This is a genomic window from Frateuria sp. sgz306004 (genome assembly GCF_057750885.1).
Genome location: NZ_JBYLFE010000006.1, coordinates 114,242 through 169,327, shown reverse-complemented (window position 1 = coordinate 169,327; position 55,086 = coordinate 114,242). Strand labels below are relative to the sequence as shown.

Sequence of the window (55,086 nt, the reverse complement as noted above, 5' to 3'; positions counted from 1 at the left end):
CGCCGCCGCGACAGCGCCCCATGACGGCGCCGACGCTTCGAAGTCCGCAAACGATGATGCGCTGCGCGGCCAGGCACTTCTGGCGCGCGGCGAAGCCGTTGCCGCCATCGCCGCCCTGGACGAGGCGATCCGCAAGGCGCCGGAGCAGGCGGCGTACTACGTGGCGCGCGCAAGGGCACATGGCGCCGCTCAACAGTCCGACGCCGAACTCGTTGACTTGGACAAGGCGCTGAGTCTGGATCCGAAGAATGCGGATGCTTTGCTGTTGCGCGCCCAGCGCCGCCTTGTGCTCAAGGATCGCGCTGGCGCCGCCGCCGATGTGTCCGCTGCGCAGGCCGTCGCGCCTGCAGGTTCCTCTGGCGCGCGCTGGATCGCCTCGCTGTATCTCGCGCTCGACCAGCCCGCGGCGGCGCTACCTTTGCTCGACGATTGGATTCGTCTGCACGGCAACGACGCATTGCTTGGATCCGCGCTCAACGAGCGTTGCTGGGCGCGCAGCCTGAGCAATCAGATGCTCGATGAGGCGCTGAAGGATTGTCGCAAGGCCATCAAGCGCGATGGCGAGCATGCGGGCTACCTCGATAGCCTCGGTCTGGCGGAGTTTCGCCTTGCGCACTACCCCGAGTCGATCAAGGCGTACGAGCAGGCCTTGGCCAAGGACCCGAAACAAGCCTGGTCGCACTACGGCCTTGGCCTGGCGAAGATTCGCGCGGGGCAGGTGGAGGCGGGCAAAGCCGATCTGCTGGCGGCGCATGCGATCGACCCGACGATCGACGAGCGCGCGGCCAAGTATGGGCTGGTGGCAGGCGGACCGTAAGCCATCGCCATCGGGTCCGTCGTTCCCGTGGATGGCTGAAGCGCGCTGGTCGATATAACGGCAAGTCGGGACTTGAGGAAACTCTGTTGTTGATCGTCATCCCAGCGAACCCCAAAAAGGGGGCGAGAGCTGGAAGCGCCTTTCAACAGCCGAAGGGCTGGTCATCCAGTGCCTGTGAATCGCTGCATGTAAGGGCACTGGATGACCAGCCCTTCGGCTGTTAGAAAGCACCGCCTGCTCTCGCCCCCTTTTTGGGGTCCGCAGGAATGACGGACAAGAAGTCGATAAATCGGACCTTCCCTAAGGACAAAGGCGCGGGATGGACACGCGCACGCGCAGGCCCTGGCCGCGCGGCGCATCCAGCAGTTCGATGGATGCGCGGTGCAACCCGGCCGCGCGCGCCACGATGGACAGCCCAAGACCGTAACCCTCGCCTCGGCTGCCCGCCTCGCGGTGGAAGCGGGCGAACACGGCGTGGCGTCGCTCCTGTGGAATGCCCGGGCCGTTGTCGATGACATCCAGCGTCGCTTCCAGCGCGCTTTGTGCCATCGCGAGCTGGATGCTGCCGCCCTTGGGTACGTAGCGCAGCGAGTTCTCCAGCAGGTTGCGCAGCAGGGCGGCGAGCGCGGCTTCGTGGCCGCGCACGTGCAGCGGTGCGGGCGGCTGCACCACGTCCAGCGTCACGCCTCGGCCGTGAATCACCGGGGTAAGTTCATGCACCACCTGGTCGGCGAGCTGCGCCAGATCTACCGTGGCAGGCGGGCTGGAGGCGGCACCCGCTTCGATCTTGGCGAGCGAAAGCAACTGCTCGATGCGGCGCGACAGTTCGCCTACGCTGTGTTGCGCGCCGGCCAGGCTGTCCTGGATCTCATCGGGGTCGATGGTGGCCATCGCGCTCTCCAGGTTGAGCTGGATCGAAGCGAGCGGCGTGCGCAGTTCGTGCGCCACGTCGGCACTGAAGCGGCGCTCGCGCTCCAGCGCATCCTCTTGTCGTTCCAATTGCTCGTTGAGTGCGGCCAGCACAGGGCGCAGTTCCAGTGGCGCATCGGGCAGGCTGATCCGTTCGCGGCCACCGGGCTCGCGCGCCGAAAGCGCCGCGGTGAGCGTGGCCAGCGGGCGCAACCCGCGCCCCACCGCCCAGCCGACCAGCAAGGCGAGTACTGGCAAGCCGAACAGGAAGGGCAGGCCATGATCGAGCCACAGCGCATGCACGATTTCCTCGCGGCTGTCGTAGCGGTCCGCCACGCGAATCACATACTGACTCGCCGGGTCCACATAGTTGTACGTGCGCCACCAATGGCGCTGTTTCTTGAGGTCGTGGTAGGCGGAGCGATCGTCCGGCGTCGCCGGCAGGGTCATGAGATTGGCCGTGCCGAGCAGCAACTTGCCTTGGCGGTCGAACACCTGGAAGCCAACCACTGATTCATTGGTGGTGACATCGCCCGCTTCCTGTACTTCGATCTTCTTGCGTACCGGCACCAGGATGCCTTCGCGATTGGCGAAGGTTTCCAAGCCGGCCTGATGGATCAAGGTGGCGACGGTGTGCGCCGCTTCCGCCAGCCGCGCATCGGAAAGCTGGCTCATCTCGTCGCTGGTGCGGCGAAAGCTGAAGAACGCCAGCGGCAGGAGGAACAGCACCAGCATGGCGATGATCATCCAGCGCAAGCGTCCGCGCAGGCTGGTGGGCTTCATGGCGGATCGCGCGGAATCATGTAGCCGAACGCGCGCACGTTCTGGATGGTGTCGAAGCTGAGCTTGCGGCGCAGCGAATGCACCAGTACGTCCAGCGCGCCATCACCCACCACTTTTTCGGTGCCATACAGCGAGCTTTCCAGCGCATCGCGACGCACCAATCGTCCGGCGCGCTCCATCAGCGTTTGCAGCAGGGTGAACTCGCGGCGGGTCAGGTCCACTCGCTTGCCGCGAAAGGTCACTTCAAGCGTCGCCAAGTCCAGGCACAGTGCACCGGCTTCGATGCGGTTGCCGGCCAGGCCCTGCATGCGCCGGGTCAGCGAGCGGATGCGCGCGGCCAGTTCGTCGAGATGAAAGGGCTTGGTCATGTAGTCATCCGCGCCGGCGTCCAGACCATGCACGCGTGCTTGCACCGCGTCGCGCGCGGTGAGGATAAGCACTGGCGTGCGGATGTGGTTGCGGCGCGCCTCGCTCAATACATCCAGGCCGTCCTTGCCAGGCAGCCCCAGGTCCAGCAGGACCAGGTCGGCGTTGTGCTCCTGCATGGCGGTCACTGCGGAGGCACCGTCGGTGAGCCAGGTGACCGTGTACGAGAGCCGATCCAGCGCGCGCTGAATCGCCGCGCCAAGCTGCAGGTCGTCTTCCACCAGGATGATGTGCATCGGGCTCCCCTTAACGCGGGCGGCAGGCCACCTGGCCTGCCGCGTCGGGTCATGATTGTCTTGCGGTTTTGTTACGGTCCGGGGAAAGAGGTGCCCATCCCTGGGCGTAACCCATCCGTCAAGGGGCGAGGGGAGGGGCAGGCGTCAAGCCCGCGGCGCGCAGTTCCTCACGGGCCGCCGCCAAGTCGTGTTGAAAGCTGGGCGAGGCGAGCATGTCGGTGGCCAGCGCCTGACCAAACTCACGACCGGCGTAAATGTCCTGCAGGGTGTGCACGCCCTTCACCACGCGACGCCAGCCGATGTCGCGCGAGTGCTGCATGATGGCGTCGGCGTCCTGCGGGAAGAGCTGGGTAAGCAGGATCGCGTCCACCGTGGCGCGGCTGGAATGGCCGCTGGGGTAGCCAAAACTCTTCTTGGCGGCCTTTTCCGGGTTCATGGCGCAGTCCGATGCCGGCGGGCAGGGACGCAGGCGTTTCCAATGATTCTTGGATTGGTCCACGGCGTCCTTGGTTTCGCGCTCTGCCTCTTTGAACAGGGCCGCCACGTGCGGCAGCTTGTCGGCACGGAAGCCTTCGCCGATCACCGGGGCGAAAGCAAACACGTCGAACTTCTCCTCACGCTCGGCCTGCTGGAAATCAGCGGGTGAGCGCGCGGCGAAAGCACGGTCGGTGGCGGCGCGGTCGGCCTGATCTTCGGGGCTGCCCGGCACGCTGGGCGCAGGCAGGGCAGCCATGACCTGGTCGAGCTGCGTCTGGTTGAGGTAGGCGGAAGCGGCCTGGGCGGTGCCGGCACAGGCGCCGGCAGCGACGAACAGCAGGGCGGCAAGGGAGCGGTGATACGTCGACTTCATGCGCTTAGAACCCCAGCGACACAGAGGCGAACCAGCTGCGGCCCGGCAATACGTAGTACGAACCCACGTTGCTGCTCACCGAGTTGATCACCAAGTTGTGCGCGTCGAACAGGTTGTCTACCTGCAGGCGCACCTTGTAGCTCTTGATCACCGAGCCGGAGAGGTTCTGGCCGTAGCCCACGCTCATGGCTGCTTGCCAATAGCCACCGGTGCCGATGGTGGAGGTCACCGATGACGCCACGTCCGGGTTGAAGCTGGAGTTATAGGCCTTCTGGGCGCCGGAGAACTTGTCGTACAGCGAGGCGAAGAAGCCATCCTGCTCATACAGCACGCCGAACGCCGCGGTGCGATTGGGCACGTTCGGCAAGTCCAGGTTGGAGCCCTTGAAGTAGGCATCCTGCAGGGAGCCGTTGACGAACACGCTGGTGCCGCCGCCCACGTAGTAGGTCAGTTCGCCTTCGATGCCCTTGAGGTAGGCGCCCCGGGCCAGGTAGTACACCGGGTCGGTGGTGCCCGGCACGGTGGTGGAGAACTGGTAGTTCTTGAAGTTGATGAAGTACACGTCGGCGTCCGCATTGATGCGGTCGGTCTTGTAGACCGTGCCGAACTGGTAGGTCATGGTTTGCTCGGGGTGCGTGTTGTTCTCGCTGGGGTTGGGCACGTAGAACTGATTGAGATTGGGCGTGAGGAAGCCCTGCGCTGCGGTGGCGTAGACGCTCCAGTCCTCGCGCAGCAGGTAGTTGGCGGTGAGGTAGCCCAGCGTCTTATCCCAGCTCTGGCTGTAGTAGAGCGGGGTCTTGGTGCTCTGGTTGATCGGCGCTTCAATGTCGCGGCTGACGTTGAAGTACTTCACGCCTGGGGTGATGCTCAGGCCATCGGTGGCGTACCACTCGTACTCGGCATAGAGCTGGCCGGTGTGCAGCTGGTCCTTCATCGTGTACTTGTACGGGCCGCTGTACACGCCCTTGCTGTTGAAGCTGCCGAAGGTGGAAGCGCCCGGCTTCACGTCGATGGCGCCGCCGTTGCCGTAGTCGATCGCCACGCTGGAGCGGCTGTTGTTGGTGTACTCGTACCAACCACCGGTGCGGAACTGGCCGTAGTCATCCGCATGCACCAATTGCAGCACGTCGCCCCAGGCGCGGTAGTTGTTGATCTTGATGTAGCCGCCCATGTTGGTCTTGGACAGCTTGGTGCCCACGTACGGGCTTTCGTGGCTCGTATTGTCGTAGGCGTAGGTGTAGACCTTGTTGTCCACCGACCAGGTATCGGAGAGCTTGCTGTGCACACCCAGATATTCCAGGTCCGTCTGCTTCGTCTGGTAGTTGTAGCAGGCGCAGTTGGTGCTGGTGGGGTCCTGGTTCAGGCCGAAATTGCGGCCAAGCTGCGCAATCTGCTGCAGCGTGAGCGAGCTCAGGTTGGGATTGTTGAAGCGGATGTAGTTGTAGTTGCTGAGAAAGGTGATCTCGGTGTTGTCACCGATCGGCTGCACGTACTTGATGTAGCCGGTCTTGCGCGAGCTGTCGCCATCGGTCTTGGCGGTGTTGGTGTCGATGTATTGCGCGCTGGCGATGAACTTGCCGCCGCCGAGGTCATCGAGCTTGCCCGAGTTCACTTCCAGATGCGTGAGCGAGGTGTCGTAGCTGCCATAGCTGAAGGTCGGGATGAACGCAAAGTTGTCCAGCGGATCCTTCGAGCTCAGCGCCACGGTGCCGCCGAAGGTGGCCTGGCCGATGGTGCTGGCGCCGCCTGGGCCGCGATCCACCAACACCTGGCCGATCATCTTGGCTGGGAAATAGCTGCTGGTGTGGTGGCTGAAGTCATTGGTGTCGCCAAACGGGATGCCGTCGTAGGTGACGTTATAGGAGTTGTCGTTGAAACCACGCAGAGACATCTGCTTGGATTCGCCCAGGCCAGGGCCTGCCGGACTCACGTTGGTCACGCCCGGCGCGATGGCGGCAATGGTGGCGTAATCGGCCGTGGGCGATACGTGGTTGCTGATCCAGTCCAGGCCGATCACCGACTGCGGCTGGGTGATGGTGAGGTCCGCCTGGGTCGGCGCTTGGGTAATGGCCGAATTGGCCGCGGTGCCGCGCACTTCGACCTCTTCCAGTTGCTTGGGCGCCTTGGGTGCGTTGGGGTTGGCCTTGGCCGCCGCCGCATCGGCGCTGGTGGCCGCGGTGGCGTCGTTGTCGCCGGCGAACGCGGGCTGGCTCAGGCAGAGACCGGCCAGCATGGCCAGGGCAACCGCTTGGGAAATCGGGCGCAAAGAAGGCAACGGCGCGCCGATGCGCCGACTGGAGACGGTGGACATGAGGGGCCTGTGTCGTGGCTGGAATCAGCGCACTAGCCTGATTTTCGCGTTTGACAATTCTGTGTCAGGCCGGTGATGCGCACCGGCGGTTTACTTAGCGCTGTCTTAGAGAGGGTCTATCAAGGCCCCTCCGGGCCTATTTCACTGGCTCGGCCAGGGGCTTGCCCTTGTCGATGACCCAGGTGGACAGGGCCACGCCGCCGTCGGAACCCGATGCCGCCGCCAGGCTGTGCACCGCGCCACGCGGGTTGAAAAAGTGGTCACCGGCCTTGAGCACCTGGTCGGGCTTGCCGCGCGTCTTCAACACCAGGTTGCCTTTGAGCACGTAGCCGGACTCGTCGCCATCGTGCACATGCCAACCCACGGCAGTGCCGGCGGGGATCTCCGCCGTGCCCAGGACGATCTCCGTGCCAGGCACGCCGCTTTGTTCGTGTTGGTCCAGGATGGTGCGCTTGGGTTGCGCGGCGGGCGTGGCATCCTGCGCGAAGGCAGCGGCAGTCGTCAACGCAAATGTGGCGGCCAGCACGTGACGAAGAAGGCAGGGCATGACGCACTCTCCATGCATGGCAAGGCCGCCATCATCGGCGTTGTCGCGTTATTGCCGGGTGTAGGCGCGAGGGGATGGCTGCGATCGCGTACCATGCAGACCCCGCTGCTGGACGTCACACTCATGACAGACACCACGACCCCGCTGCGCACGGCGCTCATCGGCTATGGCTATGCCGGCAAGACGTTCCACGCACCGCTGATCCAGGCCGTACCCGGGATGGTGCTGGACGTCGTCGCGTCGCGCGATGGCGCCAAGGTGCATGCGGACGTGCCGCAGGCGCGCGTGATTGCCGACCCCTTGGCCGCCCTGGCCGATCCGCAGGTGGAGTTGGTGGTGATCGCCTCGCCCAACGATACGCATGCGCCGCTGGCGCACGCAGCCTTGGCGGCGGGCAAGCATGTGGTGGTGGACAAGCCGTTCGCGCTCGATCTGGCTCAGGCGCGCGAGTTGGCCGCGCAGGCGGCGCAGACGGGGCGCGTGCTTTCGGTATTTCAGAATCGCCGCTGGGACAGCGATTTCCTGGGCGTGCGCGAGGCCATTGCCCAAGATATGTTGGGCCACGTAGCGCATTTCGAATCGCACATCGACCGCTTTCGTCCGCAGGTGCGTGCGCGTTGGCGTGAGCAGCCGGGCGCCGGCAGTGGCTTGTGGTACGACCTGGGGCCGCACTTGGTGGATCAGGCGCTATGCCTGTTCGGCATGCCCGAGCGCGTGATGGCAAACCTGGCCACACTGCGTGACGGTGGCGAAGTGACCGACTGGGCGCACGTGCTGCTGGAGTACCCGGCGCGTCGCGTGGTGCTGCATGCGAGCATGCTGGTGGCCGGCGGAAGCCCCCGTTTCAGCGTGCACGGTTCGCGTGGCAGCTTGGTGAAAACGCGTGCCGATATGCAGGAGGCACAATTGCTGGCGGGCCTTCGCCCAGGCAACCCGGCGTGGGGTGAGGATCGCGACGCGCTGCTGTTCTACGACGCCGAAGGACAGGTACATGCGCGCCCTGCACCGCGAGGCGATCAGAGCCGCTACTACGCGGCGGTGCGCGACGCGGTGCGTGGAGTGGGAAGCAACCCGGTCACGCCGGCGCAGGCGATCGGCGTCATGGCGGTCATCGAGGCCGCGCTGGCTTCGGCAGAACGTGGCGAGGCCGTGGTGCCTGCGCTGTCCGCGCGGGAACAGGCTGCCTGGGACGTCGATCAGGTGGCGTGACGATGTGATGGTTTCGTGATCATGTGCGCCGTGGCGTTAGCTGCGCGCAAGCTACGTGGTTTTCGCGTAGATGATTCGATCTTTTGTATAGACGTCCATTTGACGTTTGCCATTTCTAGGAAATTTTGTAGCCGACGCCTACGTTGGCCCACATGGTTTTGTGATGCCTCTCACAACCCGGATTCTGCAATCTGCGATCTGATACGCAAACTTTGCTGAACGAATGCTCGTTGGAATTCGGGCCGGTGGCCCGTCGCGGATGGATTGTCCGCTGACGGGCACCGACTTCAGGAAGGGCATCAGGGGACACTCCATATGTCGATTCGTACGGTGGGCGGCCGCATCTGGCATGCGGCGGTAGGGTCCGTTCGTCTCTCGTTCGTGGACGTTGATCGGTCGCATGTCTTCAAGGGGCCTCAAGGCGGGGGCATGTCCGCCGCTGTCTCGTCGCGCCTATCGCTCGCGACGAGGTGAGCCCATGACCATCCGTATGAGGCGGTTGACCGCAGTCGGCTTGCCGGCGCGCGAGGAGTTACTCGTTCGCACCTTGCTCAAGGTGGTCAACACCAAGACCACCGAACCCTGGTCGTTCCACGACAGCCTGGAGGCCAACGTGGCCCTGTGCAATCCCGAGTCGGCACTCTCGATGATGGCCATCAAGCGGGCTAGCTCGCACGGCCTGGTTTGCGTATCGGTAGTGCACGAGGGCGAACGCTGTCTGCCCGAGACGCTCACCTTGCGTGCGCCGATCCGCAGCGGCGAGTTCATCGAGATGCTCAACGAGGCATCCGGGCGCTTGCAGCTTTCCGGGCGTGTGCGGCGCGCGACGCCGGCGGAAGCCATGCCGCGCGCTTCGCTCGCGATCGTGCTGAGAGACGAGGACGCGCAAAACAGCGCCGCGCACCTGCGTGTGGATGCGGACGGTCGCACATGGGTGGTTTCGCTGAGAACACGCCGCATCAGCGGCGCGGATGCGCTGGACGACGAAGGCTTATTGAAGCTTGGCCGGAGCACCTCGTTTCGCGTGGAGCGGCTGGATGACGCCACGGGCGATGCAGCGCTGGCAACGGCGAGTTGGGTGGGCGGGATCGAACGACTGTGGTGGCTGTACGGTCTGCATGCCGGCGTGGAAGCCATGCCCGGTGCTACGGACGATCGCAGCTACCTGTTGAAGCGTTGGCCAGATGCTGGGCGTCTGCATCTATTGCCGGCGCAGTTGCGCATGGCGGCGCTGCTGACGCGTCAGGCGATGACAGCCGACGAGCTGGCGACGATGGTGGAGCGTCCCATGGAAGAAGTACGAGCCTTCCTGAGCGGCTGCGCCATGTTGGGCTTGTTGACCGAGGAAGCTCTTGACACGCCGGTGCTTCCGCTGCCGCAGTCCTCCCCGCGTCCGTCGCGTTACGCGGAACTGTTTCATTCGTTGCGCGCCGTGTTCGGCATCCGGAGCTGATGCCGATGGGCGAACGCGAATACAAGCTGATTTTCACCGGCAGCATGGGTGCGGGCAAAACCACGGCTATCGCTGCGGTGAGTGACACGGCGCCTGTGCGTACGGACGTGCAGAACACCGATCTCGCCAGTCACGCCAAGGCCACCACCACCACGGGCCTGGACTATGGCGAAGTCACCCTGCCGGGCGGTCGGGTATTGCGTTTGTTCGGCACTCCCGGGCAGTCCCGCTTTCAGTTCATGTGGGACATCCTGGGCAAGGGGGCATTGGGTGTGGTGGTGCTGGTGGACAACAGTCGCCCCGATCCACTGGGCGATGCGCGCGACTACGTGCGTGCCTTCAGCGAGGTCATTGGCCAATCACGGGCCGTGGTGGGTGTGGGGCGCTGTGACACGCACCCCGAGCCCACGCTCGACGACTACGACGATGCGCTGCGCGATATCGGTGTGCGTGTGCCGGTGGTCTCAGCGGATGTACGCCAACGCGAGCAGGTGATCACCTTGCTCGACATTCTCTTCTACCAGATCGAAGCCGCCGGCGATGTCGCCGACGAGGCCCTGCAGGGAGTGCCAATGACATGAGTACGCCCGAGCGCAGTATCAGCCGAAGCGAGGAAGCCATTATCCAGCAGCACATGGAGGCGCTGATGACCCGCGAGCAGGAAATCAGCGGCGTGCTGGTTTCCACCGTCGACGGCTTTCGGGTGGCCGCACGCCTCACCGGCACGCTGTCGGCGGAGAAGCTGTCCGCCATGGCCAGTTCCCTGCTGGCCATCAACGAGGCGGTGTGCCGCGAGAGTTCGGTGGGCGAGTGCCGCGACCTGGTGATCGAGGCGTCGCAGGGGCGCATCCTGCTGATGGATATTCCGCACCCTGCCCAAAAACTCATCCTGACCGTGCTGTGTCGCGCCAAGGTGACCATGGGCCAGGCGCTGTGGGCTGCGCGCGGTTGCCGCGAGTCGCTGGGAAAGATGTTCGCAACGTCATGACTTTGCGGGAGCGGGTGCATCGACCCTCCCATACAACACCTCGATGCCTTTCATGAGGAGAGACGAACGTGGCTACGTTGAGCGAGTCGGTGAATGAATTGATGGGCTTTGACGGCGTGCTGGGCGCGGCCCTGGTGGACAGCAACAGCGGCATGACGCTGGCGCAGTCCGGCACGGTGTTCGATCTGGAAGTGGCGGCGGCTGGCAACACCGAGGTGGTGCGCTCGAAGATGAAGACCATGAAAGCACTGGGGCTCAAGGACGAGATCGAAGACATCCTCATCTCGCTGGGCAAGCAGTACCACATCATTCGGCCGGTCGCGAACAAGGCGGGGCTGTTCTTTTACGTGGTGCTGGATCGTGCGCGCTCGAACCTTGCGTTGGCTCGACGCAAGGTGCTGGACGTGGAATCGACCCTGAGCATGTAACCGAGGTGGTGTGCGCGGTGTTGCGCAGGGTGCTCAGCGCTTGTGAGCAAACACAAAAAAAGGCCCCCTTTCGGGGGCCTGCGGGCCGTGTCTAGGGGGTGACTAGGCCCTGGGGGCGTCGGCGGGTTCGTGGCGCCCGCCGACAGCACCTATGTTGCCGCGCAGAGCGATCTCGCTCTGTCAGGTAATACCTACGCACGAAGTAGGCCTAGGCATTTTCTTCTGACCTGCACGATCGGGCGTCATCGGTTCACCATCTGCATGCCCGCCTCGGTGTACCGCGTGCCCGCCACGGCCTCGGGCGGGAACACCGCGTCGATGGCCGCCAGTTCGGCGTCGTCGAGGGTAAGCTCCAGCGCACCCAGGTTTTCGTCAAGGCGATCGCGGCGTTTGGTGCCGGGAATGCCGATCACATCCTTGCCTTGTGCCAGTACCCAGGCCAGGGCGAGCTGCGCGGGCGTGCAGCCCTTGGCAGCGGCCAGGGCTTTCACCTTGTCCACCAGCGCAAGGTTGCGCGCGAAGTTGTCGCCCTGGAAGCGCGGACTCTGGCGGCGATAGTCGTCGGCTTCGAAATCGTCCGGGCTGCGCAGTGCGCCAGTAAGAAAGCCACGACCCAGCGGCGAGTAGGCCACCAGGCTGGTGCCCAGCGCGCGGCAGGCGTCGAGCATGCCGTTTTCCTGCGGATCGCGCGTCCACAACGAAAACTCTACCTGCAGGGCGGCGATGGGATGCACCTTTGCCGCACGCTGCAGTGTGTCGGCGGAGGCTTCGGAGAGGCCCAGGTAGCGCACCTTGCCGGCCTGCACCAGCTCGGCCATGGCGCCCACGGTCTCCTCGATCGGCACCTGCGGGTCCACGCGGTGCTGGTAGTACAGGTCGATGTGGTCCACACCCAAGCGCTTGAGGCTGGCGTCGCAAGCGGCGCGCACATAGTCCGGGTGGCCGTTCACGCCGCGACGGGTCGGGTCGTTGGGGTCGCGCATGATGCCGAACTTGGTGGAGAGGAACACCTGATCGCGTCGGCCGCGAATAGCCTGGCCCACCAGCACCTCGTTGGTGTGGGGGCCGTACATGTCGGCGGTGTCCAGCAGGTTGAGGCCACGCTCAAGGGCGTGGTGGATGGTGGCGATGGATTCGGCGTCGTCGCGATGACCGTAGAAGTCGCTCATGCCCATGCAGCCGAGGCCGAGGGCGGAAACGAGGGGGCCATTCTTGCCGAGCGTGCGCTGTTGCATGGGGAGTCCTTGGGTTGGGGTGACACGGGAGCGCATTGTTCGGCATACCGGCCTGGCGATAAATGCTCAATAATCGCCAAGTCTGTTGATGAAAAGGCCAACAATGGTATGGACCGTCTGCATGCCATGCGGGTATTCATCCGCATCGTCGAGCTGGGCAGCTTCACCCGCGCCGCCGATGACTTGAGTCTGCCGCGCGCCACGCTCACGCACACCATCAAGCGGCTGGAGGAGCGCCTGGGCGCGCAGTTGTTGCAGCGGACCACGCGCCGCGTGCGAGCCACCCGCGATGGCGAGGTGTACTACAACCATTGCGTGCGCCTGCTGGCCGACCTGGATGCGGTGGAGACGGATTTCCGCGAAGCGGCAGTGGTTCCGCGCGGGCGGTTGCGGGTGGATTTGGCATCCTCGCTGGCACGCAGTGTGCTGATTCCGGCGCTGCCGGATTTCTTCTCGCGCTATCCGCAGATCGAGCTGGACCTCGGCACCAGCGACCGCTTCATCGATCTGGTGCAGGAGGGTGTGGATTGCGTGCTGCGCACCGGCGAGTTGCAGGACTCCACCCTCGTTGCGCGACGCATCGCCACGTTGTCCCAGGTCACCGTGGCGAGCGCCGATTACGTGCGCCGGCACGGCCTGCCCCAGTCGCTGGCGGATTTGCAGCACGGGCACGTGGCGGTGAACTGGGCCTCGCCCACCACGCGACGCGTTTCACCGCTGGAGTTCATGGTGGGGCGCAAGCTGCGCGAGGTGCCGCTGCCGTCGTTCATTACGGTGAGCGGCACCGAGGCCTACCTCGCCAGTTGCGAGGCTGGCCTGGGCATTGCGCAGTTTCCGCGTTATCGCATGCGCGAGGCGTTGGCGCGCGGCGAGCTGGTGGAGCTGCTGCCGGCCATGCCGCCGCCATCGATGCCGGTGAGCGTGGTGTATGCCTCGCAGCGGCATTTGCCGATGCGCCTGCGGGTGTTCATCGAATGGGTGGCGGTGTTGCTGCACGACCTGCCCTGAGGCGGGTCGTGCAGCGCGACGATCAATCCACGAATGCCGGGCGACGGCTGATGCCGCCCTCGCTGCGCAGCGCGTTGGCATCCATCAGCTTGCCGCCCATCATCACCACGTCGGTGTGGCGCAGGTCGCCGATATTCTGCGCGGGGTTGCCTTCCACCAGCACCAGGTCGGCCACCTTGCCGGTCTGGATGCTGCCGGTGCGTTGGTCCACACCCACCAGGCGGGCCGGTGCGAGCGTGGCGCTTGCGAGTGCCTCGGCGGGTGTAAAGCCGGCTTGCACGTACAGTTCGAGTTCGCGCACCAGCTCCAGACCCGAGCCGTCGGTGCCGGCCACGATGGGCACGCCGGCCTTGTGCATGGCCGCCACCAACGCCTGCAGTTTGGCGAAGCTGGCGCGATAGTCGGCGCGGGTAAGGCCCTGTGGCACGGCGAAGCCGCCCTGGCGGAAGCCACGTTCCACCGCCGGCGGCAGGGTGCCGACAAACGGCGCATAGGCCGGCGACAGGTCGCCGTTCTCCGGTACATAGAGGCTCTCGGCCACCACCAGGGTGGGGTCGGAGGTGATCTTCTTGGCCGCCATGGTGGCGATCAGCGACTTCATCGGTTCTTGATCGAGGTTTATGTCTTTGGCGTAGCGGCCCGGACCCTCGAAGCGCGCCATGCCGTTGGATACCTTCACCACGGAGTCGGGCATGGCCTGCATCATCACGAAGTAGATGTGCGTGACCTCGTCGTAACCATCGGCGATGGCGTCTTCCGTGCGCATGCCGGCAGGCAGGTGGCCGTGCACGTGCAGACCCAGGCGATGGGCCTCGGCGGCGGTGGCCTTGAGCCAGGCAGGGTTGAAGGTGCCGTAGATCTTGATGGCGGTAAAGCCCTCGGCCTTGGCCTTGCGCACCAGGGCGACGGCCTCGTCCTGCGAGGTGGCGACGCTGGCGACCTGGGCGGTGTTGGGGCCCTTGCCGTCGATCAGCATCGACGGATACACGTTGGGCCCGAGCAGTTCGCCCTTGGCGCGGCGCTGCGCGCGAGCGAGGGTGAGGTCATTGACGTTGCCGGGGTCGCGCACCGAGGTGATGCCCAGCGACAGCAGCAGCGGACCGGCCGCATCGTCGGGCACGTGCTGGTGCGCATCCCACAGGCCGGGCACCAGCGTCTTGCCCTTGCCATCGATCTGCTGCGCGCCCTTGGGTACGGCGGTGCTGGCGGCCGGGCCGACCTGGGTGATCATGCCCTGGTCCACCACCACGGTCTGGTCGTCGGCGAAGCGGTTGCCATCCACAAAGGCGCGCACATGGGTAAAGGCCACCGGGCCGGCCGGCGTCTTCAGCAGCTTGGGTACCAGCGTCTTGGAATGCACGGCGAGCGCGTCGTTCTGAGCCTTCTCCAGCATCGGCTGCGCGCTTTCGTAACCCACCGGCAACCAGGAGAGCCCGCCGATGAAGGCGAAGAAGGTGTCGTGCTCATCGGCCCAGATGGGGATGGGCGTGTTGGCGATGCCGGTAATGGCGTATGCCACCACCTTTTTCTGCGAGGCGCCGCTGCCCACCGTGGCGGTGGTCAGCGCTTCGGCCTTGGCATAGCCGCCAGGCAGGAGTTGGATGGATTTGCCCGGCGTGGCGAGCAGCTTTTCAAGGAAATCGGCATTGAGATCCATCGGCCCGCCGAAGGCGGTGTACTCGGCGGCCGCCGTGTATGGCGCGGAGCCCGCATCCACAGGGCTCTTCCAACTGGCCGTGCCGTTCTTTACCTCGAAGCTTTCCGCCGCATCGCCTTGAGGCGTACGGCCGCGCACCACCAGTCGATCCACCATGCCATCCGGGCCGAGGTGGGCGGTGCTGTCCAACTCGAACACCTGGCCGCGCAACAGCAGGCTCTCGCGGCCCATGCGCGTACCGTCGGCTGTGGTCCAGCGTGCCGAGGTGCCGTGCTTGCCGGCGGTGGAGAGGATGGTGAACTGCTGCGCGTTGGCCGGTGGCTTGGCCAACTGTTCGGTGGGAGTGGGAGCGGGTGTGTCGGCGAGACAGGGCAAGGCCAGACACAAAGCGAACACGACGAGCGGGGCACGCATGGGAAAGCCTCCGTGGGGTTCAGCGCGGAGTATGGCCGCTCACCCGCGGCGGCAACAGTGAGCGGCAGGGGTGTCTGATGGCCTACTTGGAGCCCGGCCGTTCACGGCATCTTTCTTTGCTGCGCGGGACACTCGGACACAAGGGCGAGGGACGCTCTCTAAAGTCCGTGCATTGTCTGCCGATAGCGGGAGACAGCACGCACTCCGTTTCGGGCAAGCGCGTGCCGGTTCGGTCTGCGTGTTGGCGGCTGCTATCGCGAACGTCGCCGGCCATTCCTATTCCATGGAAGTGCATGCATGAGCGGCCACAAATCTCATCACAAGGGCAACAACGTGGACTGGAGCGATCCCCGCCTGCAGGCGTTGCTGCGCAAGTCCGAGAGTTGGAGCCTCGATAATCGCGGCACCTACACGCCGAAAGAGGTCGAAGTGCACCTTGGCTGGGGCGCATCCACCGGACGGCCAGCCAAGCTGGTGTGGGAGCGCGATCAAGTGATGATGCTGGAGACCCGCTTCGCCATCCCCGTGGGTGAACAGGTGCGTGTGGACGAGCCGCAGGGAACCGGCATTCGTAGTGTCTGGGGCATCGTGGCCGAAGGTCGCGAAGGCTTTCGCGCGGAAGACCGCGCCAACGGCATCCATCTGCACTGGCTGCATCTGCGCTGATCCGCACCGGCTAGGTGCCTATCTGAAGAACGAGGCGCGGGGCTTGGGCCGCCGCGCCTTTTCGTAGGTGATGCCTACTCGAAGCGCGACACGCCTTTGCGCGGGGCATGCGTGCCTACCGTGCTGGCGGTGAGCGGTGCGCCAGCGGCGGTAAGCGCCGCGCGTTGCTCGGGCAACGGTTGGCGCAGCATGGCATCTTCAAGACGGGCCAGTTTCTGGAACGGCTCCAGCGCTTGCACGCGTGCGACGAGCGCGGCCAGACGCGGCCAGCGTTCGGCATCGATGGCGAAACGCACGAACGACGCCGTGCGGAAATAGCACGCCAGGCTGATGTCGGCGATGGATAGCGCGCCGAAGATGAACCCTTCCGCCGGCATCTGCGGCTCCAGGTAATCCAGCGCTTGCGGAATCTCCACCGTCAGCGCCTTTTCCACCACGGCCTCGTCGGTGGTTTCGCCGAAGATGTGGCGGCGAATCGCCTTTTGATAGAACAGCTTCCAGATCAGCAGGCTGGCCAGGTGCGTATCGCAGTATTCCTCCAGCCAGCGCGCCTTGGCGCGGTCGACGAGGTTGGACGGATACAACGCAGGCGTGGGGAAGCGGTCTTCCAGGTACTGGCAGATCACCGACGAGTCGTTGAGCACCAGGTCGCCTTCGATCAGCACCGGAATGCGCCGCAACGGGCTCAGCGCGGTGAACTGCTCGTTACCCACGAACGGCGCAATAGGATCGATATCGTACGGTTGGCCCTTGATATCCAGGCAAACCAGCACCTTACGCACATAAGGCGAAACGTAATTGCCGATGATGGTGAACCGAGACGACATAGGGTGACTCCGGCACGTGGGGAAGGAAGCAACCCGCAAAGCGTGGCCGTCGCGCTGGCTGGGCGTCAAGCGGTGGGCAGTGGGGGCACGGTGGCCGGCGTGCCATTGGAATCGAGCGCCACCATCACGAAGCGTCCGGTGGTGCACACGCGGCGATCGCCAGTGAGCGGGTCTTCGGCGGTGAGTTCCACCTCCACCGTCATCGAGCTATGACCCACGTGGACTATGCGCGCCACCAGTTCGGCGAGCTGGCCCTTGCGCACCGGCACGCGAAAGTTCACCTCTTCCGAACGCGCCGTGACCACGGTGCGCCGGGCGTGGCGCGAGGCCACGATAAAGGCCGCCTTGTCCATCCACGCAAGTGCTTGTCCGCCGAACAAGGTACCCAGGTGATTGGTGTGATCGGGAAACACCATTTCCAGCATGCGGGCTTCGGGCAGGGACAGGGCGGCGGATTCGGTCTGGGTCATGGTCGGCTAACGGCAGGGAACGGTAGGATGGGGGCGCAATGCGCGACGCAAGGAGGTTCGCATGCGCTATTGGCTCTTTATGGCAGCGGCTATTGTCACCGAAGTCATCGGTACATTGGCGATGAAATATGGCTCGCACCACGCCGCGCACAGCATGGGCTTGGCAGTGATGTACGTAATGCTGGTGCTGTCCTATACCAGCCTGGCGCTGGCGGTGAAGCGCATTCCGCTGGCGGTGGCCTACGGCGCCTGGGAAAGCCTGGGGCTGGTGCTGATCACGCTGTGCAGCGCCTGGCTGTTTGGCGAAACGCTCAACGTTGCCAAGCTCGCGGCGATCGCGCTGATCATTGCCGGCATCCTGCTGCTGGAGCGCGGCACCGACGAGGCGCCGGCCGCCACGGGAGACGACCGTGCTGCCTGATTTCGCGCCCATCCACCTGCTCTACCTGGCCATTGCGATCGTGCTGGAGATCGCCGCCAACGTACTCATGAAGCGCTCCCATGGCTTCACCTACAAGCGCCCGGCGGTCGCGGCCATTGCCTGCGCCCTGGCCGCGTTCACCGCGCTCAGCTATGCCATCGAGGGCATCCAGCTTTCGGTGGCATATGGCGTGTGGGGCGGCGTGGGCCTGATCGCCACCACCGTGCTCGGCATCACCCTGTTCGGCGAGCGCCTGCGCCGCTCGGGCTGGCTGGGCCTGGTGTTGATCACGCTGGGCGTATGCCTGTTGAAGTTCGCCTGAGATGGGGCCAACGCCCGGGACCAATGGCAGGGGTGCCTTCCGGCAGGCGACAGTAGGATGCAAGGTTGATTAGGCGCCACCGCGCGCCGCTCGTGGTTCCGTTGACTGGGGAGAACACATGGTTTCGACAACACACGCAACGCGCCTCGTGGGCGCGCTGGTGCTGGGCGCGCTCGCGACGAGTGCCGCCGCGCAGAGCCGCACGCTGAGCGCGGACGACTACGCCAAGGCCGAACGCTTCGTGGGCTACAACACCACGCCGCTGGTGGATCACGCGGTGGCCAGCGTGGGTTGGCTGGACAACGACCACTTCTGGTACCGCGACCACGATGCCAGCGGCGACCACTACCTGCGCTATGACGCCAGCACCGGCAAAAGCGCGCCCATGTTCGATCACGCGCGCCTCGCCAAGGCGCTCTCCAGTGCGCTGGGCAAGCCGGTGGCCGCCAACAAGCTCGGGCTCACGGCCATCGCCACGCTGGCGGATGGTCGCCTGGACCTGAGCGTGCGCGGTAAGCACTACCTGTGCGATGCCTCGGGCGACAAGTGCAGCGTGGGCAAGGACGACAACGCCGAAGGCGTGGGCCACGAACCGGGCGTGCTGTCGCCGGACAAGCGCAGCGAAGCCTTCGTGCGCAACTGGAACCTGTGGGTACGCGATGTCGCCACCGGCCAGGAAACCCAGCTCACCATCGATGGCGTGGAGAACTTCGGCTATGCCACCGACAACGCCGGCTGGAAGCACTCCAACAAGGCCATCCTGGTGTGGTCGCCCGACTCCAAGCACATCGCCACCTTCCAGCAGGATGAGCGCAAGACCGGTGACATGGTGATCGTGGGCACCAACGTCGGCCATCCCAAGGTGGAAAAGTGGAAGTACCCGCTGGCCGGCGACAAGGACGTGACGATGATCGAACGCGTCATCGTCGACGTGGACAGCCGCCATGTGCTGCGCTTGAAGATGGACCCCGACCAACATCGCTCCACGCTGTGCGATGACATCAGCTGCGGTCGTGACGGCGGCTGGGACGATGTGCAGTGGGCGCCGGACGCCAGTTCGCTGGCCTTCGTCTCTTCCTCGCGCGACCACAAGCAGGCTTGGTTACGCGTCGCCAACGTGCAGACCGGCGAGGTGCGCACCGTGTTCGACGAAAAGGTGCCCACCTACTACGAGAGCGGCAACGGCAAGGTCAACTGGCAGTACCTGCCCGAAACCCATGAAGTCGTGTGGTTCAGCGAGCGCAACAACTGGGGCAACCTGTACCTCTACGACCTGGACAGCGGCAAGCTCAAGCACGCCATCACCAGCGGCGAAGGCAACGTCACCGAAGTGCTCAAGCTCGACGCCAAGACGCGCACGCTGTGGTTCCGCGGCGTGGGTCGCGAGAAGGGCGTGGACCCGTACTACCAGCAGTTCTACAAGGTGAGCCTGGACGGCGGCGCGCCGACCTTGCTGGCGCCCGAGGCGGCCGATCACACCATCACGCTCTCGCCGGATGGCCGCCTGTTCGCCGATGCGTACTCCACGCCCACCACGCCCTCGATCACGGTGCTGCGCAGCGCGGACGACGGCCACGTGCTCTCCACCATCGCCAAGGCCGACATCTCGCGCCTGGTCGCCAGTGGCTGGAAGGCGCCCGAGCCGTTCACCGTCAAGGCACGCGACGGCAAGACCGATTTGTACGGCCTGATGTTCAAGCCCACGCATTTCGATCCGTCCAGGAAGTACCCGATCATCGACTACATCTACCCCGGCCCGCAGACCGGTTCGGTGGGCTCTCGCAGCTTCAGCGCCGCGCGTGGCGATCACCAGGCGCTGGCCGAGCTGGGTTTTATCGTGGTGGCCATCGATGGCATGGGCACGCCGTGGCGCTCCAAGGCCTTCCACGATGCCTACTTCGGCAACATCGGCGACAACACCTTGCCCGACCAGGTCGCAGGCTTGAAGGAGCTGGGCAAGCGCTACGCGTGGATCGACATGGATCGCGTGGGCATCTGGGGCCACTCCGGCGGCGGCAACGCCACGGCCACGGCGATGTTCCGCTACGCCGACCTGTTCAAGGTAGGCATTGCCGAAAGCGGCAACCATGACAACCGCAACTACGAGGACGACTGGGCCGAGAAGTGGCAGGGCCTGCTGGTGACCGACAAGGACGGCAAGAGTAACTACGACGACCAGGCCAACCAGAACCACGCAGCCAACCTCAAGGGCCACCTGCTGCTGGCGCATGGCACCATGGACGACAACGTCCCGCCGTACGAAACCCTGCTGGTGGTGGATGCGCTGATCAAGGCCAACAAGGATTTCGACCTGTTGCTGATTCCCAATGCGCGCCACGGCTACGGTTCGGCCAGCAACTACATGATGCGCAAGCGCTGGGATTACTTCGTGCGCAACCTCGCCGGCGATACGCCGCCGAAGGAGTACACGATGAAGCCGCCGAAGGATTGATGGCGATTCGATAAGAAAAAGGCCGGCGATATCGCCGGCCTTTTTCATGGCGGTGGTACCAGGGTTTGCTGCGTCAGGTCGAGCTCAGTGGCTGCGCGGTGCCCTTGGCGATGGCCTCCTGCAACAGTCGCTTCATTTCATCTTGCGCCTTGGCCGATGCCTGCTCCTGCTGCTTGCCGAGCACGGCCTGTTGCTTGCCCAGGGCTTCCTGCTGCTTGGCCAGTTGCTCCTGCTGGCGCGCCAGCTCATCGCGTTCACGCTGGATCTCCGCACGTTCGGCGGCGATGCCTGCGCGCTCGCCAGCCGCTTCGCCTTCGCCGCCGCCGGTTGCAGCGCGCGCTTCGATGCGCGCCTCGCGAGTGGCGAGGGAAGCTTCGCGCATGCCGAGCGCACCTTCGCGCGCACCGATGCCGCCCTGCTCACCGCCCAGACGACCTTGCTCGCCACCGAGACGGCCTTGCTGGGTCGCCAGCGCGGTCACCGGCGCATAGGCGGTGCGGGCACGCGCTACCAGGGCAGTGTCGTGGATCACATAGGACTGGCCCGCGTGGCGGAAGATCACCAGCGGTTCGCCGGGCTTGTGCAGGCGCTCTGCGTTTTGCAGATCCACGTCGGCGCCGTTTACCGTCACCGAGTCGCCATCCAGCAACACGAAACCGTAGTCAGTGTTGTTGGTCACATCCACATGCACGTGGTGGGCGTTGGAGAAGCTGCCGGCCTCGGGCGAGCGCGGCGGCGGAGGCGGCGGAGGCGCGGCCGGTGCGACGGGCGCCATGGGCGCGGGCGGTGCCGGTGGCACGGGCGGTACTGGCGGCGTGCTCGACGTGCGCGTCGTCGTCACGGTGCGGGTCACCGTGGCGGCTTGGTCGGCACGAGCGGCCGGCACGGCGGCCGGTGCGGCGGCGGGCGAAACCGCTGGCGAGGGCGAAACGGCCGGCGCGGCAGTGCTGGCGGCATTCGCCGGAGCCGCGTTGGTCGGGTCGGGGCGTGCTTCGGTCACGCGGTAGGGCAGCACGCCGATGGCGGCGAGCAGGGCTACCAGCAGCCAGCTACGGCCGCGCGACGTGGAATCCTGGGCGCTGTGTTGCAGCATGGTCAGTCGCCTCTTCAAATTGAGGAAGGTGGGGGATGCGCCGGCCAGGCCGGCGTGGAGCGGATGGGCGACGCCAAGGCGCAGCAACAGGCGACCGTAGAGTTGTGGTGCGGCCCCGTGCTGCTGCATCACCTGCGCGTCGCAGGCGGCTTCGCGGTGCAGGGCGTACTCGCGCATCGCCCAGTTCACCAGCGGGTGGAAAAAAAACAGGCGTTGCGCCACAGCGGGCACCCAACCCATCCACAGGTCGCCACGACGCAGGTGCACCAGTTCGTGCGCCAGCGCCAAGGCGGTTTCTTCAGTGGACAACGCCTGCTCGGCCGGCAGCAGCACCACCGGTCGCCACAGGCCGCTGACCTGCGGCGAGCGGATCGCCGCGCACACGCGCAGCTCCGGGCAGCGGCGCAGGCCCAGTGCCTTGGCCTGCTCGGCACAAGCGGCCAGCAGGTAGGGATCGTGCAGTGCCTGCGATGCTCGCAGCACCGCGCGGGCCTGGCGCCACTGGCGAACCGCGAACGCCGCCTGCAGAAGCACGCCAGACAGCCACAGCGCCAGCAGCATGTTTTGCCACGGCCAATGCGATGACACCGGCGTATCGCCCGATGCGCGATGAATCACCGCCGGGGCGGCCAGTGCATCGGTGGAGGCGCTGGTGCCCGACGCGTTGAAACCGGCGATGCGATGTTCGCTGGGCGCGGCGTACGCCACTTCCACGGGCGCCGGTGCGGCGGCGGCCGGCGCCGCCGAAGGCGTCAGCAGGGGCAGTGCTACCGGCGTGGGCAGCGTCATGCCGAGCAGCAGCTGCACACCGAGCAACCACCACAGCAGCGAGCGGGTGGCGGCCGACAGGCGCGGCAGCGCGCGGCCGAGCGCCCAGATGGCGCCCACCAGCAATGCGGCCTGCAGCGAGGTCCAGGCCAGTCGCACCAGCCAATCCTGGGCAAAGGTGTGAAGGGTGCTCATCTCAGCTCTCCTTACGGCGAGATTGCAGTTGCGACACCAGCGCTTCGAGTTCGGCCAGCTCGCTTTCGCTGACCTCGGCGCGTTCGGACATCCAGGCCACGAACGGCGACACCGAACCCTTCAGGGTGTTCTGCACGAACTGCCCCACCGCGCTGCGCATCACTTCGCCCGGGCCGGTGGCCGGGCTGTAGCGGTACACGCCATCCACCTGCTTGCGGCGCAGAAAGGTCTTGCCGCGCAGGCGTTCCATCATGGTCAGCACGGTGGAGCGGGCCAGCCCGCGCGGTTCGCCGAACCCCGCGGCGACTTCGCCGACGGAGGCGGGTTGGTGTTCGGCCAGGTACTGCAGGAGCGCCAGCTCCTGGTCCCCGATGGAGGGCTTGCTCATGATCACGATCCAGGTGACTACACGTGTAGTCAACCTACTCGCTGACTACACGTGTAGTCAATAGGCCGCTCGGCATGCCTGAGGGCGCAGCGGCGGCGGCCGCCACTGCGGCTTAGTGTCGCGAAACCCGATGCGGCCGGGCCGGCTTGATGTAGCGCAAGCTCATCGCCGCCGCTTTGTCCGCCAATACATGCACGCAAGCACAGGGGAGAGTGCGACGGTGTCGTACATGGTTTGGCAAGACGACCTGAACACCGGCATCAAGGTGATCGACAACCAGCATCGGCGCATCGTGGAGATGATCAACCATCTGCACGAGGCGATGGACCGCGGCCATCGCCAGGAGATCGGTGACATCCTCGACGAGTTGGTCGACTACACGCTGTCGCACTTCACCTTCGAGGAATCCTTGATGGAGGACGCCGGCTACGAATTCTGCCGTGCGCACAAGCGCGTGCATGAGGTGTTCGTCAAGCGCGTCTCCGAGTACCGCCTGCGTTTCCATGCGGAGGAGGACATCGCCCACGAGTTGCTGCATACGCTCTCGCACTGGTTGTTCAACCATATCCGTAATGACGACAAGGCCATCGTGGATTCGGTGCGTCGACACCTGCATGAAAACGACGACGGCGATCACGAGCAAGGCTGGCTGGCGCGCTCGCTGCGCCGCTTCTTCGGCGGCCGTCGCTGACGCCGCCAAGATCGGCAGCGGCCGGCGCTGCATGGTGCCGGCCACGCGCTCACACGCAGGGGGACAGGCATGGGGCATCTGCTCTGGCACGACGATTTGAACACCGGCATCGATGTGATCGACCAGCAGCACCGGCGCATCGTGGACATCATCAACGCGCTGCAGGACGCGCAGGAGCAGCGCGACCGCCAGGCCATGGCGGCGGCGATGGATGAGCTGATCGATTACACCTACTCGCACTTCACCTTCGAGGAGGCCTTGATGGAGGACGCCGGCTACGCCCTCGATCGGCCGCACAAGCGCACGCATGAGGCGTTCGTGGGGCGCGTGCGCCAGTACCGTGCGAGGCACCGGGCGGGAGAGGACGTGTCCGAGCCCATGCGCGCGATGTTGTCACGTTGGTTGTTCCAGCATATCCGCACGGACGACAAGGCCTATGTGGAGGCGGTGCGACGCAACATGCTCAAGCTCACTGGCGATACCGCCGAGGGCGGCTGGCTACCGACGGCACTGCGGCGATTCTTTGGCCGCAAGGGGCCGTGAAACGGCGCCGCGCGTTGCGCGCGGCGCCCGGTGGCATCAGAACGCCATGTCGAAGGCGACTTCGCCCTGCACGCCCACTTGGTAGGCGGACACGCGACGCTCGAAGAAGTTGGTCACTTCCTGCACGTCCTGCAGGTCCATGAAGTCGAACGGATTACGCACGCCGTACTTCTTGGGCAGATCCAGCTGAGCCAGGCGCTGGTCGGCGCAGTATTCCAGGTACTGGCGCATGTCCTTCACCGACAGGCCGGCGACGCCGCCGGAAAGCACGTCTTCGGCAAACTGCGTTTCGCAGGCGATGGCCTCTTCCAGCATCTGCTCGATCTGTGCGCGCATCTCTTCGTCGAACAGTTCGGGCTCTTCCGCACGCACGGTGCGCACCACGTCGAAGGCGAAGGCCATGTGGCAGCTCTCGTCGCGGAACACCCAGTTGGTGCCCGACGCCAGGCCATGTAACAGGCCGCGCGAACGCAGAAAGTACACGTACGCAAAGGCCGCGAAGAAGAACAGGCCCTCAATGCAGGCGGCGAAGCAGATCAGGTTGAGTAGGAACTGGCGGCGCTGCTCGCGCGTTTCCAGCTTCTGCAGGTTCTGCACGGAGTCGATCCACTTGAAGCAGAACTCGCCCTTCTGGCGAATCGAGGGAATGCTCTCGATGGCCGCGAACGCCTTGTTGCGCTCGGTCGGGTCGGGAATATAGGTATCCAGCAGGGTGAGGTAGAACTGCACGTGCAGCGCTTCCTCGAACAGCTGGCGCGAGAGGTACATGCGCGCTTCGGGCGCGTTGATGTGCTGGTACAGGTTCAGCACCAGGTTGTTCGCCACGATGGTGTCACCGGTGGCGAAGAACGCCACCAGGCGATGGATCAGGTGACAATCGGCCTCGGACATCTTGGAGCGCAGGTCGGTGACGTCCAGCGAGAAATCCACCTCGTCCACGGTCCAGGTGTTCTTGATGGCATTGCGATACATCTCGTAGAACTCGGGGTAGCGCATCGGGCGCAGGGTGAGTTCGAAGCCGGGGTCGAGAATGTGCTGGGTGGACATGAGATTCCTTCAGTGTGAGCAGCCTATGTCGGCGCTGTGAGTCTTTGCCCGTCATTCCCGCGAAAGCGGGAATCCAGTGCCTTCCGTCAATCCACTGAAACGTGTCGGAGAAGGGCGCTGGATCCCAGCATTCGCTGGGATGACGGTCGTGTTGAGTGCGTGGAGGAGGCAAGCTCAAGTTAGGTTCAAACCGAGATTCTCCATGGGCGTCCGCCAACCGTGCGTCTACATCCTCGCCAGCACTCGCAACGGCACCTTGTACACGGGTGTCACCTCCAACTTGCCGGCACGCATCTGGCAGCATCGCAACGACGCCGTCGAAGGGTTCACCCGCCAGTATCAGGTTCATACGTTGGTCTGGTACAACTGCACGAAACCATGGAGTCGGCCATCCGGCGAGAGAAGGCAATCAAGGCGTGGATGCGGGTCTGGAAGATCGACATCATCGAGAAAACCAACTCTTACTGGCGTGACCTCTACGACGACATCTGCATTTGACCGTCGTCCCAGCGAACGCTGGGACCCAGTGCCTTTCCAGCGCCGAGCAAAGGGCACGGGGTTCCAGCCTCCACTGAAACGACGGCCGATGCTTACTGGCAAGCCTCGCAATACTCCGGGTTCTCCAGCGAGCAGAACACGGCAGCATTCGCCTGCTCCTGATCCACGACCGGCGCGGCGGGCTTGGCGGCAGGCGCCGCCGACACCGTGGTCTTGGCGATCTTGGTCGCCGGGCGCGAGCGCAGGTAGTAGGTGGTCTTGATGCCGGACTTCCATGCGTACATGTACATGGAGCTGAGCTGGCCGATGTTCGGGTTTTCCATGAACAGGTTCAGCGACTGGCTCTGGTCGATGTACGCGCCGCGTGCCGCGCCCAGGTCGATCAACGCCTTCTGCGGCAGCTCCCACACGGTGCGATAGATCGTGCGCAGGCGCTCGGGAATGGCGGCAATGCCCTGGATGGAGCCTTCGGCCAGCTTGATGGCGTCGCGGATTTCCGTGGTCCACAGGCCCAGCGTCTTCAGCTCTTCCACCAGGTAGCGGTTCACCACCAGGAAGTCGCCCGACAGCGTTTCGCGCTTGAACAGGTTGCTCACCTGCGGCTCGATGCACTCGTAGCAGCCGGCGATCGAGGCGATGGTGGCGGTGGGCGCAATGGCGATCAGCAGCGAGTTGCGCAGGCCCTTGGCCTTGATCGACTCGCGCAGCGCGTCCCAGCGTGCCTGGTCGTGCGGCGTGGCGCTGGGCCAGTAGTCGAACTGCAGCTCACCGTTGGCCGCGCGGCTTTCATCGAAGCCCGGGTGCGCGCCTTGCTCCATGGCCAGCTCGTTGGACTGCGACAACGCGTTGAAGTAGATCTCCTCGGCGATGCGCGTGGACAGCGCCAGTGCCTCGGCCGAATCGAACGGCAGGCGCAGCTTGAAGAACACGTCCTGCAGGCCCATCACGCCCAGGCCCACCGGACGCCACTTGCTGTTAGCGACCTTGGCGGTGTCGATGGGGTAGAAGTTCAGGTCGATCACGCGATCGAGCTGGCGCACCGCAGTACGCACGGTGGCGGCGAGCTTGTCGAAATCGAACTGGCCATCCACCACGTGGCGCGACAGGTTGACCGAGCCCAGGTTGCACACCGCCGTTTCCTCGGCATTGGTGACTTCCAGGATCTCGGTGCACAGGTTGGACAGGTGAATGACGTTCTGCGGCTTGGCCGTCTGGTTGCTGGTCGCGTTGCTGCGATCCTTGAAGGTCATCCAGCCGTTGCCGGTCTGGGCCAGCGTGCGCAGCATGCGGGCGTAGAGCTCGCGCGCCTTCACCTTCTTCACGGCCAGGCCATTGGCTTCCGCCTCACGGTAGGCGCGCTCGAAGGTCTCGCCCCAGCTGTCGACGAAGTGCGGCACGACCTTGGGATCGAACAGCGACCAGTCGCCGTCGCTTTCCACACGACGCATGAACTCGTCGGGGATCCAGTTGGCGAGGTTGAGGTTGTGCGTGCGGCGTGCGTCGTCACCGGTGTTGTCGCGCAGTTCGAGGAATTCCTCGATATCCGCGTGCCACGGTTCCAGGTACACGCAGGCGGCGCCCTTGCGCTTGCCGCCCTGGTTCACGGCGGCCACCGAGGCGTCCAGCGTCTTCAGCCACGGCACCAGGCCGTTGGAATGGCCGTTGGTGCCCTTGATCAGCGAGCCGCGCGAACGCACGCGCGAATAGGCCAGGCCAATGCCGCCGGCGAACTTGCTGAGCTTGGCGACATCGCCGTACTTTTCGTAGATCGACTCCAGCGAGTCGGCTGGCGAATCGAGCAGGAAGCAGGAGCTGAGCTGCTCGTGCGCGGTGCCCGAGTTGAACAGGGTCGGCGAGCTGGCGATGTATTCCAGCGAGGAGAGCAGGCGATACAGTTCCAGCGTTTCGCCGATCTCGCCGCCGCCCAGGGCGCAGGCGATGCGCATGAAGAAATGCTGCGGGGTTTCCACCACCTTGCGCAGCTGCGGATGGCGCAGCAGGTAGCGGTCATACACGGTGCGCAGGCCGAAGTACTCGAAGCGGCGCGTGGCGAGCGGATCAATGGCGTCGTTGAGCTTGCGCGAATTGGTGGCCACGAAGTCGCGCAGGCGATCGTTGACGATGCCCAGCTCCGCGCCGCGCGCGATGGATTGCGAGAAGCTCTGGATTTCCTGGCCGCTCACTTCCTTGTCGATAAAGGCGCTGAGCAGGCGCGCGGCGAGCTGGCCGTACTCGGGCTCCTCCGCGGTGAGGGCGGCGGCGGTGCGGATGGACAGCTCGTCCAGTTCCTGCGTGGTGGCGCCGTCGTACAGGCCGCCAATGGTCTTGAGCGCCACGCGCAGCGGGTCCACCCCGTGCAGGCCTTCGCTGCTGCGGGTGACGGCGCGCACGATCTTGTTCACGTCCACCACTTCCTGGCGGCCGCTGCGCTTGGTCACGCGCATCTGCCCGGGGTTGTGCGGCGGGGTCAGCGCGAAGGGTGCGTCGGCGCGCGGCGTGTCGGCCACGGCGCTGGCGGCGGAGAAAGCGGTATCTTCCACGCGATCGTCGTGGCGTTCGCGCGAGGTGGTATCGATAGGTTGCATGGCGACTTCGCTCCAAGCGTGGTCATCAACCACCTGCTCCCGCGCGCAGGGCTGAAGGCTGGGCTTTCGCGGACGGTCGAGCGGCGGGGCTCAACCCCGCGCTTCGACGCGCCTCCCCGCGGAAGCCGTCACCCAGTCACTGGCGCGCTTCGGCGCCAGCGTGTCGGCAGGTCTTCGGACTTGCGGACGTGGGTCTTGCGACCCGCCTACTCGCTCCCGCTTCCCAGCCGCTGAGGGCCAGTGCGTTGTTGGCTTTCGTTTCCGCTTACCGCTGCGGGGCAGCTCCGGATTCGCACCGGATTCCCTTTTAAGCCAGTCCGACGTGACGTCTGAGAGTGGCACCGACGGGGCACAACATATCGGGCGGATCAGGGTGGGTCAACCCAACAGATTGTGGATGGCGCGTGGATAAGCCGGAAAATGCCAGCCGTGGAACGGGCTTAGCCTGCTGCAGAAAATTTTCTGGCCCGGTCGGCCCGGGAGGAGGTCCGCGGCGGTGCCGTAATGACCGGCCCGGGGCGGCCGGTCTCGGTCGAGAGGAGCCTGTCGGAGGGTGCTTACTTGCCGTGGACGAAACCCGCGATGGCGGCCACGAGTCCCTCGGCCAGGGGCAGGCTGGGGTCGCCGTAGCTCGCCAGATTGGCCGCGTCCCCCGCGGCGGGGGTCTTGAGCACGTGATTCATGCCGTCGATCACCTTCAGCTGCACGCCCGGCCGCGCGGCAGCGAGGCGCCGTGCGTCGTCGGTGGTGACCTGCAGGTCGTCGCTGCCCTGGATCACCAGCGCCGGGCCGTGGGTCTTGCCCAGCGCCTGTACGGGATCCTGGGCGAACCAGCTGATCAGGAAGCCCTGCACGCTGGGCCGGAACAGGCGTTGCAGGGGCGCCGGATCGCTGGCGACATCCACGTGCTGGCCATGGCGCAGCGCCTCGACGATGCTCCTGGCACGCGGCAGCAGTGGCGCGTTGGCGGGATAGCGTTCGAGTTGCCCCAGCAGCACATCGGCGGAGGATCGCCCCGCGCCGTCGAGCAGGATCAGACCGCACACGCCTTGCGTGCGCTGCGCGGCCAGGGTGGCCACCAGTGCGCCTTCGCTGTGGCCCAGCAGCCAGACACAGGAGGCGCCACGTGTCTGGCGCAGCTGCCGCACCCAGGCGTCCACGTCGGCGGCGTAGTCGTCCATCGTCACCTGGTTGGCGTCCAGGCCTTCATGGGCGCTGCCGAACATCCCGCGCTTGTCGATGCGCACACTCGCCACACCCTGCCTGGCCAGATCCTCGGCGAGCAGGCGATAAGACGCGGCATGCAGCCCTGTCGGGCTATTGCCATCGCGATCGGTCGGCCCCGAGCCGGGGATGATCAGCACCAGTGGCGCATGCGCCGGCGCGGTGTCCGGCGTTTCCAGCGTACCGGCCAGGCTACCGGCCGGGCCGGTGGCGGTTACCGGCGATGACGATGCCATGGCCGACACGCAGGCCAGGCTCAGGGTGAGGCTTGCACACCAGCAACGAAGGCGACGCATGGCAATCCTGGGCCAGGGCATGGGCGCGTACGTATATCGCATGTCCGCGCCGGATGCGCCTGCCATGACGCATGGCGGGTGCTCATTGGCGAGAGCAATTGCCCTCGTCGGCGATGCCGGCGAAGCGCTGCTGTGTCCAGGTCAGCAGGTCTGCCGTCAATGGCGAGTCGGCAGCCACCAGCGAAAGGTGGTCGCGCCCTGCATAGCGGCGATAGCGCAATGGTTGGCCGGCGGCACAGCGACCGTGCACGAAGGCGTCCTGTAGATCGGGCCAGACCAGCGTGTCGGTCAGGCCCTGGGCAATCAGCAAGGGCGCCTCGATGTGCGCGCCCGGCACGTTCTGCGCGAGGCGCGCGCCGAGCGGACCGCTGGCGGGGTCTTCACGAAACAGGCTGCGCCGTAGCAGCGCCGCTTCACCGGCGGCGACGACTCCACCGGCGCCGGCCAGGCAGCGACGCGCCATGTCGCGCGTCAGCGAGGCCGTCCAGGGGCGCACGAGTTCCTCCATGCGCAACTCGGGATACTGCCTGACGTAGGCGCTGGTGATGTAGGCGGATAACAGGCGACCGATCAGGCTGTCCTGGTCGCGATGCAGCAGTGCCGGCAAATCACTGGCGGGCGCCAGCGCCGCGACGCCCATCACTCGCACTTCGGGCGCGTAGGCGGGGGCCACGATGCCGGTCCACAGCGCGGCGTGCCCGCCTTGGGAGTGTCCCCACACCACCGTATCGTTCGCCAGCGCCAGGCCACCCATGCGATGCGCCGCCCGCACCGCATCCAGCGCGGCGCGCGCCTCGTCCTCGCCGATCAGGTAGCGGTGCGCGTCAGGCGTGCCCAGGCCGGTGTAGTCGGTAGCCACGACGGCCCAGCCTTGCGCCAGCGCCTGCGGCAGCGCCGGCACGTTGGCAAACGGGTGGGCCAACAGTGACGGTGCGCAACCACTGGCCACGCCCGTGGTGCCGTGGGTCCAGGCAATCACCGGCAGAGCGTGGTCGCCACGTTGCGCAGGTGCCAGCACGATGGCGCTGGCCAGCGCCGGCGTGCCATCGCCGTGGGTGCTCGTGTAGAGGATGCGCCAGCCGTGCACACCCGCCGGCACGTCACGATCAAAGGCCTCCACGCGCAGCAGCACGCCGGGCTGTGTGGGCAGGTGGCGCGGCGGCGCATAGAACGCATCCGGCTGTGTGGGCAGGGTAAGCCAGCCGGTGAGCGCACCGGCCGTCAGCAGTGCCAGCAGCGCCCCGCCCAGCCAGCGACTCCAGTGAGATCGTCGCGTTGCATTCGGTGCCATGGCGTGCTCCCGTGCTGTGCGCGCCATGGTAAGCGGCGACAGTATCACCAAGAGTGTACGCCTTCACTGACGCGACGGCCGCGCGTCAGTGAAGGCTAGCCGGGTGCTCTAGGTAAGCGACCTGCGGGCTGAGGAGGTCAACCCAGTTCGGGCTACCAGATCCGCACACGCTCCATCGGATCGAGGTAGAGCTGCTCGCCCGGTTGCACGTTAAAGGCCCGATACCACGCATCGATATTGCGCACCGGGCCGTTGACGCGGAATGCGCGCGGCGAGTGCGGGTCGCTGGTGACCTGGCGGCGGATGGCGTCGTCGGTGAGCTTGCCGCGCCAGGCTTGTGCCCAGCCGAGGAACACGCGCTGGTCACCGCTGAGCCCATCGATCACCGGCGCGGGCTTGCCATGCAGCGAGGCGTGGTAGGCATCCAGGGCCAGCGTGAGGCCGCCCAGGTCGGCGATGTTTTCGCCCATGGTGAGGTCGCCGTTGATGTGCACCCCGGGTAGGGGCTGGAAAGCGTCGTACTGCGCACCCAGTTTCTTGGCACGCTCGTCGAAGGCCTTGGCGTCGGCACCGGTCCACCAGTCGCGCAGCTTGCCGTCGGCGTCGATCTTGCGGCCTTCGTCGTCGAAGCCGTGGGTGAGTTCATGGCCGATCACGCCGCCGATGGCGCCGTAGTTGATGGCGGGGTCGGCGCTGGGGTCGAAGATGGGCGGCTGCAGGATCGCGGCGGGGAACACGATGTCACGCAACGAGCCGTTGTAGGCATCGTTGGTCTGCGGCGTCATCGACCAGTCGCTGCGATCCACCGGGCCGTCGAGGCGATTCACGTAGAACGACCAATCCGCCTGCGCCGCCTGCAGCACGTTGCCGACCAGGTCGTCGCTGCGCAGCGTGACCTTGCTGTAGTCGCGCGGATGGTCGGGGTAACCCACCTTGATTACATAAGTGTCGAGCTTGCGCAGCGCCTCTTGCCTGGTCTGCGGCCCCATCCAGTCCAGCTGCTGGATGCGCACGCGATAGGCGGCCTTGAGGTTGGCAACCAATTCCTCGATCTTGGCCTTGGACGCGGCGGGGAAATATTGGGCGGTGTACAGCTCACCCACGCCCCAGCCCAGATTGCCGAAGCAGGCGAGGCGATCGCCAACGCCGCAATCACCACCCGACACCGCGGCGACGGCGCGCTTCCAGCGAGCGCTCTGCGCTTGCTGCCCGGTCAGCGTCTTGGCGTGCATGTCGAAGTACGCGTCCTGGAATGGCTTGGACAAGTAGTACGCGGCGTTGTCGGCGATGCGCGTGGCCTGCCAGGCCTGGATCGTGCTCACCGGCGTCTTGGCATACAGCGCGGCCAGTGACGGGAACGCGCCCTTCTCGGCAACGACCACTCGCTGGAGTCCACCCAGTTGCGCCTGCTGGAGAAAGTCGCGCCATGCGAAGCCGGGCGCGAACTTCTGCAGTTCTTCCACGCTCATGGGGTTGTACGTGGCCACCGGGTCGCGCTGTTGCACCTTGCTCCAGCTGGCCTGGGCGATGGCGGTTTCGAACGCCACCACGTCCTTGGCGGCCGCCGCGGCATTCGGCCAGCCGGCCAACGTGAGCAACTGCGTCACATAAGCCAGGTAAGCGGCCTTCTGCTTGGCGAACTCGGGCTTGAGGTAGTAGTCGCGATCGGGCAGGCCAAGGCCGGCCTGGGTCAGGTACACCGCGTAGCGCGTGTTGTCCTTGAGGTCCACGTCGAGCACGAAACTGAAGAGCGCGCCTTCGAAGTCCACATTGGTGCGTCCCATCAGGCCGGCCTGCGCATCGCGCGTAGTGGCGTGGCGCACGGAATCCAGTTGCGACGCGATGGGCTTGGCGTCCAGCGCATCGATGCGCGCTTCATCCATGTAGGACTGGTAGAACGCGCCCACCTTGCCTTCCAGCGTGTCGGCCGCGGCGTGGTTCTGCGCCGCCGCTTCCATTAACCCGTGCAGACGTTGCTCGGTGAGGTCGGTCATGGCTAGGCGCAGGCTTACGGCGGGCTTGTCGGCGGGAATCGGCGTCTGTGCCAGCCAGCGACCGTTGGCGTAGCGGAAGAAATCGTCGCCCGGCTTGATGCTCGGGTCGGCGCCTGCGCCGTCGTAACCCCAGCTTCCGTATTGGGGCTTGCCGGACGACGGCTCGGCAGCGTGGGCCGCGCTTACCAACAACGCACTCGCACAAGCCACCGCAAGCATCTTGCTGACCATGGGGTACTCCGCCTAGGTTGGGGTGGGCGGATACTCGCACGTCAGCGCGTGAGGGCCAGTGCAACAAGTTGGCTGGCGACGCGAAAGCCGCGCGGCGGTGCGAAAGAAAACGGCCCGGCGAAGGCCGGGCCGTAAGGTATGCGCTGATCTTGATCGTCATCCCCGCAAGAGCGGGGATCCAGCGCCTATCCATCGTTGAACATGCCGGCACGGGATGCCTGCTGTTGCCCTCTTTTGGGGGTTCGCCGTAACGACGAGCAAAACGTCGTTCATTCAGGGCTTTCGTTGGGGCGACGCGGGTTGGGCGATCAGCCGCCGGTGCGCTGCTTGTGGATGCGCTTGCTGTCGTGATTGAGCGACTTGTTGAGGTTCTTCTGTTCCTGCTTGGTCAGGTGACCGCCATGCTCGGCTTCGTCGCGGCTCTCGCGGGCGGCGATGTTGGAGTCCTGCTTCTCGTCGCGGGCGGCCTGCTTGGCATTGATCTGGCCATCGGCCACACCGTTCTGGATGCGGTTCTGCTGGTTCTGCAGGCGCTGGTTCACTTCCGACACGCGCGGGTGGCCGGGAACGTTGTCCGGCGAGGTGGACTGGGCCATGGCGCCGGCGCTCACGAGCGCGGCGGCCAGGGTGAAACCGATCAGGCTGAAACGCGACGTCATCTTGCTGTTCATGGCGTGGAATCCTCGGGTATGTGTGGTCAATGACAGGGGAGACGCGCCCTTGGAGTCGTTACTCCATGCCGTGAGCTGGTGTCCCCTGAGCCATCCCAAGATGGGCGGGCTTGTGGCGGAAAACGGGGCGCATCCGCCGCGGTTGACCGTTGCGTCGATGCTTGCCGGTTTCGTTCAGCGGGCAGTGGGAAAGCCTTGTCGATCAAGGCTTTCCGTGAAAGTTTCACGTCAGTCACGCCACCGGAATTTTTAACGCGACCGCCACACTCAGGCCATCGCCGGTTCGCGCGGCACCATGTGCAGGTAGGGTTCGGCCTCGGTAAGCACGCGCGCGTAAGAGGGGCGTTCCATCATGCGCAGCAGGTAGGCCGCGATGTACGGATACGTGTCCTCCAAAGGGCTGAGCAGGTTGCTAAAGAACAGCGGCGGCGCAGCCGCACAATCGGCCATGCTGAAGGTGTCACCCGCAGCCCACTGCTGGTTGGCCATATCGCTTTCGAACAGATCCAACGCGCGACGCAGACGCTCCCAGGCCTGCGCGACGCCGTAATGATCGCGCTGGTCGGCAGGGCGCAATCGGTCGGTGACGATCTTTTGCACCGGTTCGTGCACGTACAGATCAATGAAGCGATCACGCTGACGTACGTGGAGCGCGGCCGCAGCATCGCCGGGAATCAGCGGCACGGCGCCAGGGTAATGCTGCTGCAGGTATTCGACGATGATGCTCGATTCCGGCACCATCGCCTGTCGCGTGCCGTCGTGCAACGCGGGAAAGCGCCCGAGGGGCCACAATCGGTAAAAGGCCTCGCGTGCGTCGGTATTGCCGAGATCGACCTTATGCGGATGGAACGGCGTGCCGTTCTCGTAGAGGGCGATCAGCACCTTGTGGCAGAACGAGGACAGCGGATGCATGTAGAGCGTGAGTGACATGTCGTGGTCCTGAGCGGTGGTGTGTCGGGAAAAGTGCGGGCGCACTCAACCATGCGACGAAGCAACCATGGCGAAATCGACACGCCCGCTTGCGGTACCCTTGGGGCCCTCACCGCCAGTTCCGGAGGCCCGCCGATGCGAGCGCCAGCAGGTTCCGTGGTTGGGTTGTGTTCTGCGTCGGCCACCTTGTGCGCCATGGGCATGGCGTTTCTGGGCTATTGGGGCGTACATGAGCCCACGCCGTGGCGGGCGGTGGATGTGGCGGTGATCGTGTTGGCTTTCATCGGCTTCGCGTGCCTTGCCGCCGTGCCGTGGATCGTCACTACGCCAGTACCCGAGGAGAGCGCCGAGCGCATCCGGCCCGCACGACGTGTCTTTGCCTTGGGCGTGGCGGCCATCTGGATCGCGGCGATGCTCGCCATCGTCGGCTAACGGTCATACCTCCGCCTTGAACGTGCGACCCAGCGGCACACCAGCGCCTACGTAGTGGCGGAACAGGTAGAACAGTGGTCGGTAGCGCTGCGGGTGCACGTGGTCGGTGCCGGCGACGGTCACATCCTCATGCGCATGCACGTGCAGCACCTCCAACTCGACGATCGCGTAACCACCGGCGCCATCGCGCCAGGCATCGAGTGGGCGTTCCACGTGCAGTCTCATACGTGCCTCCAACTGCAAGGGGCACTCGGCAATGCGTGGTGGCCCCACCGTCTGCGAAGGCAGCGCATGCCAGCCGCCCAGCGCGAACTTGTCGGCTGCATGGCGGTAACCACCGGCCCGCTTCCAGGCCGGCACGGGCGCCGCGCCGGTGGTGGGCGCGATGCGTTCCACCGCCGCCTGCATGCATTCGCTGGCGAGATTGAGCACGCACTCGCCTTCGCGCCGCAGGTTCGCCAGCCCCTGGCCGCCGCCGGCAAGGCCGATCACCACGCGGTTGGCCAAAGCCCAGGCCGAGGACATCGGCGTGATGTTGGTGGAGCCATCCTCGTTGCGCGTGGTGATGAGCACCACGGGCGTGCCGAAATAGAGAATGGAAGGGTAAATGATGCGGCTGTCGGGTGCGTGATACATGTCCATGCCGCTAGTGTGGCGAGGGCCATGCCGCGCATGTTTCGTCGCCGGGCGAAGTATCGACTGCGGCGGCAGGGTTAGACTGCACGCATGAACGATGCCGTCGCCCCAAGTCGCTACCAGCTCGCCGAGATCGGCGCCTTGCTGGCCGAGCCGGCACGTGCCGCGATGTTGCTTGCCTTGATCGATGGCACGGCGCGACCGGCGGGTGAGTTGGCGCGTGCCGCCGGCGTGGGGGCCGCCACCGGCAGCGCGCATCTCAAGCGTCTGCTCGAAGGCGGATTACTCGCTGTGCATGAGCAGGGGCGGCATCGGTATTTCCGGCTGGCCAACGACGACGTTGCCGCGCTGCTGGAAGCCTTGGCCCTGCCACGCACGCGGGTAGCCTTGCCCGCGCCCAGCGGCAGCGATCGCTCGTTACGCCTGGCGCGTACCTGCTATCGCCACCTGGCCGGTCGCCTTGGCGTGGGCCTGTGCGATGCCTTGCTGGCGCGCGGTTACCTGCATACCGCCAGCGAGGGTATGCGCCTGCATGCGGCGGGCGCGCAGGCCTTGATGGGGGCGGGCCTCGACGGCGCGCGGGTGGAAGCACTGCTGGCGCTGGCTGGTCGCGGTTGCCTGGATTGGACAGAACGCCGCTTGCACCTTGGCGGGCCGCTGGGCGTTTCCCTCACCGATACCTTGCTTGCCGCCGGCTGGTTGCGTCGTCGCGCGGACAGTCGCGCCCTGCAACCCAGCGAGGACGGCCTGCGGCGGCTGCAGGCCCTGGGCGTGCGCTGGGAGGGGCCCGCCTGAGCCAAACGCATCGCGCCACCTTGCGATGGCGCGATGCAGGCGAAGACTCAGGCGTTCTTGCGCTTGAACCACTTGGCCAGGGCGCCACCCACGGCGGCCAGCGCTACGACGATCACCTTCTTGAATGCCAGCAAGAGCGCGGCGAGCTTGGCGAACAGGCCGGCCTTGGCGGCGATGCCGCCGGCCACCAAGGCGGCAATGCCATAGGCCGCCGCCTTGTCGGTGCTGGCGTTGTAATCCTCGTATCGCTCGCCGGCATTGAACTCGGCCATCTGCACCACGGCTGGCATGTCCGCGCGCACCTGCGCCAGTTCGCCAATCGGCGCCACGGCATTGAGCGAAAGGTAGCCGCGTCGGCCCAGCACGCGAATGGCGTAGTTGAGCGTGTGGGCATCTTTGCCGTCGTCACCGTGCTTGAACTTGAGGTCGCGCGCCCAGTAGAGCTTGTGCGCGTTGGCGTCGTAGCTGGGCGGTTCGGCCCAGCCGACCAGCTCCACCGCGGGATAGCCCTCTTTAATGCGCTCGGGGTTCTCCTCCGAGGTGGCCTTCTGCAGGTCCTTGAGCATCGTGGTGTAGTCGATGCCGGCGGCGTCCTTGTCCGATACGTAGCCCTCGTCGACAAAGGTGACCACTACGGCCCAGGCCTTGTCGTCGAACACCGTCTGCATATCGGTGCTGGGCAGGATCATGCCTAGCACGTCGTCGTCGGGCGGGTTGCCCCACGCCTCGGTGAGCACGCGCTTGGCGTCCTGGGCTGAGAGAAAGCTGTAGCCATCGCCCAGTTTCAACGTGGCCTGCGCTTCGGGAATGGATACCGAGCCGGTGCGCGGGTGCAGCGTGGCGAGGAAATGGTCGGCGGTTTCGTTGGGTTCGTCGCTGTCGGTCGGTCGCGCCGTCGATGGCGCGATCAAAGCCAATCCAGCCAGCAGGCCCAAGGCCGCCAGGAGCTTTTTGCGTGTCATGTTGTCTCCCCTTAGAGCACTTACGCGAAGCGCTCGAAGCTATCGTCCATGGATAACGCACCCCCTCCGATGCGGCCGCGCCAGCACTGCCGGCGCGGCGGGACGATACTAACGCCTTCGCGAGGCTTACGGGGATTTGGGTGCAGGCGTACGCTCGAAACTGCCAGCGTCACCGGGGAACACCACGGGGCTCTCGTAGCCATCGGCCGATACGGCCGATACGCCAAAGAACCAGTCGTCGATCACCACATCCTTGATCACCGCCTGGTCCACGTTGCCCACGGCACGCTGATACTGCCACTGCGGCGCGGTAGTGTCGCGCCAGTGCACCACATAGCCCGCCGCGCCGGGCACCTTTTTCCAGTGCACGGTGGTGTCGGTGGCAAGAGCACCCTCGATGCTCACGCCGGTGGGCGGCGCGGGGGCTCGGCTGAGCGCGGCCATGGTCACAGTGTTCAGCGCGGTGACGCGGGCGAGGTAGCGGAAGTCCACGCCTTCGATGGTGTCGCCGTAGACGATGCCGTTCTCGGTGCGCAGGTCCTGGTGCTGGTGCGTGTAATCTTCGTGACCCTCGCTCACGCGCACGGCCGGGTAGCCTGCTTCGAGGAAGGGCACCTGGTCGCCGCCGCGACTGTAGCGATCAGTGCGATAGACCATGCGCACCTGCAGGTCGGGCAGGTAGTCGTGGGCGACGCGCTCCATGTAACGCGCGATGTTGCGCGAAGGCGAATCCACCTCTCCGCCGTGATACGCGCGGTACTTGCCTTGCTCAGGTGTCTCGTTGGTCTTGGTGCCCTCGGAGAAGATGCGCACGGTGGTGTTGTCGCGCACGCCATTCTGGCCACGGCTGTTGCCCACGATGTCGTTGTTGAGGTCGGCCTGCACCTGCCAGCCTTGCGCCGTGGCGTAATCGGCCAGCACCTTGCCGCCATACAGGCCTTGTTCCTCGCCGGAGAGTGCGGCGAACACCAGGGTGGCCTCGTTGTCCTGCTTGGAGAGAATGCGCGCCGCTTCCATCAGCGCCGCCACGCCGGAGGCATCGTCGTTGGCGCCGGGTGCGTCGCTGGTGGCGTTCATCACGTCAGTGACGCGCGAATCCAGGTGGCCGGTCATCACGATCACCCGCTTGGGGTCGCTCTTGCCGCGCTTGATCGCCACCACGTCCATCACTTCGGTGGGTTGGGGAATGCGTTTGCCCGTAAAGGTCTGCGATGGCGTCACCACTTCGATGCAGCCGCCACATTGCTTGGCGATGGCTTCAAAGCGTGACTTCACCCAGCGCCGCGCCGCGCCGATGCCGCGTGTGTCCGACTTCGTATCGGAAAGCGTGTGGCGAGTGCCAAAGCCCACCAGCTTCTCGATGGTGGCGTGCAGCTCCGCTTCGCTAGGGGCCGTGGATAAGGCCAATAGCGATGATTGCGGTATCGGCTGTACGGGCGGCTGATCGGCATGAGCCGCCGTGGATACGGCTGCACAAAAGGCGAGCGGAAGCAGCAGGGGTAGGGGGCGCATCGTCATCTCCAGGTAAGCACGCACTGTAGCGCTGCCGCGCTGCATCAAACGAGTCCCTCCCGTTGCCGGCATCAATGCGCGGGCGGCACCAGCTTGATCTCGAACAGCTTGGGCCAGCGCTTGCCGGTGACGAACAGGCGATCGTGCTCGGCGTCGTAGGCGATGCCATTGAGTACGTCGTTGGAGGGGTCGGGCAGCTTGCTGATGTCGAGCAGGCCGGCCAGGTCGATCCAGCCGGTGACGTGACCGGTGGCCGGGTCGATGCGGGCGATGCGGTCGGTCATCCACACATTGGCGTAGATTTCGCCCTTCACCCATTCCAGCTCGTTGAGGTTCGCCACCGGTTCGCCGTCATCCGTGACCATAATGCTGCCAACCGCGGCGAGCGTATCCGGGTCCAGCACGCGCAGCACCGGCGAGCCGTCGCTCATGTACAGGTGCTTGTCGTTGCGCGTCAGTGCCCAGCCCTCGCCCGGATACTGAAAATTGCGCTGCGTCTTGAAGCTCGCCAGGTCATAGACGAAGCCCAGCTGATCCTTCCAGGTGAGCTGGATGATGTGCTGTCCCCAGTCGACAATGCCCTCGCCGAAGTACTGGGCGGGCAGGTCGTGTCGTTGCACCACCTTGCCGCTGGCCAGCTCCACCTTGCGTACGGTGGATTCGCCGGCTTCGCCGGTGCTCTCGTAGAGATAGCCGTCCTTGTAGAACAGGCCCTCGGTGTAGGCCGACGTGTCATGCGGATAGACATGCAGCACGCGGTAGCCATACACCGGCGTGGCTGCCTGGGCGGGCGTGATAACGGCGAGTGCGCCCAGAACGGTCGCGCAGGTGAGCCAGCGGATCATGCAGCGTTTCCTTGAGGTGTGCAGCGTGGTCAGGCGTTAGGGGTGCTCTGATTTTGCTCGTCATCCCAGCGAACCCCAAAGAGGGGGCAAGAGCTGGAAGCGCCTTTCAACAGCCGAAGGGCTGGTCATCCATAGCCTGACAATGCTTGAAGGCAGAGGCACTGGATGACCAGCCCTTCGGCTGTTAAAAGGCACCTCCTGCGTTCGCAGGAATGACGAGCAAAATGTCGTTTAATCAGACCTTCCTTAGTGCAGCGCGCGCACGCGGAAGTTCTTGCCCTTGATACGCCCCGCACGCAGGCGCTCCAGCGCCTTGCCGGCCAGATCGCGTCGGATCGCCACGTAAGCGCGCGTGGCGAACACGTCGATCTTGCCGATATCACGGGCGTCCAGGCCGGCATCGCCGGTCAGCGCGCCCAGGATGTCGCCAGGGCGCAGCTTGTCCTGCCGCCCTGCATCGATCACCAGCGTTTTCATCGGCGCTAGGTTGAGCTGCTTGCCGCGCGGCGGCGACAACCGGAACGGATGCCATGGCAAGGGCTGGCCAAGCTGGTCTTCGATATTGAGCGCCTTGGGGCGCTCGCGCGGCGTCACCAGGGTAATGGCCAGGCCGTCTTCGCCGGCGCGGCCGGTGCGGCCCACGCGATGAGTGTGCGTGTCTGGATCGTGGGCAATGTCGTAGCTCACCACCAGCGGCAACGCTGCGATGTCCAGGCCGCGCGCCGCCACGTCGGTGGCCACCAGAATGGCGCAGCTGCGGTTGGCGAATTGCACGAGCACTTCATCGCGGTCGCGCTGCTCCATGTCGCCATGCAGGGCCAGTGCGGAGAAGCCGCGCTTGTCCAGCTCCTCGGCGACAGCATCCACGTCCTTGCGCATATTGCAGAACACCAGCGCGTGCTGGGCGCGCTCGGCGGACAGGTGATCCTTGCCCAGCAGCTGCGCCAGGGTGTCTAGCTTGTGCGCCGGCTCCACTTCCAGGAAGCGCTGCTCGATGGTGCTTTCGTGGTGCGGCGCCTCCACCGTCACTTCCACCGGGTCACGCTGCAGGCGCTTGCTCACCTGGCGGATTTCCTCGGCATAGGTGGCCGAGAACAACAGCGTCTGGTGATGCTTGGCGATGCGCCCCACGATGTCGTCGATGGCTTCGCTGAAGCCCATGTCGAGCATGCGGTCGGCCTCGTCCAGCACCAGCACCTTGATGCCGCCACCGTGCAGGCTGCCGCGCTTCAAGTGCTCCTGCACGCGCCCGGGCGTGCCCACCACGATATGCGGATCGTGCGTGAGCGAAGCCAGCTGCGGCCCCAGCGGCATGCCGCCGCACAAGGTAAGCAGCTTCACGTTGGGGATATTGGCCGCCAGCTTGCGGATGGCCTTGCTCACCTGATCGGCCAGCTCGCGCGTGGGGCAGAGCACCAGCGCCTGCAGGCGAACCGTATCCACATCCAGGCTCTGCAGCAGACTCAGGCCAAAGGCGGCGGTTTTGCCGCTACCGGTACGGGCCTGGGCTATCACGTCCCGCCCTTCGAGCATCGGCGGCAGGCTCTGCGCCTGCACGGGCGTCATCTCGGTATAGCCAAGGACTTCCACGCTGGCGAGCAGCGCGGGCTTCAGGGGGAGCGATTGAAAGGCAGTCATGCGTCATTGTCGCATGTCGCCGTGAGGTCGACGCCAAGGACTCAAACGACAAGGGCGTCGGTGTGCGGCACCGACGCCCTTGAGGGACTTGCTGACGTGCCGGAATCAGCCCTGCATGTCTTCCAGCTCCATGCCCTTGGTTTCGCGCACGGACTTGAGCACGAACACCAGCGACACCAGCGCAAACAGCGCATACAGGCCATAGGCGAAGGGCAGGCCTGCTTCCGCCAGCGCCGGGAAGCTGCTGGTGATCACGAAGTTGGCTAGCCATTGCGCGGCGGCGGCGACTGCCAGGGCGATCGCGCGGATGCGGTTGGGGAACATTTCGCCCAGCAGCACCCACACCATCGGCCCCCAGCTGAGGCCGAAGAACACCACGTACGCGTTGGCCGAAACCAGCGCCACCATGTTCCAGGGCGTCGGCAGGCTGAGGTTGGCGCCGCTGCCTGTGGCCTGGGAGAAGCACCAGGCCATCAGACCCAGCGTGACGGTCATGCCGGCCGAGCCGATCACCAGCAGCGGCTTGCGGCCGATGCGGTCCACCAGGGCGATGGCCACCAGGGTCACCAGCACGTTCACCACCGAGGTGGCCACGGTGATCGAGAACGAATCGGCCTCGCTGAAGCCCACCGAGTGCCACAGCGTGGAGGAGTAATAGAAGATGACGTTGATGCCCACGAACTGCTGGAACACCGACAACAGAATGCCGATCCACACCACCGGCAGCAGGCCCAGGCGGGGGCCGCGCAGATCCTTGAGGGTGGGGCGGTATTCGGAGTGCAGGCTGTCCTGGATGTCCTTTACCTTGGCATCGAGGGCGGCTTCGTTGTGCATGTCCAGCACCCGGCGCAGCACATCGCGTGCCTCGGCGGTGCGGCCCTTGGCCACCAGGTGGCGCGGCGATTCGGGCACGCCCAGCACCAGCGAGCCGTAGATCAGCGCCGGCACCACGGCCACCAGGAACATCCAGCGCCAGGCGGCCAGGCCCAGCCACAGCGTCTGCGCAGCGCCACCGGCGGTGCCGGCCAGCCACGCATCGCTGAGCAGCGCGGCGAAGATGCCCAACACAATGGCCAGTTGTTGCAGCGAGCCCAGTCGGCCGCGCACCGCAGCAGGTGAAACTTCTGCAATATAGGTGGGCGCGATCACCGACGCCATGCCCACGCCGATGCCACCGACGAGGCGCCAGAAGATAAGACTGCCCACGCCGGAGACCAGGCCCGAGCCCAGCGCGCTGAGCGCCAGGAACAGCGCCGCCACCTGCATGCTGCGCACGCGGCCGAAGCGGTCGGCCAATGGACCTGCGTACCACGCGCCCACAGCCGAGCCGAGCAACGCACACGACACGGCAAAGCCGGTCTGTCCGGCGCCCAGCCCAAAGTTGCCGCGCACCGCATCCACCGCACCGTTGATCACGGCGGTGTCGAAACCAAACAGAAAACCACCGAGCGCAGCGGCTGCTGCAATCAGCACCACGCGCGCCGTGGCGCGCTGGCCCAGGTCATCGACGGCATTGCTCGCCGCCGGTGTGGAATTGAGATTCATCGCCTCTCCCCATTGCTTAGTCCGGCGATTCTGCGCTGGCAGTGCCGGTCGTTCGAAGTGAATACGTATGCACTAGCAGCGCGAGGATGTCGAGGTTTTTGCTTTGGGGAGGCGATTGGTGCGGATGCGCAAACCCATCGGCCGGGTGCGCCCATTGATCACAGGGAGATTCGCTTACGGGTAACGAGTGAAATTGATGCAATGCATCACGAAAGCCTCCGCCGTACAGGCGGAGGTCGAAGAGGCATAGAGCGACACCTTCTGTGCTTTAAGTCCTCAGCGCCTCGACGCGTTGCGATGTAGCCGCACCCTCTGAGGTAGCACGTCACCGATCCGGCTGGCGCCGGTCCGCAGTCTTGTATCCATCGCCGTGCTGCCAGCTCTAGAGGCCATTTTCTTTGGGTTACTTTTCTTTTGGGCCAGCAAAAGAAAAGTGACTCGAGCGTCCCAGGGGGACTAGCTTCGCGTCGTTGGCAGACGATCGAAACGCCCGCCGCGCAGGCGGCAAGCTGGCAGACGCGCCCATCCAAAGCGGTTATCACGGCCCGAGATGACCAATCTCAAGCCATCACGCAAAGGGCGCTCAGTGAGAGGGCGCTTGCAGAGGCGCCGCCGTCACCACTGCGTGCGCTGCGGCAGCAACCCCTTCAACTCCGCATCCGTCAGATTGCGCCACTGCCCCGGCTTCAAATGGCCGAGCTTCACATTGACGATGCGTACGCGTCGCAGCTGCGTCACGCGATAGCCGAAAGCGGCGGCCATCAGGCGGATCTGACGATTCAGGCCCTGCGTAAGGATGATGGCGAAGCCGAACTTGGCGATCTTGCGCACCTTGCACGGCTTGGTCATCTGGCCGTGGATGCGCACGCCACGCGCCATGCCTGCGAGGAATTCGTCGGTGACGGGCTTGTTCACGCCAACCAGGTATTCCTTCTCGTGGTTGTTTTCCGAGCGAAGGATCTCGTTGACGATGTCGCCGTTGCTGGTGAGCAGGATCAGGCCTTCCGAATCCTTGTCCAGGCGGCCGATCGGAAAGATGCGCTCCCGGTGGTCGACGAAGTCGACGATGTTGTCCTTCACCGTGGCGTCGGTGGTGCAGGTGATGCCCACCGGCTTGTTGAGCGCGATGTAGACCGCTCGCTTGGCGGTGGGCGAGGCAGCCAGGATGCGCGCCTTGACGACTTCGCCATCCACGCGCACTTCGTCGCCTTCCAGTGCCTTGGCGCCGGTGGTGACCACTTCACCGTTGATGGTGACGCGACCGGCCAGCAGCAGCTCGTCCGCCTCGCGGCGGGAGCAGATGCCCGCTTCGCTGATGTATTTGTTGACGCGCATAGTTGAAAGCAGACCTTTCTACAGCGCCATTCCCACGAATCCCACCGAGGTGGCAAGGGCAGGAACCGAGTGCCTTTCACTGGCGAAAGGCACCGGATCCCCGCTTTCGCAGGGATGACGACCAAACATTTAAGAGCGCAGGCCGACGCCGCGCTTGAGCAGGTGCAGCGCCACGGCGGACAGGCCCACCACGAATGCCAGCATCACCGCGATGGCTACGCCCACGTTCACGTCGCTCACGCCCAGCACGCCGAAGCGGAAGGCATTGACCATGTAGAGGATGGGGTTGACCAGCGAGATGCTGCGCCACGGTTCGCTCAACAAGTCCACCGAGTAGAACACGCCGCCGAGGTAGGTGAGCGGGGTGAGTACGAAGGTGGGCACCAGGGCGATGTCGTCGAACTTCTTGGCGAATACCGCGTTGACGAAGCCGGCCAGGGAAAACACCGTGGCACCAAGCAGCACCGAGAGGAAGGTGATGAACGGGTGCGCCACGTGCAGGTCGGTGAAGAACAGCGCGATCAGCAGCACCAGGGCGCCGACGATCAGGCCGCGCATCACCGCGCCCACCACGTAGCCCAGCAGCATCACCCAGCTGGGCATGGGCGACACCAGCATTTCCTCCACCGCGCGGCTGAACTTGGCGCCGAAGAACGAGCTGGAGATGTTGCCGTAGCTGTTGGTGATGATGCTCATCATCACCAGGCCGGGCACGATGTACTGCATGTAGGTAAAGCCATGCATGGTGCCGATGCGGCTGCCGACCAGCTTGCCGAAGATCACGAAATACAGCGTCATCGTGATGGCAGGCGGAATCAGCGTCTGCGTCCAGATGCGCATGATGCGCACGATTTCGCGCCGGACGATGGTGTTGAGGGCGACCAGGTTGGCGGCGCTATTCATGCGATTTTCTCCACGTCGGCCTTGGTGGTGCGGCCGTTTTCGACCAGGCGCACGAACAGCTCCTCCAGTCGGTTGCTCTTGTTGCGCATCGAGGTGACCGTCATGCCGCGTTCGCTCAGTGCGGCGAACAGCGAGTTGAGGTCATGCGAGCGGGACATTTCCGCCTCCAGCGTGTGCTCGTCGAGGCGGCGCAGCGTGATACCGGGAATGGCCGGCAGGTCGATGGGCACCTGCTTGATGTCCAGTACGAAGGTTTCCACGTCCAGCGTCGCCAGCAGGCTCTTCATCGAGGTGTTCTCCACGATGGTGCCGTGGTCGATGATGGCGATGTTGCGGCACAGCTGCTCGGCTTCCTCCAGATAATGCGTCGTGAGGATCACCGTGGTGCCGGCGGCGTTGATGCCGCTGACGAACTGCCACATGGAGCGGCGGATCTCGATATCCACGCCCGCGGTGGGCTCGTCCAGAATCAGCAGCTTGGGCTCGTTCATCATGGCGCGCGCGATCATCAGGCGGCGCTTCATGCCGCCGGAGAGCATGCGCGCTTGATGGTGGGCCTTGTCCCACAGGCGCAGCTCCTTGAGGTACTTCTCGGCGCGCTCGATCGCCAGCTTGCGCGGGATGCCGTAGAAGCCGGCCTCATTCACGCAAATGTCGAAGGGCTTCTCGAACTGGTTGAAGTTGATCTCCTGCGGCACCAGGCCAATCAACTGCATGGCCTTGCCGCGCTGCTTGTTCACCGATACGCCGAACACCTGCGCATCGCCGCTGGTGGCGTTGACCAGCGAGGAGAGAATGCCGATGAGGGTGGACTTGCCGGCGCCGTTGGGGCCGAGCAGGGCGAAGAAATCGCCGGGCTGGACCGTGAGACTGATGCCTTTGAGGGCTTCGACGCCGTTGCTGTAGGTCTTGCGCAGGTTTTCGACGACCAGCGCGGGTGTGGAGGTAGAGGACATGGGCTGCACCGAAGGGGCTAGCCTCTTATTATACGAGGCTTGTCCAGGCCGTCCGGTGCGGACCTGCGTCCACACTGTTTCCCTCGGAAGACCCATGGCAGACCATTTCCAGCTCCGTCTCGTCGACAGCACCATGCTGGCGCCCACCGTGCGGCATATGGCGTTCGAGCGCGCCGATGGCCAGCCGCTGGCCTTCGTGCCCGGCCAGTTCCTGCAGATCCACTTTCACTACGACGACGGCACCGCCACCAAGCGCAGCTACTCGGTCGGCACCGTCGGCGACGGCAGCTCCCCGGCGCAACGCATTGAAATTGCGGTGAGTTATGTCGAAGGCGGCGCCGCCACCAAGCTGCTGGGCGAGTTGCCGATCGGCGGCGTGATCGACGCCAGCGGCCCCTACGGGCGCTTCTGCCTGCAGGCGGGCGACAGCAATGGCCGCTACCTGTTACTGGCCACCGGCACCGGCGTCACGCCGTACCGCGCCATGCTCCCGCAGATTGCCGAGCTGGTGAAGCAGGGCCGTGAGGTGGTGCTGCTGTACGGCGCCCGCAACGAAACCGAGCTGCTCTACGGCGAGGAGTTCGAGGCATTCGCCCAGGCCAACCCGGGGTTCCACTTCCATGGCTGCCTGAGCCGCCAGCCGCGCGCGGTGCCGCGCCCCAACGACCGTAGCGGCCACGTGCAGACCGCGCTGGCCGAGCTGGCCCCTAGCGCCGAGCGCGATATCGCCTACCTGTGCGGCAACCCCAACATGGTCGATGCCGCCTTCGCCGCCCTCAAGGAATTTGGCCTGCCGGTGGCCCATATCCGCCGCGAGAAGTACATCTCTTCGCGTTGAAATGAAGGGCTTGCGGGCGCTTTCTAAACGCTCGCATAACAAACGCCTAAAGAAGTGCCGTGGCTGGCCGCTATAACGGTCAGCCCGGCGCCGCCCCGCGCCCCTTTGCTCACGCCATAACCGCGCAAGTTCCGCAAAGTGTGACTTCGTTCACACTGCTGAGACGCGCCCAGGTTTTGCATATCAAGCCCCGGCAAGCCACGCCGATAGGCCCAACGTAGACCCCCTTTTTTCCATGGAGGGGTCTGGCAAGGGGCGTATATGAAGGGCTGGATTCGCAAGACCTGTGTGGGTTTCGCTGTCGCCTTGGCGCTGGGCACGCCGGTGGTGCATGCCGATGGCGGGACGATTTCGTTCTCTGGCGTGGTTGCCGAGTCGACGTGCACCACGGCCGATGTCGGGCCGGCGACGCCGGGAGTTTCGCGTGGCGGCTGCGGTGTCGTGGCAAGCCAGCCTGCCTCCCATGCTTCCCTATATCGTCAGCAGCTGGTGGCACTTGAGGGCTCGGTGGTGGATAACCGGCTGCTCAGCTATTTCGCCGGGTACACCAGCGGCGACGACACCCGATTGTTGACCCGCGTGTACGACTGACCGCCGCCTACTGGCAGCACGCTGCTATTGATACGTCAGCGTGTACGTTGCCGTTGTGCACACCGATCCCGCGCCGACCGGCGTGGCGGTGGCGTAGTACTGCACCACGAAAGGCACCGTAAGGTTGCCCGAGACCGTGCCGATCTTCTGCGAGCTATTGAAGGTCACCGGCTGTGCGTTGAGCAACAGTTGCAGGCCGACGTTTGTCGCTGAACCCGTGCAGGTCACGCCATCGGGCATCATCAATCCGGAACCCGAGCCCGGGTTCGCGGTGGTCATGTACATATAGACGGTGAGGCTGGACGGGCAGTTGTACGCCACGTTGAAGGCCGTGGCACCCGCCGTCGCGCCCGCCGCGCCCAGTGATTTGGTGCTGACCGTGGGCAGGGTCACCGTAAAGTTCGGTTGTGCCGTGGTGAGACTGCACGATGGCGTGGTCACGTTGACTGCCGAGGTGGCCACCGAGGCGAAATAAGGCGCGCTATCGGTGCTGCCATACGTGTAATCGGTGAGCTGTATCGCTGTGAGCGAGCTCACTTGACCTGGCGCGATGGGGCCGGTCTTGATCAATTGAGCCGTGAACGTCTCGCTGACCGAGCCACTCGTGTTGTTCTTCGAGGCGAGCTCCCAGCCCGGCACGCCGCCGGGGCCGTTGGCACCGCTATCGGCGGTGGTCGGGCTACCGGTGAGCTTGATCGCCACGCCAGGCAGATTGGTCGCCAACACCACATAGCCCGCGCCCACTTTGTTGGTGGAATCCAGCGACGCCACGATCGCCGCCTGCGGCGTGACCTTGCCGTACTTGGTGATGACGTTGGAGCAGTTGAACGCAACCGTTGCCGAGCCCGCACTGCCGATGGTGGCGCCTACGGCAAGGTTGGACGCCGCCGTGACACTGCTTGGCAAGTTGATGGTGAACACCTGATTGTTCGACGGCGACGAGCAAGCCAGCGAAGGGCCCGCGTGGGCCGAGGGGCTGTGCAGCAGGCCTAGGCAGGCCGCCATCAACACGAGCGCCGAGCCGAGCAGGCGTCGGTTGCGCACGATCGGATAATGATGGAACGTCACGGCGCATTCCTCTCGGCGAGTGTCGGGGCGGTCATGGGCATGCAGGTCGCCTCGATCTGTTCGTAGGCTTGCGAGCGCTTGGTCTTGTCCAGCGGCGCGAGCTGATAGTTGAAGGAGCAAGATTGCGCCTCGCCCTTGGCATCTTTCCAGCGCGCCGTGATCTGGCCCTGCTGCTCCACGCCGCGCGCCAGGATCTTGCCCGCCTGGCCGACCACGCCCAGCGTGACGCCCTGCGCGTTGAACACTTCGGCGCCAAACGGCAGCGTGTCGCCGCCGGGCAGGCGAGCCTGCAGGATGACGCTGCGGCCGGTGACGGTCTTGAACTTGAGCATCACCACGGAGCCGGCGTACGGCGCCACTTGCGTGCCGGTCGACTCCAACTGCACATCCAGCGGCAGGCCCTTAGGGTCGATCTGCACGGTGTTGAGCATGTACGGCGACAGGTACGGCACCATGGCGTAGCCCGAGCTGTCCACCTTGGCGCCCGACGCGTTGAGCAGCTTGGCGCCGCCGGCGCCCGGGGCGTAGACGATACCGACTGTGTCGCCACTGGCCTGGCCGAAGGTGATGCCGCCCGGGTGCGCCACGATGGCGCCGGTAGCGCCCACCGACGACTGCGAATAACCCGAGCCGCTGCCGTAGCTGGCGCTGAGCAGAGCGAAGGGGCTGCGGTAACCCACGTTCATCGAACCCGCGCTGCCCGTCTGACTTCCGTGGGAACCCGTCACGCCATAGTTGAATTGATTGTCCTCGCCCAGCGTGCCATTGAGCATGGCCTGCTGCTGATTGCCGGTGGAGGCGTCGTGGCTGCCCGAAAGCATGAGTGTGGGCGAGTGCGAATCGCTGCCCAGCGGCACCGTCACATTGAGGAAGTAGCCGTTCGCATAGCGACCCGCAACATCGCGCGTACGCGTCACGTTGGCGGTGAAGTTCACACGACCAATATGGTTGCTGTAGCCAAACTGGAACTGCGTGTCCGTGCCCGAGCGACCCCAATAGTCGTACGCCGAGCCGTTGATGAAGAGCGTGCCGCCGCGCGTGCCCAGCGCCTGGTTCAGCGTCAGGTCGAAGCGGTTGCGCTGGCGTTGCAGGGTAGTGCCCACCAGCGAGGAATTGCTCAGTGCGCCCGGGTTGGTCGACAGCGCGGCAATCTGCGCCGGCGTTAGCGCGGTGCTCACCGGCACGCCGTCGATGGTTTGCGGCGCCACCGGGATAACGGTGTTGAAAATGTCCAGGCCGCGTCGCGCGAAGTCGCGCGCCTGGGCGGCATCGGTCAGGCTCAGGTAACCGCTGGTCGAGTAGCGATACGCCGCCACGGTGAACGAGGTCTGCGTTTCCGGCAACAGCTTGCTATAGCTCACGCGCAGGCTCTGGCCTGAATGCGAGTCGCCGCCGGGAATGCTGGTGTGCGCCTCGGTCAGGTCCATCGCCACGGCGCCGAAGCGCGTGTTGATCGCACCGCCGATCAGCGCGGCGCCGTAACCCTGCGAGGCCACCAGGCCCGCGTAGCCGGTGAGCGCATTGCTGATGCCATGCTGCACGGTGGCCTGCACCACGCCGGGCTTGTGCACCAGGCTGCTGTCGCGCAACTGGCCGGCTACCAGGCTGAAGCGCGTAATGCCGGGGCGCAGCAACTGTGCCACCGACGCGTAGGGCACGCTGAAGGTGCGCACGCGGCCGTCGGCTTCGGTGATGACCACATCGAGGTTGCCACCGTAGCCGGTCGGGTAAAGGTCATTGATCGAGAACGGGCCAGGCGCCACCGTGGTCTGGTAGATCTGCATGCCGTTCTGGCGAATGGTCACCAGCGCGTTGGTCTCCGCCACGCCGCGCACCACCGGCGCGTAGCCGCGCAGCGAGTCGGGCAGCATGCGGTCGTCGGTGCTCAGCTGCACGCCGCGAACGGCGTAGCTGTCGAACACCTGCCCATCGGTAAAGCTGTCGCCCACCGTCAGTTCGGCCTGCCAGCTTGGCAGGGCACGCTGCATATAAGTGGCGATGTTCTGCCAATGCGTCTGCGACGGCTGCGCTGCGTTGGACGACTGCCAAGTCACCGTGGAGTTCTGGCGGAACTGCCACAGCCCCACGTTCACGCCGGTGTTGAGGCCCAGATACGCATTGGTCTGGCTCAGGCCACCGTTGCTGGTGTGGTAGGCGTTGAAGTTGTAGTTGAGCATCGCCGACGTCACGCCGGCATCCCAATATTCCGGGCTGACATAACCGCGCGCGGCCTGGCCCATGAAGGCCTGCGGCACGCTCACATTCAAGCGCAGCTCGCCCAGGTCGAGGGTGATGGTGGCGTCGGGGATCAGCGTGCCGATGTCCACGCAGCTCGCCGGGTCCGCCAGTTGGGCCTGCATCTCGACCGCCTTGGCGGGATGCAGGCCCAACTGGCGGAGCAGCTTGTCGTCCACGCAAGCCGTGGCACTAGTCTGCGGCGACGTGGCGACAAAGCGAACGGTGTTGCGTGCGACCCAGTTGCCGTTGACGAATACGTCAACGTTGTAATTGCCCGGCATGATCGGATTGCCGCGCTCGAAGCGCGACAGATCCGTCGTGTTCTGCCCGGCGCCCGAAAGCATGCTGCGGTCGAATTCCGCAAAACCACTGGCGCTCGCATCGGCACCCGATGCCGGCGCGGCGGCACTGGCGAGCGGATCGGCATGCGCCGTAACCGCCGCGCCGGCCAGGCCGGCCAGCAAGGCGCACAGCAGCACAGGACGGCGCATGGCCGACAGCGGCTGGTGCGGTGCGATGGCGCGTGAGTGCATCACGGCGACACAGCACCCTTCAGGGACTGCGTGGCGCCGAAGTCATTGATGCAGTCATAGTCGACGGCGCTGCCTGCGGGCAGTTGCTTGAGGCCCGTCACGGCGAGCTGAAGATCCGACTGTGGGGCCACCATGCCCACGTCCGCCGTGTAGGCATGGCCACTGGCATTCACCGTCACCTTGGCAAAGGTGACGTAGTAAGGCGTGGGGTTGTGCGCCACCAGGGTCGCGCCGTTGCTACCGGCGGCGGCCTTGAACGTCACCTGGGACGGCGCCTTTTGCGGATCGCCCGCAAGGCTATCTGGACGATAGAACAGCTTCAGGCGCGAACGGATCGCCAGCTGCAGGTAATTCTTGCCCTGGAACTGCTCGCCGCTCGGCTTGGGCGGCACTTCGAGCACGTTGAGCCAAAACAGCGTTTCGCGATCCGCCGGCAGCGGCTGCTTACCCTGCGTAAACAGGATGCGCAGACTCTGCTCCTTGTGCGGCTCCATGCGAAACAGTGGGGGCGTGATGAGGAACGGCGTGTCCACCTTGTCGGGGGTGGAATGCTCGTCGCCGCTGTCCACCCAGGCCTCGATGAGGGCCGGCGTGGTGTTGTCATTGGTCAGTCGAACGGTGACCTCGCCGTCCTTCGCGGGAAAGATCACGCGGGTGCCGGCGATAATGACGTTGGCGCTGGCGCCGGCACTAGCCAGGCAATAGACCAGCAGCCCCGTGCCCAAGGCGCGGAAGAAGCGATTCATCGTGGAGATCCCGTTCGACGGCGAGAAAAACGCAGGAGAAGCCCACGGCCGGCGTGCCGGCCGTGGGGTACAGCGGTATTACGGGTACTGAATGGTGTAGTTCACCGTGCTGGCGACCGTACCGGCGCCCAGCGTGCCGCCGTTGTTGTAGTACTGAACGTAGTAGTTCAGCGTGGCGGCGTTGGAGGCGATGGTCGCCGTGGTGGTATTGGCCTGGGTCTGCAGGTTGATCACGCCCTGGCTGGCGTTCAGCAGCTGCAGGTCAACGCCGGTGGCGGTGCCACTGGCGTTGTTCAGGCGGCCAGCCACATTGATGGTCGAGCCCGGCTCGAAATAGGTCTTCACCACGCCGGTGCCCGAGCAGGCGCTCAGGTTGATGGCGAACGGGGTGGCGCCAGCCACGGTGCCCGTGCCGGTCAGCGCGCCGGTGCCCACGGTCGGCAGGGTCACGGTGAACGAGGCCGTGCCGGTGTTGCCGTTGGCGCTGGAGGCGATGGTGCAGGTGGAGGAGGTGATCTTGCCGTTGAACGTGATCGTGCCGTCGGTGGCCGAGGCCGCCTGCGGTGCCATCGAGGCGACGCCGAAAACGGCGGCCAGGGCGGCGGAAAGCAGAATCTTCTTCATACCGATGTCCTTTGAACGGGTTGGTTACAACTTGGTTTTGCGCTTCCGGACAACGGGCGGTGCCCCCCGTGTGCGCTGTTTGGCTTACTGGTCCGTGTCCCTCTCGGTCGGTTTCCAGATCGCTTGCCCCGCTTAAAGCAACCCGCGTGCCAACCCTGGGGGTGGGCGTTTCACCCATCCACATGTGGGGTTTTTCGGCAAGTCGTTAAGACGAGGTGACGATTTTTGGGAGCCGCATCGGGTCACCTGCTCGACCGAAAACGGCTCAATGTGCAAATTGTGTCACATTTTCGGAATGATCCTATTGTCGTTTTCCTACAGGTTTGCCGACCTCGGCCGATAGATTTCGCCCTTTTTTGTAAAGCATCCTTGACACTTCGCTGAGATCGGGCGTAGGCTTTGTCAAGTAAGCTTGACATTCGGCCGTCAGCGGTCGTGTCCACGCGGGGAGGGGTTCCCTTATGAATGTGTCGGATCGATCGGCTTCGCCGAGTCGTTGGTCGCCCATGCACACTTGGCCCGCCTGGGGGCGCTGGCTGGCCCTGGCCGGCTCGGTGGTGGTGATCGCCACCGGTTTTGGCCTGATGGTGGCTGGAGGGGTGGGGCTACGCCTGCTCGGTCTGGCCCTCTTTGGGCTGGCGGCACCGGTTACGGTGCATGCCGGGCGCGCCGTGCATCGCGAGCGCAGCCGACCTGTCGAGCACCGCTACGCCCGCGAGTTCATGCTGGCCATGTCGCTTTACATGGCCCTGATGCTGTTCGTGTGGCCGCTGCAGAAGACCATGGCGCCCGGGGCACTCAAGCTGGTGATCGCCTTGGCGCCGGCGCTGCCCATTGCCTGGGTTGTCGTCGCCACCATCCGCTACGTGTTGGGTGCGGATGAGCTGGAGCGGCGTCAGCATCTGGAGGCTCTCGCTGTGAGCGTGGCCATCGTGGGCGTGGTCAGCCTAGTGCTTGGCTTCCTATCCGCCGCCAAAGTGCTCGTGCTGGACAGCACGTTGGTACTGCTCATGGTTTATCCCGCGCTGTGCTTCACCTACGGGGTGACCCATTGCGTGATGGTCTGGCGTGCTCGCGCCGGATGAACAACAACGTCCGCGAGCTACGCAACGAACGTGGCTGGTCGCAGGCCGACCTGGCCGAGCGGTTGGATGTGTCGCGCCAGACGGTCAACGCCATCGAAACGGGCAAGTACGACCCAAGTTTGCCGCTGGCGTTCAAGATCGCGCGGCTCTTTGGCCTCTCCATCGAAGCCATCTTTGATCCGGACGGCGACGGCACTGCCATCGCCCGCTCGCAACCCAACGAAATAAACGGATAAGGCAGCTATGGCGATACAAGGACGAACCCTGTTGCGCATTGGCATTGTCGTGGTGGGTGTGGCGGCCCTGGGCTGGAACCACTACCAGCAGCGCCACGCCGCCACCAGCGAACCCGAGGACACGGCCGTTGCCGTGGCCGCGCAACATCCTGTGGAGCCGGTCAAGCCGCAAACCTGGCGACTGGGGTCACTCACACTCACGCCGTGCGAATTGAGCCAACCCAATAGCGGGCTTTCCACCGCCGCATGGTGCGCGCCTTTCGAGGTGCCAGAGAACCGCGACGATCCGCACAGCCGCAAGATCGGCCTCAAGCTCGCGGTGATCCGCAGCAGCGCCCAGGTCGCCAGCAAGGACATGTTGGTGTTGCTTGCGGGCGGTCCTGGCCAGGCGGCTACCGAATCATGGCCGGGTGTATCCGGCGCCCTGCAGCCGCTGTTGGGGCATCGCCATGTGGTGCTGCTGGATCAGCGCGGCACAGGCGGCTCCAACCCGCTCACCTGCAAGGACAGCGGCGAGGGTACCGAGGGTGCCTCGGACGACGAACTCAACGCCAGTGCGCAAAAGCAACGCTCGGAAGCCGAACGTTGCCTGCGCCAGCTCGATGGCAAGGCCGACCCGCGCTACTACACCACGACCATCGCCGCGCAGGATCTGGAAGACGTGCGCCGCGCGCTTGGCTCGCCCAGCTTCGAC

51 protein-coding genes, 1 pseudogene and 1 riboswitch (2 of these 53 only partly in view) are annotated in these 55,086 nt (G+C 65.2%); of the genes and pseudogenes, 21 read left to right on the top strand and 31 right to left on the bottom strand.

Translation table 11 applies throughout. The features are described from left to right. Positions 1-817, top strand: partial view of an aspartyl protease family protein gene (locus AC3G2C_RS14500; RefSeq protein ID WP_488385333.1) — the 3' portion only. 944 nt of this gene lie to the left of the window's left edge; 817 of the gene's 1,761 nt are visible here — the last part of the coding sequence; its start codon lies beyond the left edge, outside the window; it ends in the stop codon at positions 815-817. Between the two features lie 300 nt (positions 818-1,117). Here AC3G2C_RS14500 and AC3G2C_RS14495 read toward each other — a convergent pair whose 3' ends face one another. The 5 genes from AC3G2C_RS14495 to AC3G2C_RS14475 form a co-directional block, all read right to left on the bottom strand. Then, positions 1,118-2,509, bottom strand: coding sequence for an ATP-binding protein (locus tag AC3G2C_RS14495; RefSeq protein ID WP_488385332.1), 1,392 nt, complete (start codon positions 2,507-2,509; stop codon positions 1,118-1,120). Further along, positions 2,506-3,171, bottom strand: coding sequence for a response regulator (locus AC3G2C_RS14490; protein ID WP_488385331.1), 666 nt, complete (start codon positions 3,169-3,171; stop codon positions 2,506-2,508). Before AC3G2C_RS14490 ends, AC3G2C_RS14495 begins: the two co-directional genes overlap by 4 nt. A gap of 118 nt (positions 3,172-3,289) precedes the next feature. After that, a complete protein-coding gene (locus AC3G2C_RS14485; protein WP_488385330.1) occupies positions 3,290-4,021 on the bottom strand; it encodes a phosphatase PAP2 family protein in 732 nt (243 codons plus the stop codon). A gap of 4 nt (positions 4,022-4,025) precedes the next feature. Continuing rightward, on the bottom strand, positions 4,026-6,332 hold the full coding sequence (locus tag AC3G2C_RS14480; RefSeq protein ID WP_488385329.1) for a TonB-dependent receptor: 2,307 nt from the start codon (positions 6,330-6,332) through the stop codon (positions 4,026-4,028). Positions 6,333-6,468: 136 nt separating this feature from the next. Beyond that, a complete protein-coding gene (locus AC3G2C_RS14475) occupies positions 6,469-6,879 on the bottom strand; it encodes a cupin domain-containing protein (protein ID WP_488385328.1) in 411 nt (136 codons plus the stop codon). A 93-nt stretch (positions 6,880-6,972) separates the two neighbouring features. On the opposite strand from AC3G2C_RS14475, the gene AC3G2C_RS14470 reads away from it, so the two are divergent. The 5 genes from AC3G2C_RS14470 to AC3G2C_RS14450 all read left to right on the top strand — a co-directional run bounded on the left by AC3G2C_RS14470 (position 6,973) and on the right by AC3G2C_RS14450 (position 10,957). Beyond that, on the top strand, positions 6,973-8,088 hold the full coding sequence (locus AC3G2C_RS14470) for an oxidoreductase (protein ID WP_488385327.1): 1,116 nt from the start codon (positions 6,973-6,975) through the stop codon (positions 8,086-8,088). A 478-nt stretch (positions 8,089-8,566) separates the two neighbouring features. After that, positions 8,567-9,541 (top strand): hypothetical protein, encoded by a 975-nt coding sequence (locus AC3G2C_RS14465; protein WP_488385326.1) that lies wholly within the window; start codon positions 8,567-8,569, stop codon positions 9,539-9,541. A 5-nt stretch (positions 9,542-9,546) separates the two neighbouring features. After that, the gene (locus AC3G2C_RS14460) at positions 9,547-10,122 is read left to right on the top strand and encodes a GTP-binding protein (protein ID WP_488385325.1); all 576 of its coding nucleotides are present in this window, start codon (positions 9,547-9,549) and stop codon (positions 10,120-10,122) included. Continuing rightward, positions 10,119-10,529, top strand: a complete 411-nt coding sequence (locus AC3G2C_RS14455) for a roadblock/LC7 domain-containing protein (protein WP_488385324.1) — start codon at positions 10,119-10,121, stop codon at positions 10,527-10,529. Before AC3G2C_RS14460 ends, AC3G2C_RS14455 begins: the two co-directional genes overlap by 4 nt. Before the next feature lie 101 nt (positions 10,530-10,630). Beyond that, the gene (locus AC3G2C_RS14450; RefSeq protein ID WP_488385475.1) at positions 10,631-10,957 is read left to right on the top strand and encodes a hypothetical protein; all 327 of its coding nucleotides are present in this window, start codon (positions 10,631-10,633) and stop codon (positions 10,955-10,957) included. Between the two features lie 242 nt (positions 10,958-11,199). Here the strand turns inward: AC3G2C_RS14450 and AC3G2C_RS14445 are convergent, their stop codons facing one another. Beyond that, on the bottom strand, positions 11,200-12,192 hold the full coding sequence (locus AC3G2C_RS14445; RefSeq protein ID WP_488385323.1) for an aldo/keto reductase: 993 nt from the start codon (positions 12,190-12,192) through the stop codon (positions 11,200-11,202). 108 nt (positions 12,193-12,300) lie between these two features. On the opposite strand from AC3G2C_RS14445, the gene AC3G2C_RS14440 reads away from it, so the two are divergent. Then, positions 12,301-13,200 carry a LysR family transcriptional regulator gene (locus tag AC3G2C_RS14440; protein WP_488385322.1) on the top strand — a complete coding sequence of 300 codons (900 nt, stop codon included), beginning with the start codon at positions 12,301-12,303 and terminating at the stop codon, positions 13,198-13,200. 22 nt (positions 13,201-13,222) lie between these two features. Here AC3G2C_RS14440 and AC3G2C_RS14435 read toward each other — a convergent pair whose 3' ends face one another. Then, complete coding sequence (locus tag AC3G2C_RS14435; RefSeq protein ID WP_488385321.1) at positions 13,223-15,271, bottom strand: amidohydrolase family protein; 2,049 nt, start codon at positions 15,269-15,271, stop codon at positions 13,223-13,225. A gap of 297 nt (positions 15,272-15,568) precedes the next feature. On the opposite strand from AC3G2C_RS14435, the gene AC3G2C_RS14430 reads away from it, so the two are divergent. Next, positions 15,569-15,937 carry a hypothetical protein gene (locus AC3G2C_RS14430; protein WP_488385320.1) on the top strand — a complete coding sequence of 123 codons (369 nt, stop codon included), beginning with the start codon at positions 15,569-15,571 and terminating at the stop codon, positions 15,935-15,937. 74 nt (positions 15,938-16,011) lie between these two features. Here AC3G2C_RS14430 and AC3G2C_RS14425 read toward each other — a convergent pair whose 3' ends face one another. Both AC3G2C_RS14425 and AC3G2C_RS14420 read right to left on the bottom strand, forming a co-directional pair. Continuing rightward, a complete protein-coding gene (locus AC3G2C_RS14425) occupies positions 16,012-16,764 on the bottom strand; it encodes a glutathione S-transferase family protein (RefSeq protein ID WP_488385319.1) in 753 nt (250 codons plus the stop codon). A gap of 65 nt (positions 16,765-16,829) precedes the next feature. Continuing rightward, positions 16,830-17,234, bottom strand: coding sequence for an acyl-CoA thioesterase (locus AC3G2C_RS14420; protein WP_488385318.1), 405 nt, complete (start codon positions 17,232-17,234; stop codon positions 16,830-16,832). Between the two features lie 61 nt (positions 17,235-17,295). Between AC3G2C_RS14420 and AC3G2C_RS14415 the strand changes: the two genes are divergently transcribed. The 3 genes from AC3G2C_RS14415 (at position 17,296) to AC3G2C_RS14405 (ending at position 20,429) form a co-directional block, all read left to right on the top strand. Then, on the top strand, positions 17,296-17,655 hold the full coding sequence (locus AC3G2C_RS14415; RefSeq protein ID WP_488385317.1) for an SMR family transporter: 360 nt from the start codon (positions 17,296-17,298) through the stop codon (positions 17,653-17,655). Beyond that, entirely contained in the window at positions 17,645-17,977 is a 333-nt protein-coding gene (gene mdtI, locus AC3G2C_RS14410) for a multidrug/spermidine efflux SMR transporter subunit MdtI (RefSeq protein ID WP_488385316.1), read from the top strand. The genes AC3G2C_RS14415 and mdtI overlap by 11 nt, the downstream gene beginning before the upstream one ends. Before the next feature lie 118 nt (positions 17,978-18,095). Continuing rightward, positions 18,096-20,429: a S9 family peptidase gene (locus AC3G2C_RS14405; protein WP_488385315.1), complete on the top strand. Its 2,334-nt coding sequence runs from the start codon at positions 18,096-18,098 to the stop codon at positions 20,427-20,429. Between the two features lie 73 nt (positions 20,430-20,502). Here the strand turns inward: AC3G2C_RS14405 and AC3G2C_RS14400 are convergent, their stop codons facing one another. Then, on the bottom strand, positions 20,503-22,485 hold the full coding sequence (locus tag AC3G2C_RS14400; RefSeq protein ID WP_488385314.1) for a M56 family metallopeptidase: 1,983 nt from the start codon (positions 22,483-22,485) through the stop codon (positions 20,503-20,505). 1 nt (position 22,486) lies between these two features. After that, positions 22,487-22,873, bottom strand: a complete 387-nt coding sequence (locus AC3G2C_RS14395; RefSeq protein ID WP_488385313.1) for a BlaI/MecI/CopY family transcriptional regulator — start codon at positions 22,871-22,873, stop codon at positions 22,487-22,489. 220 nt (positions 22,874-23,093) lie between these two features. On the opposite strand from AC3G2C_RS14395, the gene AC3G2C_RS14390 reads away from it, so the two are divergent. After that, positions 23,094-23,564, top strand: coding sequence for a bacteriohemerythrin (locus AC3G2C_RS14390; protein ID WP_488385312.1), 471 nt, complete (start codon positions 23,094-23,096; stop codon positions 23,562-23,564). Positions 23,565-23,633: 69 nt separating this feature from the next. Then, positions 23,634-24,107, top strand: coding sequence for a bacteriohemerythrin (locus tag AC3G2C_RS14385; protein ID WP_488385311.1), 474 nt, complete (start codon positions 23,634-23,636; stop codon positions 24,105-24,107). A gap of 36 nt (positions 24,108-24,143) precedes the next feature. On the opposite strand, the gene AC3G2C_RS14380 is transcribed toward AC3G2C_RS14385, so the two are convergent. After that, positions 24,144-25,154: a ribonucleotide-diphosphate reductase subunit beta gene (locus AC3G2C_RS14380; RefSeq protein WP_488385310.1), complete on the bottom strand. Its 1,011-nt coding sequence runs from the start codon at positions 25,152-25,154 to the stop codon at positions 24,144-24,146. A 202-nt stretch (positions 25,155-25,356) separates the two neighbouring features. On the opposite strand from AC3G2C_RS14380, the pseudogene AC3G2C_RS14375 reads away from it, so the two are divergent. Beyond that, positions 25,357-25,652: pseudogene (locus AC3G2C_RS14375) on the top strand (GIY-YIG nuclease family protein). Between the two features lie 92 nt (positions 25,653-25,744). Here AC3G2C_RS14375 and AC3G2C_RS14370 read toward each other — a convergent pair. The 6 genes from AC3G2C_RS14370 to AC3G2C_RS14345 form a co-directional block, all read right to left on the bottom strand. Continuing rightward, entirely contained in the window at positions 25,745-28,237 is a 2,493-nt protein-coding gene (locus tag AC3G2C_RS14370) for a ribonucleoside-diphosphate reductase subunit alpha (protein ID WP_488385309.1), read from the bottom strand. A gap of 148 nt (positions 28,238-28,385) precedes the next feature. Next, positions 28,386-28,598: riboswitch (cobalamin riboswitch) on the bottom strand. A gap of 196 nt (positions 28,599-28,794) precedes the next feature. Next, positions 28,795-29,757 carry an alpha/beta hydrolase gene (locus tag AC3G2C_RS14365; RefSeq protein WP_488385308.1) on the bottom strand — a complete coding sequence of 321 codons (963 nt, stop codon included), beginning with the start codon at positions 29,755-29,757 and terminating at the stop codon, positions 28,795-28,797. An 82-nt stretch (positions 29,758-29,839) separates the two neighbouring features. Continuing rightward, the gene (locus tag AC3G2C_RS14360) at positions 29,840-31,048 is read right to left on the bottom strand and encodes a lipase family protein (RefSeq protein ID WP_488385307.1); all 1,209 of its coding nucleotides are present in this window, start codon (positions 31,046-31,048) and stop codon (positions 29,840-29,842) included. Positions 31,049-31,200: 152 nt separating this feature from the next. Then, positions 31,201-33,273: a M13 family metallopeptidase gene (locus tag AC3G2C_RS14355; protein ID WP_488385306.1), complete on the bottom strand. Its 2,073-nt coding sequence runs from the start codon at positions 33,271-33,273 to the stop codon at positions 31,201-31,203. Between the two features lie 308 nt (positions 33,274-33,581). After that, positions 33,582-33,944, bottom strand: a complete 363-nt coding sequence (locus tag AC3G2C_RS14350; protein WP_488385305.1) for a hypothetical protein — start codon at positions 33,942-33,944, stop codon at positions 33,582-33,584. A 267-nt stretch (positions 33,945-34,211) separates the two neighbouring features. Beyond that, positions 34,212-34,874 (bottom strand): glutathione S-transferase family protein, encoded by a 663-nt coding sequence (locus AC3G2C_RS14345; RefSeq protein WP_488385304.1) that lies wholly within the window; start codon positions 34,872-34,874, stop codon positions 34,212-34,214. A 135-nt stretch (positions 34,875-35,009) separates the two neighbouring features. Between AC3G2C_RS14345 and AC3G2C_RS14340 the strand changes: the two genes are divergently transcribed. Continuing rightward, positions 35,010-35,306, top strand: a complete 297-nt coding sequence (locus AC3G2C_RS14340) for a hypothetical protein (protein WP_488385303.1) — start codon at positions 35,010-35,012, stop codon at positions 35,304-35,306. A 3-nt stretch (positions 35,307-35,309) separates the two neighbouring features. Here AC3G2C_RS14340 and AC3G2C_RS14335 read toward each other — a convergent pair whose 3' ends face one another. Continuing rightward, positions 35,310-35,942: a flavin reductase family protein gene (locus AC3G2C_RS14335; protein ID WP_488385302.1), complete on the bottom strand. Its 633-nt coding sequence runs from the start codon at positions 35,940-35,942 to the stop codon at positions 35,310-35,312. A gap of 90 nt (positions 35,943-36,032) precedes the next feature. Here AC3G2C_RS14335 and AC3G2C_RS14330 point away from each other — a divergent pair, with 90 nt between their 5' ends. Further along, positions 36,033-36,737 carry an ArsR/SmtB family transcription factor gene (locus tag AC3G2C_RS14330; protein WP_488385301.1) on the top strand — a complete coding sequence of 235 codons (705 nt, stop codon included), beginning with the start codon at positions 36,033-36,035 and terminating at the stop codon, positions 36,735-36,737. A gap of 47 nt (positions 36,738-36,784) precedes the next feature. Here AC3G2C_RS14330 and AC3G2C_RS14325 read toward each other — a convergent pair whose 3' ends face one another. The 8 genes from AC3G2C_RS14325 to AC3G2C_RS14290 all read right to left on the bottom strand — a co-directional run bounded on the left by AC3G2C_RS14325 (position 36,785) and on the right by AC3G2C_RS14290 (position 46,433). Then, a complete protein-coding gene (locus tag AC3G2C_RS14325; protein WP_488385300.1) occupies positions 36,785-37,699 on the bottom strand; it encodes a DUF2167 domain-containing protein in 915 nt (304 codons plus the stop codon). Positions 37,700-37,825: 126 nt separating this feature from the next. After that, positions 37,826-39,211: a M20/M25/M40 family metallo-hydrolase gene (locus tag AC3G2C_RS14320; protein ID WP_488385299.1), complete on the bottom strand. Its 1,386-nt coding sequence runs from the start codon at positions 39,209-39,211 to the stop codon at positions 37,826-37,828. 71 nt (positions 39,212-39,282) lie between these two features. Further along, positions 39,283-40,056, bottom strand: coding sequence for a glutaminyl-peptide cyclotransferase (locus AC3G2C_RS14315; RefSeq protein WP_488385298.1), 774 nt, complete (start codon positions 40,054-40,056; stop codon positions 39,283-39,285). Between the two features lie 246 nt (positions 40,057-40,302). After that, positions 40,303-41,694 (bottom strand): ATP-dependent RNA helicase DbpA, encoded by a 1,392-nt coding sequence (gene dbpA / locus AC3G2C_RS14310; RefSeq protein ID WP_488385297.1) that lies wholly within the window; start codon positions 41,692-41,694, stop codon positions 40,303-40,305. Between the two features lie 105 nt (positions 41,695-41,799). Beyond that, a complete protein-coding gene (locus AC3G2C_RS14305) occupies positions 41,800-43,239 on the bottom strand; it encodes a sugar porter family MFS transporter (RefSeq protein WP_488385296.1) in 1,440 nt (479 codons plus the stop codon). A 615-nt stretch (positions 43,240-43,854) separates the two neighbouring features. Continuing rightward, complete coding sequence (gene rluF, locus AC3G2C_RS14300; RefSeq protein ID WP_488385295.1) at positions 43,855-44,574, bottom strand: 23S rRNA pseudouridine(2604) synthase RluF; 720 nt, start codon at positions 44,572-44,574, stop codon at positions 43,855-43,857. Between the two features lie 129 nt (positions 44,575-44,703). Continuing rightward, positions 44,704-45,477 (bottom strand): ABC transporter permease, encoded by a 774-nt coding sequence (locus AC3G2C_RS14295; RefSeq protein ID WP_488385294.1) that lies wholly within the window; start codon positions 45,475-45,477, stop codon positions 44,704-44,706. Then, positions 45,474-46,433 (bottom strand): ABC transporter ATP-binding protein, encoded by a 960-nt coding sequence (locus tag AC3G2C_RS14290; protein WP_488385293.1) that lies wholly within the window; start codon positions 46,431-46,433, stop codon positions 45,474-45,476. Before AC3G2C_RS14290 ends, AC3G2C_RS14295 begins: the two co-directional genes overlap by 4 nt. 94 nt (positions 46,434-46,527) lie before the next feature. On the opposite strand from AC3G2C_RS14290, the gene AC3G2C_RS14285 reads away from it, so the two are divergent. Together AC3G2C_RS14285 and AC3G2C_RS14280 are read left to right on the top strand one after the other, a co-directional pair. Beyond that, on the top strand, positions 46,528-47,271 hold the full coding sequence (locus AC3G2C_RS14285) for an FAD-binding oxidoreductase (RefSeq protein ID WP_488385292.1): 744 nt from the start codon (positions 46,528-46,530) through the stop codon (positions 47,269-47,271). Positions 47,272-47,532: 261 nt separating this feature from the next. Next, a complete protein-coding gene (locus tag AC3G2C_RS14280) occupies positions 47,533-47,862 on the top strand; it encodes a hypothetical protein (RefSeq protein WP_488385291.1) in 330 nt (109 codons plus the stop codon). A gap of 24 nt (positions 47,863-47,886) precedes the next feature. Here AC3G2C_RS14280 and AC3G2C_RS14275 read toward each other — a convergent pair whose 3' ends face one another. The 4 genes from AC3G2C_RS14275 to AC3G2C_RS14260 all read right to left on the bottom strand — a co-directional run bounded on the left by AC3G2C_RS14275 (position 47,887) and on the right by AC3G2C_RS14260 (position 53,071). Then, complete coding sequence (locus AC3G2C_RS14275) at positions 47,887-48,930, bottom strand: fimbrial protein (protein WP_488385290.1); 1,044 nt, start codon at positions 48,928-48,930, stop codon at positions 47,887-47,889. After that, positions 48,927-51,701 (bottom strand): fimbria/pilus outer membrane usher protein, encoded by a 2,775-nt coding sequence (locus AC3G2C_RS14270; RefSeq protein ID WP_488385474.1) that lies wholly within the window; start codon positions 51,699-51,701, stop codon positions 48,927-48,929. Before AC3G2C_RS14270 ends, AC3G2C_RS14275 begins: the two co-directional genes overlap by 4 nt. After that, positions 51,701-52,447, bottom strand: a complete 747-nt coding sequence (locus AC3G2C_RS14265; protein ID WP_488385289.1) for a fimbrial biogenesis chaperone — start codon at positions 52,445-52,447, stop codon at positions 51,701-51,703. The genes AC3G2C_RS14270 and AC3G2C_RS14265 overlap by 1 nt, the downstream gene beginning before the upstream one ends. Positions 52,448-52,525: 78 nt before the next feature. After that, positions 52,526-53,071, bottom strand: a complete 546-nt coding sequence (locus tag AC3G2C_RS14260; RefSeq protein WP_488385288.1) for a fimbrial protein — start codon at positions 53,069-53,071, stop codon at positions 52,526-52,528. A gap of 506 nt (positions 53,072-53,577) precedes the next feature. Between AC3G2C_RS14260 and AC3G2C_RS14255 the strand changes: the two genes are divergently transcribed. The 3 genes in view from AC3G2C_RS14255 to AC3G2C_RS14245 are tightly spaced (at most 7 nt apart) and all read left to right on the top strand, a layout consistent with a single transcriptional unit that may run on beyond the window. Then, on the top strand, positions 53,578-54,156 hold the full coding sequence (locus tag AC3G2C_RS14255; protein WP_488385287.1) for a hypothetical protein: 579 nt from the start codon (positions 53,578-53,580) through the stop codon (positions 54,154-54,156). Beyond that, the gene (locus AC3G2C_RS14250) at positions 54,153-54,392 is read left to right on the top strand and encodes a helix-turn-helix transcriptional regulator (RefSeq protein ID WP_488385286.1); all 240 of its coding nucleotides are present in this window, start codon (positions 54,153-54,155) and stop codon (positions 54,390-54,392) included. The genes AC3G2C_RS14255 and AC3G2C_RS14250 overlap by 4 nt, the downstream gene beginning before the upstream one ends. A gap of 7 nt (positions 54,393-54,399) precedes the next feature. After that, positions 54,400-55,086: the beginning of an alpha/beta hydrolase gene (locus tag AC3G2C_RS14245; protein ID WP_488385285.1), read on the top strand. Its footprint extends 897 nt past the window's final position; the window shows 687 of its 1,584 coding nt (coding positions 1-687); it begins with the start codon at positions 54,400-54,402; its stop codon lies off the right edge, out of view.

Excerpts from the sequence above, each read along its gene's own strand:
- AC3G2C_RS14495 (WP_488385332.1), bottom strand. The coding sequence starts at position 2,509 with ATGAAGCCCACCAGCCTGCGCGGACGCTTGCGCTGGATGATCATCGCC.
- AC3G2C_RS14490 (WP_488385331.1), bottom strand. The coding sequence starts at position 3,171 with ATGCACATCATCCTGGTGGAAGACGACCTGCAGCTTGGCGCGGCGATT.
- AC3G2C_RS14485 (WP_488385330.1), bottom strand. The coding sequence starts at position 4,021 with ATGAAGTCGACGTATCACCGCTCCCTTGCCGCCCTGCTGTTCGTCGCT.
- AC3G2C_RS14480 (WP_488385329.1), bottom strand. The coding sequence starts at position 6,332 with ATGTCCACCGTCTCCAGTCGGCGCATCGGCGCGCCGTTGCCTTCTTTG.
- AC3G2C_RS14475 (WP_488385328.1), bottom strand. The coding sequence starts at position 6,879 with ATGCCCTGCCTTCTTCGTCACGTGCTGGCCGCCACATTTGCGTTGACG.
- AC3G2C_RS14470 (WP_488385327.1), top strand. The coding sequence starts at position 6,973 with ATGCAGACCCCGCTGCTGGACGTCACACTCATGACAGACACCACGACC.
- AC3G2C_RS14465 (WP_488385326.1), top strand. The coding sequence starts at position 8,567 with ATGACCATCCGTATGAGGCGGTTGACCGCAGTCGGCTTGCCGGCGCGC.
- AC3G2C_RS14460 (WP_488385325.1), top strand. The coding sequence starts at position 9,547 with ATGGGCGAACGCGAATACAAGCTGATTTTCACCGGCAGCATGGGTGCG.
- AC3G2C_RS14455 (WP_488385324.1), top strand. The coding sequence starts at position 10,119 with ATGAGTACGCCCGAGCGCAGTATCAGCCGAAGCGAGGAAGCCATTATC.
- AC3G2C_RS14450 (WP_488385475.1), top strand. The coding sequence starts at position 10,631 with ATGGGCTTTGACGGCGTGCTGGGCGCGGCCCTGGTGGACAGCAACAGC.
- AC3G2C_RS14445 (WP_488385323.1), bottom strand. The coding sequence starts at position 12,192 with ATGCAACAGCGCACGCTCGGCAAGAATGGCCCCCTCGTTTCCGCCCTC.
- AC3G2C_RS14440 (WP_488385322.1), top strand. The coding sequence starts at position 12,301 with ATGGACCGTCTGCATGCCATGCGGGTATTCATCCGCATCGTCGAGCTG.
- AC3G2C_RS14435 (WP_488385321.1), bottom strand. The coding sequence starts at position 15,271 with ATGCGTGCCCCGCTCGTCGTGTTCGCTTTGTGTCTGGCCTTGCCCTGT.
- AC3G2C_RS14430 (WP_488385320.1), top strand. The coding sequence starts at position 15,569 with ATGAGCGGCCACAAATCTCATCACAAGGGCAACAACGTGGACTGGAGC.
- AC3G2C_RS14425 (WP_488385319.1), bottom strand. The coding sequence starts at position 16,764 with ATGTCGTCTCGGTTCACCATCATCGGCAATTACGTTTCGCCTTATGTG.
- AC3G2C_RS14420 (WP_488385318.1), bottom strand. The coding sequence starts at position 17,234 with ATGACCCAGACCGAATCCGCCGCCCTGTCCCTGCCCGAAGCCCGCATG.
- AC3G2C_RS14415 (WP_488385317.1), top strand. The coding sequence starts at position 17,296 with ATGCGCTATTGGCTCTTTATGGCAGCGGCTATTGTCACCGAAGTCATC.
- AC3G2C_RS14405 (WP_488385315.1), top strand. The coding sequence starts at position 18,096 with ATGGTTTCGACAACACACGCAACGCGCCTCGTGGGCGCGCTGGTGCTG.
- AC3G2C_RS14400 (WP_488385314.1), bottom strand. The coding sequence starts at position 22,485 with ATGAGCACCCTTCACACCTTTGCCCAGGATTGGCTGGTGCGACTGGCC.
- AC3G2C_RS14395 (WP_488385313.1), bottom strand. The coding sequence starts at position 22,873 with ATGAGCAAGCCCTCCATCGGGGACCAGGAGCTGGCGCTCCTGCAGTAC.
- AC3G2C_RS14385 (WP_488385311.1), top strand. The coding sequence starts at position 23,634 with ATGGGGCATCTGCTCTGGCACGACGATTTGAACACCGGCATCGATGTG.
- AC3G2C_RS14380 (WP_488385310.1), bottom strand. The coding sequence starts at position 25,154 with ATGTCCACCCAGCACATTCTCGACCCCGGCTTCGAACTCACCCTGCGC.
- AC3G2C_RS14370 (WP_488385309.1), bottom strand. The coding sequence starts at position 28,237 with ATGCAACCTATCGATACCACCTCGCGCGAACGCCACGACGATCGCGTG.
- AC3G2C_RS14365 (WP_488385308.1), bottom strand. The coding sequence starts at position 29,757 with ATGCGTCGCCTTCGTTGCTGGTGTGCAAGCCTCACCCTGAGCCTGGCC.
- AC3G2C_RS14360 (WP_488385307.1), bottom strand. The coding sequence starts at position 31,048 with ATGGCACCGAATGCAACGCGACGATCTCACTGGAGTCGCTGGCTGGGC.
- AC3G2C_RS14355 (WP_488385306.1), bottom strand. The coding sequence starts at position 33,273 with ATGGTCAGCAAGATGCTTGCGGTGGCTTGTGCGAGTGCGTTGTTGGTA.
- AC3G2C_RS14350 (WP_488385305.1), bottom strand. The coding sequence starts at position 33,944 with ATGAACAGCAAGATGACGTCGCGTTTCAGCCTGATCGGTTTCACCCTG.
- AC3G2C_RS14345 (WP_488385304.1), bottom strand. The coding sequence starts at position 34,874 with ATGTCACTCACGCTCTACATGCATCCGCTGTCCTCGTTCTGCCACAAG.
- AC3G2C_RS14340 (WP_488385303.1), top strand. The coding sequence starts at position 35,010 with ATGCGAGCGCCAGCAGGTTCCGTGGTTGGGTTGTGTTCTGCGTCGGCC.
- AC3G2C_RS14335 (WP_488385302.1), bottom strand. The coding sequence starts at position 35,942 with ATGTATCACGCACCCGACAGCCGCATCATTTACCCTTCCATTCTCTAT.
- AC3G2C_RS14330 (WP_488385301.1), top strand. The coding sequence starts at position 36,033 with ATGAACGATGCCGTCGCCCCAAGTCGCTACCAGCTCGCCGAGATCGGC.
- AC3G2C_RS14325 (WP_488385300.1), bottom strand. The coding sequence starts at position 37,699 with ATGACACGCAAAAAGCTCCTGGCGGCCTTGGGCCTGCTGGCTGGATTG.
- AC3G2C_RS14320 (WP_488385299.1), bottom strand. The coding sequence starts at position 39,211 with ATGCGCCCCCTACCCCTGCTGCTTCCGCTCGCCTTTTGTGCAGCCGTA.
- AC3G2C_RS14315 (WP_488385298.1), bottom strand. The coding sequence starts at position 40,056 with ATGATCCGCTGGCTCACCTGCGCGACCGTTCTGGGCGCACTCGCCGTT.
- dbpA (WP_488385297.1), bottom strand. The coding sequence starts at position 41,694 with ATGACTGCCTTTCAATCGCTCCCCCTGAAGCCCGCGCTGCTCGCCAGC.
- AC3G2C_RS14305 (WP_488385296.1), bottom strand. The coding sequence starts at position 43,239 with ATGAATCTCAATTCCACACCGGCGGCGAGCAATGCCGTCGATGACCTG.
- rluF (WP_488385295.1), bottom strand. The coding sequence starts at position 44,574 with ATGCGCGTCAACAAATACATCAGCGAAGCGGGCATCTGCTCCCGCCGC.
- AC3G2C_RS14295 (WP_488385294.1), bottom strand. The coding sequence starts at position 45,477 with ATGAATAGCGCCGCCAACCTGGTCGCCCTCAACACCATCGTCCGGCGC.
- AC3G2C_RS14290 (WP_488385293.1), bottom strand. The coding sequence starts at position 46,433 with ATGTCCTCTACCTCCACACCCGCGCTGGTCGTCGAAAACCTGCGCAAG.
- AC3G2C_RS14285 (WP_488385292.1), top strand. The coding sequence starts at position 46,528 with ATGGCAGACCATTTCCAGCTCCGTCTCGTCGACAGCACCATGCTGGCG.
- AC3G2C_RS14280 (WP_488385291.1), top strand. The coding sequence starts at position 47,533 with ATGAAGGGCTGGATTCGCAAGACCTGTGTGGGTTTCGCTGTCGCCTTG.
- AC3G2C_RS14270 (WP_488385474.1), bottom strand. The coding sequence starts at position 51,701 with ATGCACTCACGCGCCATCGCACCGCACCAGCCGCTGTCGGCCATGCGC.
- AC3G2C_RS14265 (WP_488385289.1), bottom strand. The coding sequence starts at position 52,447 with ATGAATCGCTTCTTCCGCGCCTTGGGCACGGGGCTGCTGGTCTATTGC.
- AC3G2C_RS14260 (WP_488385288.1), bottom strand. The coding sequence starts at position 53,071 with ATGAAGAAGATTCTGCTTTCCGCCGCCCTGGCCGCCGTTTTCGGCGTC.
- AC3G2C_RS14255 (WP_488385287.1), top strand. The coding sequence starts at position 53,578 with ATGCACACTTGGCCCGCCTGGGGGCGCTGGCTGGCCCTGGCCGGCTCG.
- AC3G2C_RS14250 (WP_488385286.1), top strand. The coding sequence starts at position 54,153 with ATGAACAACAACGTCCGCGAGCTACGCAACGAACGTGGCTGGTCGCAG.